Consider the following 57,671-nt stretch of genomic DNA (forward strand, 5'->3'; position numbering starts at 1 on the left):
TCAAACATTTGAATCATTTCGGTAGTGGCCACAATTCCTCCAAATTGGGAAATGAACATTTGCCAACTGCTTTGGATGCTGATCACATAATTGAGTGCACGATAAAAGAACATCAAACTAAGTAGAATGCTGGATAATGTGCCTCCCAGAAAATTGATTTGGATAATGATCACAATGACTACAATGACCAGAATGATGGGTTCTCTTAAGCCATTTAAAAGGGAATTATAAAATCCAATCCGCTTTTGAAGATTTTCGATGTCATGGATTTGGTTGACTAACTTGTTTTTATATCTCCCAAAGTAGGAAGTGGCCTTTAGGTATTTATAGTGCTGAACTGCCTGGATTAAAAAAGATTGAAAAAGGTGTCCCTTTTCTGAGATATTAATGGAAGCTGTTTCAGTTTTCTTGAAGAGGATTTTAAAAACCAAGTTGGAGAGAAATCCACCAAAACTGACCAGAAGGGCAAACTTCCAATCCGAGATGAATGCCAAACCGGTATAAACAAACAATAGCACAGCATGCTGTAGAGTATTAAAGTAACTGATAAATGCACCGGTTACTTTATAGACTTCACCCGAAAGTGTGTTTTGGATTCTGCCAGCATCCAAACCCACAAAGTGCTGATAACTTACATGACTCAGACCATCCAACATTTGAAACCTTAATTTCTTAACAAAGGCGATCTGGAGTGAGATTTTATAATAAGAGTCGAGGAATTTAAAAAACCCTTTCACCAAAAACAGAAAGGTCATAAAAATCAGAATATTTCCAATAGTTATTCCTATCCCCCTATTCGCCAGAAAATCAAGTAAAAAGGCGAACTCTCCAAGTGATTCTGAAGTCGAATTAAGTTCTGGATCAACAGCTACCTCAAAAAGAGGGATAAACAATGCTAGACCAAATCCGTCTAAAACGCCAACTAGAACACTCAGGAGTATCAAAACCAATATTTTGTATCTAAGATACCCGAAGAAATAAGCGAAGTACTTAAAATTCTTTTTTACTATTTTTTTTAGATCCATAAGATGAAAAAAGGGTATTGTTAATACCCTTTTTCTGTTGATTTTTCTCTGTTATTTCTTCTTATCATCATCATAATAGCCATAACCATAGCCGTAAGAATATCCATAGCCATAAGTGACATTGGTTGATTCTACACCATTAAACACGGCGAATATATTTTTTAGCCCTCTATTGGTTTTCAGGCCATTTACAGCATCCACAAATGATCTTTGTGAATAATTTTGTCTAAAAATAAACAAGCTGCAATCAACCATCCCCATCAGATCCAAAGTCTCGCTGACCAATCCTACAGGAGGCGTATCGAGGATTACAACATCATATAGTTCCTTCAGATTCTTGATCAAAATTTCAAATCCATCAGCAAACATCAGTTCCGCCGGGTTAGGTGGTATTGGACCCGAGACAATAATATCCAGATTAGCATATTTCGTTGTCGAAATAATCTCCTCCCATGTTTCTACTTGACCACTTAAATAAGAAGATAGTCCAATTTCATTTGTAAGATCAAAACTTGTGAAGATTTTTGGTTTTCGCATATCACAACCCACAAGGATAGTTTTCTTTCCGGTCAAACTATAGGCTGCAGCCAAATTCATCGCACAAAATGTTTTTCCCTCACCCGAAATAGTGGATGTCACCAAGAACGTCAATTGCTTATCTTTAGGTAGGACAAATTTCATATTGGCTCTTAAAGATCTGAACGATTCAGAAATACCAGACTTCCTACTGTCAAAAACAACCAAATCTGAATCTGATTTATTATTTAGAACCGTACCAAGCATCGGGATTTTCAATTTACTTTCGAAAAACTGGGCATCTTCTATTTTAGTCCTGAATAGCTCTCTAGTGGCAATAACCGATATTGGCAAAAAAAGACCAGCCAGTAATGCAAATAAATAGTTTTTCACTGGAGTTGGGCTGATTTGAATTCCACCTCTTGCAGGTTCAACAATTTTGTTGTTGGCTTCATTGGAAGCTTTTGAGATGGCCGCTTCTGCCCGACGCTCCATCAGATAATTATATATATTCTCACTTAGTGAAAATTCCCGCTGAATTCTTATTAAGTTTTGTTCAGTCTCTGGTAAACTTTTAAAAGATCTTTCAATTTCATTGATTCTACCTTGAATATCAGCCATTAGGGACCTTGAATTGATATCCACATTTTCAAGGTTCTCTATAATTGACTTATTAAGATCAACTATTTTTCTATTAACTTCTTTTACAGCTGGCGAAGCTTCTGTTTGAGTTGCTAACATTCTTGACTTTTCTGTTTGCAATTCCAAGAGATTTTTAATTAACCCATTAAGAAAAGGATCTTCAATGCCAATACCAGAGGGAACGATTACTTCTGAATAATTCTCACTTGTTAGGTATTTTTTTAAATTTTGATAATAATTTCTTTTAAATTTTTCTTGGGTTAACTGATTTTCGAATTCAATCAATCGTTCATAAACCGAGCTACTCTCAGAACTAAGGTTGTAAATTTTATTGTCAGATCTGAAGTTTTGAAGTTGATTTTCGAAAAAACGAAGAGAATCAGCAACTCCTGCAACCTGAGAATCAATAAAATCAACAGTCTTGCTGGCGGAAATATTTTTCTGCTCCAATTCCATTTCCAACACCGATTCCATCAAAGTATTGAGGTAGATTTCGCCCTTATTTAGGTTAGAACAAATGAGACCTATTTGCATTATTGAAGCCCCTCGCTCAACAGGCTCTACGTTTAAAGATGCAGAATAGGAGTTTGCTAAAGAGTTTAGATCCCTTAGTTTAATGAGTATTGATCCTTCCTGATCAGGAGAAACTTTCTGAATTTTTACCTTTAATTCATTATTATTAATCCATTCATTAAAAACTCCCTTTATCGGTGCTGGCTGAAACCCAAATCCAACCTTGCTTCCGTCAGGAAGAAGTTTATTATATTTTTCATCAATGTATTCTAATGTAAACTCTTGGTCGTTTTCCCATTTCACTTTAATTAGTCCATCAGTTGTTTGAGGAAATTTCCAATCAACCTCAACTACAATAGGATTATTAAGATAAATTTCTGTGTTGGTGAAAGAACCTTCCTGAAAATACTCTACCTGAAAATCTAATGTTTTGAGTACACGCAAAGCGATTGGTCGCGATTTCAGAATAATCACTTCATTTTGTAACCCCATTCCTGCATTATCGACCAATGAGGTAGGACCAAATAAGGCCAGAGGATTCTCTTTCTCTTTTATAAAAAAAAGACTATTTACTCGATAAAGCGGACTTGAAATTTTAGTATAAAACCAACCTAAAGCCAAACAAAAAAGAACCGAAATAGCTATATATAACCATTTTTGACTGATTTTTCTGTAGATATTTTTTAATTCAAAAGATGAATCTTCAACAGAAAAGTCATTCTCGTTACTTTCAAAATTCATATTAATTAATTATCTAATTAAGGTTACAATCAGCGCAAATGTTGACACAGTTGATGTAATCAAAGCAAGTGTCTGAATAAAGTTTGTACCTGCTCCAAGTTCTCTAACTTTCAAAGGAACGGCATAAAGGACATCATTGGGCCTTATGAAATAATACTCTGATGAAAGCAAGTTTCTATCATTCAAATTGATTTTATGAATTTGAGACCCATCGGGATATTGGCGCAACATTATTACCTCGTCTCTTTTGGCGATTGTGGTCATGTCTCCCGATGCTGCTATTGCCTCAAAAATAGTCACTCTATTTTGCAAAATAGTAACTTTTCCCGGAGCGTTAAATTCGCCTAATGAACTAAACCTAATTCCTCCAAGCCTAACCCTGACAAAAAAATCATCCGGGACAAAAGGCTTTACTTTCTCTTCAATCAATTTCTTAGCCTCTTCAGCAGTTAATCCAACAAGTTTTACTTCCCCTACTAAAGGAAGATCTACCTTTCCATTTTGGTCAAGTGCGTATCCATTCATGTAAAATAGATCCCCTCCATTTTGTCCCATATTCATAGCCATCATATTGGTTTGATCACCAGATACTATGCTGAAGATTTTATTTAACTCTTCACTTGCTGTTTTTATCGTTATATCAACGATGTCATAGCTCTGGAGCCGATACAATTCTTCTTGATAGGGAAATTTTTCGCTTGAATACACTCTTGGGCCTTCTGATTGAAGATCCTGCAGATATATTAATTTCTTATTAGAAACACACGAGGAAAAAACCAACAAAACCAAGGCAAAGAATAATAAAGAATGTTTTTTCATTTTGAGTACCTTCATTTTTTGCGTGAAGTAAATCATTTTTTAGCTAAAGAAAAATTCAAATATGTGATTCCAATCTCGTTAAAGTCTAGCATCAACCCTACTTTTATCTAAAAATCCCTTTACATCATAAACCACCTTCGAAGGTGATTTATGAATATTCAAAGTGGAAAATTGCTTATGTGACACTGCAAGAATAATAGCTGAATAACTTTCCAAAGGTGGTACTTTTCTACCAGAAATAATCTCAATGCCATATTCGTGATTTACCTCGGCAGGATTAGCCCAAGGATCATACACGTCGACTTCCATATCATAAGATCGGAGTTCTTTGTAAATATCAATTACGCGTGTATTCCTTACATCCGGGCAGTCTTCCTTGAAGGTAAAGCCCAATATCAATACTTTAGAATCGATTACTTTTAAATCCTTTCGCATCATCAGCTTGATCACCTCTGTCGCAACATGTTTACCCATGCTGTCATTCAACCGACGACCGGCAAGAATAATTTCAGGATGATAGCCAACTTCTTGAGCTTTTTGCGCAAGATAGAAAGGATCTACACCAATACAATGACCACCAACAAGTCCCGGCTTGAATTTGAGGAAGTTCCACTTGGTTCCGGCTGCTTCCAAAACCTCATGGGTATCAATTCCCAAAAGATTAAAAATCTTCGAAAGCTCATTTACAAAAGCAATATTGATGTCCCGCTGTGAATTTTCTATCACCTTGGCCGCTTCGGCAACTTTGATGGAAGAGGCTTTATGAGTTCCTGCAGTAATTACAGTTTTATACAGTTGGTCAACGTACTCCGCAGCTTCAGGTGTACTCCCGGATGTCACTTTAAGAATCTTCGACACTGTATGTTCTTTGTCTCCGGGATTGATCCGCTCGGGAGAATACCCTGCTGAAAAATCTTCGTTAAACTTTAACCCGGAAATCCTCTCCAAAACAGGCACACATTCATCCTCCGTAACTCCCGGATATACAGTCGATTCATAAATTACGACATCTCCCTTTTTAAGATATCTTGCGATATTTTCAGACGCCTTGAGCATAGGAGTCAAAACCGGCCGATTATGTTTATCAGTCGGCGTCGGAACAGTCACAATATAGACCTGACAGTCGGCCAAACTTTCGGGCTCAAAAGTCGGAAAAAGCCCTTTAGTGCCCAGTTTAGGATTTTCGCCCAACAAAACCGCCTGTAACAAATCATCCTCTACTTCCAAGGTTCTGTCAGTTCCTGAATGGAGTTCTTCAATTCTCCTCTGATCAATATCAAAACCCACAACGGGAAATTTCTTTGCAAATTCTACAGCTAAAGGAAGCCCTACATATCCTAGGCCTATAATGGCAATCTTGGCCTCTTTATTCGGTAATAATAACATGAATTTGAATTTATCATTAATTCTTAAACAATTCTTTTGTACACAGCTTCGCCCTCTCAGTCACAAAGACCTAGTAATTTGACTTTTTTTAAATAAAAAACACATCCCACTGACCTTTTAAATGACTGATCGATTAGCAGGATCAAAGTGAGTACCAAAGTTACTCATTTGCATGGAATGGAAAAATTTATTCGAAATACATCAAGCCAATTCAGTTAAAACTATAAATCAAATTGACGGTTGAGGAATAAGTAAAACTGTCTTTTCCTCCTTTGAAATCCACCGTGCTACTTGAATTTCCTGTCCATTGGTAATTTGTAGCATTGATTAGCTGGTTTTTTGTGCTAATCAGCAGATTTTTCAATTGGAAATTCAACAATAGTCCTGCCGAAAAATCGACCCATGGAACTTGACTGGGAATCTCTCCCTGGACTTCATAGAAGAAATCCTGATGATTTTCTATCCGCTGGAGCAATAGCCCCACTTTGGAAAGCCTTTTGAGATATGAAAATTCCAAAATCTGAGCGTTGCCCCCCACTCCGATTCCTGCACCCATGGATTCACCGAAATTTGAAAATCCACGAACCTGATAGTGGGTCTGCCAACTGGTATTTATTACTCCCAATTCTGGGTAGCGGATATATCGGTTGACGGATTCTTGTTGATGGATTATTTCCCCTCGGATTTGAATAAGTTTTTCCGGACTTGGTAACTGGACCAATTTCTGAAACCCAAAAAGGTATGCCCTGGCATGTTCAGGATTAAGGATGAATTCTCTCCAATTGAAATTGTGATCTCGCTTTCCAAACTCGCCATAAAGTTCAAATTTACCCTTTACACTTTTGAATCTGAAAAACACCGAAACCTGCTGATCCTGAGCTTCTTGGTCATAAATTACCGAATTGCCGTTTTGAAATAATCTCTCCTTCTGGAAAGCCTCAAAAACAGGGATTCTGGCCAGTAATCCTTCGGCAACGTCTTCGTTGTATTGTTGAAAAGTGCGGTTGAATCCCAGTGAAAGATTTTTTAAAAAAGAAGGCTGGTATGAAATGGAAATTCCATTTACATAACGCCAGTCGCCAGAGAAAGGACGAAAATACTGAGCGTTGAGCACTTCATTCTGTGTGGGATCCAATCCGGAATCCTCTGCTCTTCCAAAAATCATTTGCGCTTCAAGCAATCCAATACCAATATTGGCAGGTGACTTTGTCTTCAGAAAAAAATGCTTCATTCCTCTGGCATTATTGCTAAAAATCAATGATGAAAATTGCCCGGGACCCCACCAGATATTCTGGGTACTGAATCCCAGTTCTGCTTTCCCGAAAGTGAATGAAGCATAAGATTGGCCCCATGTCGCAAACCGATTGAAATCGCCTTGAAATCGCTCCGGATTGTCTCCAAAGTTCCAATACCTAAACCTTGCGAATATCGAATTATCTGAAAATTGATCTGAAAATCCATTAAACGCCTTATTTTGATTCAAGCTTAATTCAGGTCTCAATTGGATTTCCAAAAAATGGAATTTGAAAAAAGCTCCGGGAGAAATCAAAGATTGTAGCCCCCGTCCATTCTGCAATCCATAATTGCCCCAGCCAAAGGGACGATTGGAATTATATATCGTGGTGTTTAATAAAGGGAGAATTTTTACTTCAAGTTTTTTGCCTTTTAAAAGCGCGTCACTTGCCGAATCATTCGCCTCCAGAGAAAATAAAGAATCTGAAACAGCCTGTTCCCAAACCAATGGTCGCGAAGCAAAAGAATAATTGTGGTATCCAGTTCCAAGTAGCTGACTTCTTCTTGCGGTTTCTTCCCAAACCGGGAAACCGGCGGGCAAAGTCTGGGAAGAAACTACCCCAGGTAGAACCACAATAAATATCCACAACACAAAATTACAACCCCTCATATTACCATTGACAGATCAAAACGACTCAAACATTTTAACGTATTTCTTCGAAATTGCTTTCCATGAATAATTCTTCTTTGCAAGCTTGGAAAGATCTTCGATCATTTGATCCCGATCCAATTCTCTGATCTGCAATAGCAAGATCTTTAGTTCCTCAAAACCATTGAAATACAAAGCCTTTCCAAATGTGGTTTCTTTATTGTAATTGACACCGTAGGCTATTACAGGCAATCTCAAATACATCGCTTCCACCAGCGAAGGATTTGTTCCTCCTGCACTGTGTCCATGCAAATAGAAGAAGCAATTTGACCGCAAGACGTTCAATTCCTCCATTTCGTAGATAGGATTGTACAAAATGATGTTTTTGACTTTGGAATACTCATGGTAAAGTTTCATCCCGTAGTCATTGGCATTCCAATTTCCTACCACAACATAAGGCATGCCTATTTCACATTCCTTAAATGCCCTCAATTGCATTTCTACGTTGTTTTCGGGTTCGATTCTACAAACTGTAAACACATAAGGCGAATCCAGAAATGAGAATTTTTTCCTGTAAGAATCCGGCTCTACGGGACTTACGTGGTTTGCCCCATATGCGATTAGAAAGGAATCTTTACCATATTCAGAAGTTATATATTCCTGAATGTGCTTATTATCAGCTACTACGCCATCCGAGTATTTAACAGCAAGTGACTCGGAAAACTTCAAGAACTTTTTAGCAAACCATCCCCATTTGTCCCGCTTCCATTCCAATCCATCGATATGGGTGATGATCTTCGCTTTGGTAAAAGGCTTGAGTAGAGGGATCATAATTGCTCCCGAAACGCCCAACAGCAAGATGTAATCCTGGTTTTTGTAGGATTTCAAAAGCGAAACAGAATCAAAAATTATGCTTTGGGCTCCATTTGCTTTCTTATTGACATAGATGAGCTTGGCCCCTTTGTAGCTCTCCAGTTTGTCTGGATAGGATTTACTTTCACAAAACACTGTGACTTCAAAAAATTTGGGAAGAAGATCTAGTAAGTTGTCAACTAAGGTTTCAAAGCCACCATAATTGGCCGGAACTCCCACGATTCCAAGGATTGCGAGTTTCTTCTTAATCATTTAGATAATTATTCATTGCCTGAAGCATTTGGTATCGTTCTGCCTCACTGTTGATAAGGAAATATCGATTAGTTGCATTCATCATTTCAATTGGATTTTGTATCCGGGATAGGGTCTCTAGTTTACTTATTTCCTCCATTGCATCTATCAAAACCAAGAACCTGACAGAAACCTGACCGTCGGGGTAAACTAAATGCGCATCCCCGGATGGAACATCGACATAAATGGCCGAATCCATAATTTGGGATGACCAACGATTTAAGGCCCATCATAACATTCCATCATACCCCTTAGCTTTAGATAATTGAGTGATAAAAAAGATATCTCTTAAATCTGAGGTCAATAACACATTTGGCTGGTTGGGACGTTCAAAACAAGAAGTATACAAAGATGTTTTTTTGGATGACAGGATTCTTTTATCCATTTCCCCAGGATCAACCACCACATTTACAGGCATAGAATAGTCTTCCATCCATTCTGATAGAAAAGGGTAAAAATCCCCGGCAAAACCCATTTTAAAACTCGGAGATATACTTTTAACCCATTTTGCCAACTCAAGCGTAACATTTGGATCTCTTTCGTCAACGAATAAAACGGTCATTTCCATCCACCCTTTCTCGATCAAATGCTTGAAAAAATCCAAGAGAAAAGGTTTCCAGAATGATTGGTACTCTGGCGTACCGGGCTGATTATGAATTGACTGTATTGTCGATGTAGCTTCATCGAAATAAAAAAGAAAACTATTCCAAGGAAATAAATTATGAACAGAAATTTGTTTAGTTATCCCCTTACTATGAGCCATTTCTACATACTTATCAAAAACCGAATAGTCATACGAAAAAGTCCCGTTTACTGATTTGCTCACTTGGATCATCATTTCATCCAAAGGACGAATTTTGGTGTTATACAAGTCCCAGAATACTGAAGTCGTAATAGAATGCTGATTGATCTGATCGAGCTGATCAAACATTATCCCTACAATTTCCCAATGTTTTTCAGACCAAGGCTTAATTTGATAATAGTCAGCCATTGAAACAGGAAACTGCCAGAAATCTGAATAAAAATTGTATTATCTGCCATCCTAGTCTAATTAGAAAGAATTTTTGAGAAATATTCATTAAGATTTTTTCGAAAAATAACTTCAGTAAAATTCTTTAAAAATGAAATTCTCGCTTCATGCCCTAAATTTTGCCTAAACGAATGATCAATGACTAATTGATCTAGATAGGAAGCAAAGGACTTAATATCAGAACTTGAAATTAAAATACCAGTATGGAAATGACTGATGGCTTCGGCTGCGCCACCAGTATCTGAAGCAATAACTGCTTTTCCACAGGCCATTCCTTCTAAAACAGTGGTCGGAAAGGGATCTTTCATAAGGGATGGAACGACCAAAACATCCGTTTGATTCAAATACCAAGAAATATCCTTTAAGAAAGGAATATATTCTATGGACAATGGGAAATCTTTAATATCATCTTTCAACTTTGAAACATAAGAATCTCCAAATGGAGCTGGGCCACCAATAATTCTTGCTAAAACCAAATTTTTATGCTCCATTTCTTTAAGTGCCTCCAAAAAAAACCAAATACCTTTCTCTGGTTTAATTCTTGCGATTAAGGTTAAATAAATACTTGTCTCATTAGGTGCTTTATTTATTTCAGGATTATATAGATCTGGAATACCATTATAAATACAAGAAATTTTGTAATCAAATTTTGGAGAACTCCACTTTTTCAAGCCTTTAACCACAGCATTAGAGACGCACAAAATACGATCAGAAAAAAAAACCGCATATCTTGAGAAAAGTCCTCCAATTAATCGAGGACTTTCCAAAATTTCATGAACATGAACAAGTGTATGAATTTTTAAAAACCAAGAAATCGGTAATATAAAAAAATTAGAAAGAGTATTCACGTACAACAAATTGATCTTTTCCTTCTTATTTTCATATTTCAGGATCTTATAAAATTTAAAAATTAAGGATAAAAGAAAAAATACTCCTTGTGGAGTAAACATTTTTCTTTGAATAATGGGAATATTTTCAAAAGATCTGATTTTTATATTCGGGTGAGTTTCCCTAAGTAAATCAAGAAGAGGGCCATCGAGATTTGGCAACCATATTTCAATTTCACAAGAACTCGGGAATCCAAAAATTGACTGTGACAAAATTCGATTGGCACCGTAGAGATCAGTAGTTGAATTAATTATTACTACTCTCATTTTTATATGTTATTAGCGATAGTATAACTGCAATATATAGGTAAAAATTATTTGTCACGAATTCTTGAGTAAAAAACTGAGTAAAGAATAAATAAAAAAGCGTAATTAGGGAGAATTTAACATACCCCGAAATGGCCAAATTTAAAACAAAAGATGAACATAAGGCCAAATAAAAAAACAAGCCTAAAAATCCATATGTATGAAGCAGCATGGCATAAATATTCTCTATATCAGCTCTATGATCCCACTTTACAAGCCTCATAACATCTGGTGAATAAAAATTATCAGCTTTTCCAAAAAGATAACCGAGGAAAGAATTATCGTTCCAGAAAGAAATATAAAATCCTTGTAATAACTCTGATCTTGAGGTCAATGTCGAAGCGTTAAAAATAAAGGAATTGATAAGTTCGAAAAACAAAATATAAATTATAATAAAACTTAAGAAAAAGGAAAGTAAGAAAAACCTACTATACAGAGATAAAACTACAAAAAACAATATATAAGATATCCTATTGAAGGTCATCAATAAAGCAAAGGCAACTAAAAAAAATTTATAGGAAATTTTTTTATCTTCTGATTCAAAATTTATCAACAACCATAAAACACATAAGGTGCCAAAGGTTTGAACAGTGGTAGTCAGTCCAAGAATAGGCTTAATAAATGGAAGTCCTTTTTCTGCTAAAGTAGTGACAAATATATTTCCACCAAAAAAATAGGAAGCTATGCCAAAAAAAAGTGAAATCAGAATATAAATAAATAACATTTTTTTAAAAACTCTAATGTTATCTCTAGTACTTTGAAAGGCCTCAATAAAAATGAGCCCAAAAAAGGGATAAAATACAATTGGCTTAAAAGAACCATTAAAAACGCTTATCATAAAAATATACGAAATAACCAAAGAAATGAAAATTGCTTTTCTAATATCAAACTGAATTTGATTATACTTAAAAAATAAAGAAAATAAAATAAACCCGAATAAAAATACTTTATCTATTCCAAGACCTGAACATAGCAGACCGAAACAAATAAAAAATATCAGGATGCTATCTATTCTTTTATTTATTAATGAAAAATCTCGAAACGGACTCAACATCATTTTAATTGAATTGCTCAACCAACTTTTTCATCTGATTATGTCTACTGTATTTAAGGATATTCAATCTGGAATTAGTTCTCAACTCTTCTGAGAACTTTGGATTTTCATAGGATTCCTGTAAAGTTTTTAATATTAAAAAACCTATTTCAGGAGACTTCACAAAGTATCCTAGATTCACATCCTTTAATATCCTTTCCATTACATCATCATCGGTTGGACATAGTAATACCGGTTTTCCAATTGCCAGATATTCATACAGTTTGGAGGATGGGATTCCCTTCATATTGCCATACGCTATACCCAATAAAACATGGGCTTTTTGTAGCATTGCGATAGCTTCAGACCTTGGAAACCGATCTGTCACTTCTACGAAAGATTTAAGGTGATTTGGAACCAAAGATTCAATTCTTTTTTTCTCCTTGACATCAAATCCAGCTCCCAAAAAAATCAGACGAAATGGCCTTCCTTCTCTATGACACATCTCTAGAACATCTAAAATAAGCCTAATATCCTGTGATGGATAAAGTACGCCACTGTACATCACCGTAAACTGATCGTAAAGTGGCAGTTCCGGCAAATCCAAAAGGCTTTCTTCAAAGCCATTTTGTACTGTAATTCCGGGCTTATTTAAAAAATCACAGATTCTTTTTGTATAGTGGGCGGAAACCGAAATTACCGAATTTGCTGTTCCGACCCATTTTCGTTCATAAGCGGACTCAATATTGGCAATCCATTTTCTAACAGCACCACCGCTTTTTTCCATCTGAAGTTCATTAGTGCTCCAGTCGTCTCTATAATCGGCAATCCAAGATATACCCAGCTTTTTATTCAGCATATATCCTAATCGAAACAGGTAAAACGGTTCGCCTGAAATAAGAAGTTTTTCCGGCTTTTCTTGCATAACCAACTTTTGCAGGTATGGTGAAAAAATAGAAAAAGAAGTAAAAATAAGGGTGAACTGAGCTAAAAGAACGTCCACTAGTTTCGTGATCAAAAATAGAGGACGAAAAACACCTTCACCAAATCGTCTATAAGCTTGATCAAGAATTCCCGGTTTGAAAGGGAGATAATGAACTTCGTAATTAGGGAATTTTTCGATTATTACTTTATCACCTATAGGCACTTTGGTGTCCTGATGAGTTTTCAGGTCTTTTGTCCATATACGCGTTACAACGATAGGGTAAAATCCGAATTTGTAAAAATTCTGTGCCCAGTAGGTTAGCCTTTGTGCAGGTGTGAGTGTACAAGGGGAAAAATAAAAAGAAACTAAAAGAATTTTTTTCAATTCGATAAATTAATCGATTCCAAAGAAGGCTCTGCATTCAATAGGCCTAAGTCCTGAAGTAAGCTTTCCATAACTTTTTCGTTTTGATGGTTGGAATATTTCCCTGCGATTTGGTGAGAGATTTTTTTCATTTCTCTAATCTCTTCCAAGGAGGTAGCATTCAAAGCCTCACCCAATTCTTTTTCATCAAATGAATGAGCTACTATCCCATTTTGCTCTTCCAGGACTATTTTACTCATCTCCGGAGAAGGGCCAATAGCAATTGCCAGGCGGGCCTGGATAAACTCAAAAAATTTATTGGGAAGTGCATTCGCATAATTAAAATTGACAGGCTCCAAAATGAAGAGACCGATATCGAAGCGATTGATAAATGAAGAAATTTCTTGAGTAGGAACCGGGGCCAGAAACTCAATTCGTCTTCCCTTCGCCAATTCTTTTAATTCTAGAAAATAAACAGGATCTGAGGGTATTAGCATCAATTTCAATTCAAAACGATCATCCAAATGGTCCATAAGGCGGATCATTTTCTCAATTTTCCTGCTCCGGTTGGCTATCCCATGATGAACAATTTGAATTCTATCCTTCTCAATACTTGGCTCCAAGTTAGGTTCATAGTCCGGGGTATTAAGTATCAGGTGAGCCTCGACGCCATAATCTCTTGCATAATCTTGGGCGATCCCATCACAAACGGTTATAAACTTATCCGCCATGGGAATGTATTTTTTACAAACAAAATTCACAAATCGTTTATGAAACCATTTCCAGAGCAACATCTCGCTAAATTCTTTGGCATATTGCTCATGCGCATCGAATATCACTTTGGCCTGAGGATGAGATTTTCTTAAAGCCACGGCTAAGGGCCAAGTTTCGGCATCATTTGCCAAAATCAGATTAAAAGTTGGCTGCAACAAACTCAAATCCTTCAGGCTGCTATGCCGTAAAAATTCTTTCACGCGAATTCGAGCCAATCTTGCTACCATGATTCCTAATTTCAAGGCTCGGAAGAAGGGAGATTTTGCTTTGGTGAGTGGGTAAAAAGACTTTTCTCCGGTGTATTCAAGGCCACTAAGCACAATTTCAAATCCATGTCTTTCAAAAAAAGAAATCTGTCTAAGCACTCTTGGATCAGAATGCATTCGGGAAAAAGATAAGATGAGGACCCGCTTTTTCAATATCAGAAAAGATTAGCTACCATTAAATGATTCCAGCTACCATCCCCTTTGTTGTGAGCCACCTGCGACTGAATGGGTAAATTCTCCGCCCCTTTTTTCAAAATTCCTTCCTTGCTCAAAATTTCTCTGGATGCCTTAATTTTATCCTGAGTACTGGGATTATCCATCCAGGACTTTTGAGGTGGTTCAAAACCTATTTTATCCTTCCTCCATGCGATTTCCTCCGGAAGTAAATCCTCGAAAGAAGCCCGCATCAAATATTTGGTCCAACCATCCTTGATTTTCAAATCGGAAGGAAGACTGAAGACAAATTCCACCAATTCATGGGACAGGAATGGAAGTCTTACTTCTCTGCTGTGTGCCATGGAATTTCTGTCAGCATATCTCAATAGCGTGGGTAATCCTATTTCAAAAGTCGAGAAATATAAATGGCTATTCAAATGACCCAAGTCAAAGTTGAAGTCGTTATGCGAAAACTTCCGAAAAGCGGAGAAGAAGTCATCTGCCATCAATGTTGAATTTTTCATCTTAGTATTCAACACTTTCCTTCCTACTTTATTGACTAAAGTTGGAAAATTAGCAGCAATTGCTTGCTTAAATCCAGGCTTGGGAATTTTCGCATTGATGGTATTTTCCTCATGGAGCTGCGCATAGGCAGAAAATTCTTTCTCGAATTGATTCCCGGAACGCTTCCGAATTTCATTGAAAAAAGTGGTGAAATAGGGATGGTATCCTGCCAAAATCTCATCGGCACCCTGACCGTCCAAGAGTACCGTTACTCCTTTCTTTTTTGCCAACTCATATACTTGGTATTGGACTAAGATGCTGGCCGAGCCAAAAGGCTCTTCTTGGTGGTAACAAATCTTGTCAAATACTCCTTCCAAATCGTCCATTTCGCTGTACACCTCGTGTGAAGTGATTCGCGTATTTTCCCTTACTTTTTGTATGAAGTATCCCTCGTCTTTATGAAAATTCTTAAATCTTGCAGAAAATGTGTTTTGAATGGATTCGGGATGATCCCTTAGCAAATGATCCATCACACAGACTACCAGGGAGCTATCAATACCTCCGGACAGACTTGAGCCCACCAAGACATCAGATCGTAGTCGTCGATCGACCGATTCAATAAAGAGTTCTCTAAAACGCTCTTTGGCCCCGTTCAAGCTAACCGTGCTTTTTTGAGATTGAGGATTGATTTCCCAGTACTTTTTGATGGAAATCTTACCCTCTTTCCAGATCATGTAATTTCCAGGGGCTAGTTTTCTTACTCCTTTAAAAAAAGTCTGCCCCAGATCCGAATGATTATCCAAAAGATCAAAATGCAGGTAATTGAAAATCATTTCGGGGTCAGGATTTTTTGCAACTCCCACTGCCCAAAACTCTTTCATTTCCGAGGCAAAGTAAAAAGCCTCCTGAAATTGAGTAAAGAAAAAGGGCTTTTCTCCAAATCGATCTCGAGCGCAAAAGACCTCACCTGTTTGGTTGTCATATAGCGCAAATGCAAACATTCCATCCAAGTCCTGAAGACAGTCTTCTCTTTTTAAATCATACAAAGCTAAAAGGACCTCTGTGTCAGAATTGCTTCTGAATTTATAGCCCTTTTTAACCAACTCGGCTTTGATTTCAAGGTAGTTATAGATCTCTCCGTTGAAAGTGAGTGTATATCGATCCAAGTAATGCATCGGTTGGGCACCTGACTCAGTTAAGTCCAGTATTGATAATCTTCTGTGACCAAAACCAATTCTGCCGTCATCACTTATCCAATGACCTGAGCCATCCGGACCTCGGTGGATGATTGAATCAGTCATTTTCTTGAGCCTTTCCTTGCTGATCAGATTCGGGTTTTCAGAAAGAATTCCTGCTATTCCGCACATTTACTTTTCTTTTTCTAGTTTACCCAATTTATAATCCTCCACTAAACGATTTGCAATGGCAATAGGATCATGCCATTTGAGGACAAAGTCCCTGCTTTTTTTAGCCAATTCAAACAAATCCTGTCTCGGTAGTTCTAGGACGGATTTAAGTCCTGCTTTGATACTCTCAGAATGAACATTTATGAAAGGAAGTTCTTCTTTCATTTTGTTTGGAATGTAGTAAAGATCTTCCTCCCTTAGGTAAACCAAGACAGGCTTACCCAAGGCCATGGCTTCCACTGCCAATCCTCCATACCATCCAAAAAACAGTTGATCTACCAATACATCAATATCCTGATAAATTAATTTTGCTTCAGCGTTGGATACTCCCTCGATAAGTACAAATTCAAATTGATATCCTTCGGATTTGAGCTCCTCTAAAGCTGCAATTACAAAATCAGTTCCTTTTCCTTTTCTATTACTTGGAGCATGTCCAATCCGAAGTGGTCGATTCTGCAGTTGCGTATAATGAGGTTTCCATTCTTCAAATGAAATGTGTGAGTAAGGTAAAAACTCAGCGCCTAAAGGTAGTACATATAGCAAATCCGGATTTAGTCCATATACTTTAAAACAAAATCGAGCCATACGTTCGATTTGTATTCTTTTTTGGGAGTCAGTTCTTTCGTTATAATACTCTGAACCCACTTGAGTTGCTGCTGTTATTTTGAAGTTTCTCAGGCAAAAATCTCCCTGCCTCGCATCATCACCTTGGTATTGAACAAACAGTGGAATTTTACGCCATTTCAACACACGAAGTTCAATGCCTTGCATTAGATCCAAATATCCCGCATAGAATTTTCTAAACAGATTTCGGGCCAGAGATGAAGTGGGAATGTAAGGTTCCTGGATAAATAGGGTGGTTCCAAAATTAAAGTGAATAGCATCCCAATCTTGAAAAACGTAGGCCAATGCTTTTAGTCTTTTCCATTCCCGTTGGAAAAAATTATCCGAATCCTTCCAAATAACTTTATCTACTGGATAACCCAAATAGTTCTGCCTTAAAGCCCAAGTCTGACTATCTACTCCCAAGATGCGTAGATGTTTGCTGATGCCTTGCGGGTTTCCTCCAACAGTTGTCGGCAGGTGAAGTACTTTCATTGCTAAGATTTAAAAAAAACGCTCAGTTATCCTGGTTTTCGACCAAGTCCTTTATTTGCTTCAAATTGTCGAAAAGCCTTTTCTCCGGAAAGTGCAGGTCTTTTTTCATGGCTGAGTTATCTCCGATTAGATCCCTCGCTTCCCCTTCAACAAATTGGTAAACGGGCTGAATCCCGAGAAATTCCCCCATGCGGTCAGCGATCTCTTTGATTGAAAGTGTGTCCTGACCTGAAATATTATAGGTAGCGCTTTTGTGCTTTGCAAATGAAGCAACTGTGGCCGCCGCAGCATCTTCTACATGAATCGGGTTAATTCGGATGCCCTTTTCTCCCTGTAATAAAATTGGTTTTTGACTAACTATGCTGTCCATCAGACGGGGGATTAACATCCCTTTCTTTTGATTTGGACCATAAATGAAAAAATACCTGAGTACGCTGACCTGAAAAACCGAAGAATAACTTTGAGACAATACCTCACCGGAAAGTTTACTTCCCAAATAATATCCCAATTGTCCAGGAGGAACAATTGCGGAATTTTCGTGAAATGCATGCTCCCCATTTCCATAAACTCCACCCGAAGAAGCGTATATGAATGATTTTAATCCAACTTTTACGCCATAGTCGAGCAATTTTGCAGTGGAGGCTATATTGACTTGAAACACACTCAGTGCTTTTGCAGGGAAATCCCTGAAATGGGCAGATTGTGCCAAATGGATTATCACCTCTACTTTTTCAGGAAGAATTTCCAAAGACCAATTTGTCTCAAGGTCTATCGGAATATAATTCATTTCTTCGAGAGGTATTTTGGGAAGAGAATGGACTATTCCAAAAACTTGATGTCCAGTTTGAATCAATAAATTACAAACTTCCCGTCCGAGAAGTCCATTGGCACCTGTGACTAAAACACTTGTTTTTTTAGACATTTTTAAAATTCTTAATAGGCAATAAAAACCATCCAAATCCCACAAAACTGGCAAGAATTCCAAGTTTCAATACTATTGATTTCCACTCTATCGAAGCATTTTGCATTAAAAAAGAAAGAACAAGTACAATCCCCATCAAAGAAATCAAGACCATCAGCCGATTGTAGGAAATATGAATGGGATGATACCGCTGAGTGAAGAAAAAATACCCAAGGGAAAGAAAAAGGTAAGATAAAGCTGTCGCTATAGCTGCTCCCAATGCTCCGAAAATGGGAATTAAAAACCAATTGAATCCAAAATTAACCCCGGCAGTAATCCAGGAGAGGTGTGCAAACAATTTGGTTTTCTTTTCAAGGGAGATCCCGATACCGGTAATTTGTTGCGATGCCTGAAAAACAATTGCAAATCCCAAAATTGCCATCGGTAAAGCACTCTTCAAATAATCATTACCCATGATGAAATGGATGATTTCACCGGAAAACAAGGCAAGCCCACCTGCAAGTGCCGCTATGGAAAAAACCAAAAGTATGAGCACATCACCATAGATTTTTCGGTATTTCTCCGGATTGTCGGTACGGATTTTTATTGCCACCGGACTCCATGCCTGACCAAATGCTGCTGATACAAACAAAATGACGGATGCAAATCGGAATGATACGGAATAGATGCCAACCTCTTCCACCGTTGTTATGGAAGCAAGCATCCAACGGTCCTGGGAGGAGAAAATCCAGTACGCCAAGGAGGAAAAAATAAAGGGATAGCCGAACTCAATTAACTCCTTCGACCATTTCTTGGAAACCTTCCCGATCGAAAAATCTTTCCGAATAAAATTCAGAGCCATAGGCAAAACCAAGAGAACAACAATAGCTTGGGCACCCAGCAAACCGTCAATACCCAAAGCCAAGGATACGACCATATAAAGTCCTGCCAAGGCGGAAAGTACTCTCGAAGTCATTGAAATGATCAAAAACTTCCAGGGAGAAAATTGAAGTCGGATCACATCCAGGATAAACTGAGTCCATTGTGTTCCGCCCATCAGAAGCAATGCCGCTGTCAGGCCAAAATTGGAAAAAGGAATCACTTCTATTTTCCAAAAAACTTTTGTAGACATCACTCCGATAAAAGTGATAATTAAAACACTTGTGACAGTAAAAAAAAGTGTCACCAAACCCGAGGATACAATCTCTTTCCTCCTGTTTTCAGTGACATCCGTGTCCCAATAAAAGCGTTGAACAGCGTTGTTAAGCCCGAAATTTGCAATCACTCCGAGTAAAGCCGAAGAAGTGAGGATCAATTCAAGAAAACCGAACGATTCAGGTGAAAGAGCTTTGGCAATAAATGGAAAAGTGAAAAAGCTGATGATCTTGGAAATCAAATCAGCACCACCATAGATTGCAGAATCTTTGGCTAATTGCCTGATTACATTCAATCTACGATTCTGTTTTTAACTAAGGGATGGACAATCTTTGGACTCCTGTTGGGATACTCCCCGAGGAGAGGATGAAAAAGATTGATCAGTGATTCCCGATTTCCCTGAAGGAATTCTATAATCTCCCCGAATACAAATCTGGCACTATCCAGACCATGATATTTCTCCACATAATTCCTTCCCGCATCCCCGAGTTGATTTCTCAATTGTGGATGAGTGATCAATTTTCTCAGTACATCTACAAGGTTTTCAGGGGTACCGGATACTATAGGGCATTCTTCAAAATAGGACCATCTTCTAAGCGGGAGAATGTAGGATTCATCCTCCATATTGGAAATAACCGGAATTCCAGAGGCTAGCCCTTCCAATCCGTTCATCCCATGACCGGTAGCAATAAGCTGCTCAACCAAAATATCCGCTTCCTCATTCAGAATTTCTTTTACTCTGGAGTTTTGAAGCTTTTCAAGCAGAATTAATTCAATTTTCAATCCTTCTGCTTGCAATTTTTTAATGGAATCGAGTATAAACTCTGAACCTTTGAATCCTCTGTGATTTGGGGCGTGAACGATTCGAACTGAACCATTTACCCCATCTGCATTACTCTTGCGGTTGGAGGGTTTCCATTGGTCCAAATCGATGTAAAGAATGGTAGGTGCCAATACATCCCACCTTCCAAAGCCATCTGGCCCCATAATTCCGCTAAAAAGAACATCCGCATTTTTAGACCAATAGGAAACTTGTTTTTGAATCGTGTCTTGTTTTAAAGCTGCTTTTGGATAGGACATCATCAAACCATGAATCAATCCTGTTGATCTGATATTTCGATAAACATAAGAATCAGAACCATAGGGCATCACCACAACCTTTTTACCTGCCAAACGAAACCAAAAGCTCTGGAAAAATTGAAATGGGGTATTCCCTAGAAAAAATCCATCAAAGGACAAAAAGAATAAATCATAGCTCCACAAACCTGAGAGAAAACCCAAATAGGGCTTCATCGGATGCAAAGCCCATGAAAATTCTTCTGACAACAATCTGTCCCAGTCTTCCCGCTTATTGATACTTGAGTAAAAATCAGTGGTATAAGTTTCGGAAATAAACCCGCTGCTTTTCATGGCTCGGGCCCAATAGCTATTATTTATTATAGGCGTGGAACCCCATACCAAAGCAGGTTTTTGTCTTCTTTTCCTCAACCCGATTGTAGCTGCCCAACAGGTTGCCACTATAAAATAAAGGGGGATCCAAAAAAAGGTTACTATCGAGGTAACCAACTTTTTGAGGAGTTTCATTCAGCGAAATTCATCATGTTATTAGTTCTTTTGCAGGATTTCCGGCGATTTTACTTCCAGGAGGGAAGCTTTTGTTCACAAAGCTATTTGCACCCACGATACACCCATCTCCAAGAGATACACCCGAAGAGATAACCACATTGGGTCCCAAATAACAATTATTACCAATTGATACCGGAGCATATTCATAAGGTTCTACTCCCCCACTGACTGCCCATCGTACGGTGTCATGGGAGTAAATTTGAACTCCTGCTGAAATACTGCAATTCGATCCAATAGCTAAACGTCCGCTTCCATCAATTATGGTAAAAGGTCCAATCCAAGTTCTTTCTCCCACCTGCACATTACCGAAAACATATGCGGAATCATAAATTGATGAACCTTCGCCAAATCCGAGTTTTTTTGCTCTCTCCCAGCGATCAAACAATAACTCATTAAAGGGAAGTGACCGGTTTAAATCTGACTTGAACATCTGATCCAATTCACCCTTGAGTGTCTCCAATTTCTTGAGTAAGTCCAATTCTTGGGGTGTATTACTCAGTTTTTCCTTACGATTCATTCAATTTTCTCATTGTTGAGGAAAATCCTGCACCACCATTCGAAATTCATAAAACTCCAAATCAGCAATCGGTGGTTGATATGCTGATCAATATGCTCATGCACTATTTTACGTATGTATTCTTGGTTGATAAACTCCGAGGAAACAGTCTTTTTATCCAGTAAGAGTTCTTTGATGTAGGCCGCATTTTCCCCACGGTACCAACTTTCATCAGGGGCAGAAAATCCCTGTTTTTTACGGTTGATAATTTTTTCGGGCATGAAATTTAGCATGGCCTTTCTCAGGACATTTTTACCGTCATCAAATTCCTGATAGGATTTGCTGCGCTTTCTAAAGTCATTCTCATTGATTGTGAGCATCTGCTCAAGATTTCCCAGCTTAAAGTTTACGGGAATCTTTTGGGCAAAATTGACCAATTCATTATCCAAAAACGGGAAGCGCTCCTCCAAACCATTGGCCATACTCAGCTTATCTCCCACCAACAGAAGACCGGGAAGGAAGGTCTTTGCTTCGAAATACAATGAGTTGTTGATATGATCCTCCGGGGTATTATATTGGAGCTTATCATTAAAAGTAAAAACCCGCTCAAAGATTCTTTTGGGATCGGAAAAGTCAACTTGCTTTCGGATTTCGGGAACGAATAGCTCCTCCCGCTGTTGATCAGGAACTAATCTTTGCCAAAACTCATAGTAGAGGTCGAAAAACTCCCGTTGACTTACCGATTTAAAAATTCGGTAATACCTCCACGGATATCCACCGAAAAGTTCATCTCCACCAGTCCCTTGAAGACAGACTTTGACAAACTTGGAGGCCAATCGAGATATGTAATAGTTGGGATAGGACATTCCCACCCTTAAGTCCTCAAGGTGATAAACCACCCTTGGCAAAGACCATCGAATGTCTCCGGCATTCAAAACCTGCTCATAATGTTCGGTTTTGAAATAATTTGCCATTAACTCCGCATCTCTCCTTTCGTCATAATTTGCTTCCACACCCGTGACTTCACTCATGTCAAACCCACAGGTAAATGTGGTAAGCCGCTTTACGTGTTTGGAAGCCTGGGCAGTGATCGAACCTGAATCCATTCCCCCCGATAAATATGATCCTACAGGCACATCGGCTATCATTTGACGGGAAACAGCCTGTTTGAACAACTTTTCAGTTGTAGAAATAGCATCCTCAAAGCTTAAACTTGGATCAGTTTTGGTAAAGTCATAATCCCACCAAGAGTGATGTTTAATGGACTCGGTATGCGCATCAATTTTGACTGTATTGGCAGGCGGTAGCATATTTACTCCCGCAAAAAGCGTCCGAAAGCTGAACATATTCTGAAAGGTGAAATACTCATTCAGTGCCTCAGGATTTAGTTTTGTCGAAAAGGAGGGATGAGCAATTATGGCTTTTATTTCAGAGGCAAATACCAACGTTCTTCCTGTAAACCAATAATAGAGAGGTTTAACGCCATAGCGATCACGGGAAAGATATAAGGCCTGTTCGGCTTTATTCCATGCCCCTACAGCAAACATACCATCCAGTCTTTCAAAAAAAGAAGGACCATAAGCAGCCAAACCTTCCACCAAAACTTCGGTGTCAGTAGTAGAGACAAATTCATGCCCTTTGGCCCTCAATTCCTGCTTAAGTTGGAGGAAATTATAAATACACCCGTTAAACACCACTACCCAATTACCGTCTTTCGAGGTCATGGGTTGGGCACCTCTGGGTGAAGTATCCAAAATTGCCAAGCGACGATGTGCCAAGGCAATGGAATTTTCAGTAAAATAACCATCTCCGTCCGGTCCTCGGTGGGCTATGGCATCTGACATTTTCTTTAAGGCACTCAGCCCAAATGGCTCTCCATTTAGATTATAGACCCCTACTATTCCGCACATAAATTTAGAGGGCCTTTATTGCCGCAACCACATATTCAAAATCCTCACTGCTCATTCGATTGTGTAAAGGAATGGCCATGGAATAATCGTTGGCAGCTTGGGCACCAGGAAAATCAGACGCTTTGATTTGGTATGTTTCTTTATAGAAATTCAGCATATGAACGGCATGGGTTCCGGGACGCGTGGAGATTCCCATCTCCTGCAATTTTTCCATGATTTCATTTCTGGAAAAAGGAGCTTTACTTTCATCTACAAAGCAGGCAAAGGATTGCCAGCCATGTTTGTAATCTTTTCCAAAGCTTGGTGTGCGCAGCCACTCAACTGACGCCAATTCTTTTTTGTAATAAGCAGCCCAGATTTCGCGCTCATCAATATATTGGTCTAATTTTTTCAATTGAACTACACCCACAGCCCCCTGCAAGTCTGTCATTCGATAATTGAAGCCCATCAGATTAAAATCTGGTAGGATATAGGGACGTGGACCATGGTGGCGCTGCTCCTCAGAAATGGAAGCACCGTGATTTCTTAGCATTCCCATCAGATCCGCCAATCTGTCATCATTGGTAGTGATCATCCCTCCTTCACCGGTCGTGATTGATTTTCTGGGATGAAAAGAAAAACATCCGATCGTGCCTAAAGCACCCGCAGGAACTCCTTTATATCCTGCTCCCGCTGCACAGGCTCCATCTTCGACCAAAGGAATAGCCCCTGCAATTTTCTTAATCTCATCCATATCAGCACATAAGCCGAACAAATGGACAGGAATAATCGCTTTGGTTTTGGATGTAATTCTTTTTTTGAGATCGACCGGATCAATATTAAAAGTCACTGGATCCACATCTGCAAAGACAACTTTAGCTCCGCAATAGAGGACAACGTTGGCGGTAGAAACCCATGTGAATGCAGGAACAATTACCTCATCTCCCGGACCAATCCCCAATGCGACCAAAGCCAAATGCAGGGCAGTAGTCGCGCTGGTCACTGCTAAGGCATGTTTAACCTGATGACGTTCTGCAAAGATTTTTTCAAATTCACGCACCTTTGGACCACTGGTTATCCAACCACTCATCAGAGGCTCTTTAGTGGCCTCCCACTCTTCAATTCCAGTCATAGGTAGCGAAATGGGTATATTTCGCTTTTCTGTTAAATTCATCAGTTCTGAATTATCTGTTTATTAATTAATCAGCCTCTATCCACTCCTGTGGTAATCCTCCATTCAATCAGTTTGAGTAATCCTTCTCTCAAGCCGTAGTGGTAAAGGAAACCCAATTCTTCCTCTGCTTTCTTTCTGGAACCAATTCTGTTTTGAACCAATGCTCTGGCATCATCAGCAGAATAAGGCTTATATATCACTTCCAAATTAGAATTTTTCAATTCCAAAATTAGATTGCATAGCTCACGAATGGAGGTTTGGACTTCCGTACCTACATTGTACATGCCAAATTTCGTGTTGCTTTTCAAAGCTTGAACATTGCATCTGGCGACATCCTCTACGTAGATAAAATCATAGGCTTGACTACCGTCCCCATTGATGGTGGGCGGTTCATTGGCTTCGATCTTATTGAGCATGATCGGAACCACACCTGTGTACGCTGCGGTTTGGTCTTGATGCGGGCCGTAGACATTCATATATCTCAGACCAATTACTTCTAGTCCATATCGGTCATGAAAAGCAGCAGCCATAGCTTCTCCTGCAATTTTTGTTGCGCCATAGAAGTTTTTATTGTTAAAGGGATGGCTTTCAGTCATTGGAAGTTCAACAGCATCACCATACACAGAAGCAGAAGATGACCAAATCAGCTTTTTGATATTGTTTGCCACGCATGCCTCAAGTACATTGAATGTTCCTGCAATATTCACTTCAAAGGCAGTCCTTGGATAGTCTTTGCAATGCAACAACCACATCGCTGCCAGACATATTACATAGTCTTTGCCCTTCATGGCAGCATTTAAGATGTCGATTTCTCGGACATCTCCTCCAATGGGAAAAATGGTACATCTTGGGTCTTTGAGCTGTTCTTGCAAATAATCTTTTTTACCTCTGGCAAAATTATCATATACAACCACCTCAGCCACGGCTTCTTTCAACAGCTCGGAAACAACAAAACTGCCGATAAATCCGGCACCACCGATCACAAGGATTTTTGAATCTTTCAATTCCATATTCTATTCAGATTAATTTTCAAATGGATGCTTTGCCAACTCACCAGCGGCGAGAGGATGATAATTGCCTTTGAGGCCTAAAGGCTTCATGTGTCGGATGTCATGTACCAACTGAATGCTATTCATCGCTTCATCCAGACCGAAGCCATTTCCATCAAGGATGTGCTGATAGCTGTGGGTATGAAGTTCTGTAAACCCATCACTGAATTCAATCTCTTCCCCTTCCATGGACAGTGATCGGAAGGTCCTTCCTCCACGGGCTTTTACCGATTCGGGCAGTGTATCTGCATTGATGCTCAGAAACCATCTCACTCTGGCCTTTTCCAGTTCGAGGTATCCCGCGGCGCGGTCATGGGTATGAATGTGGACTTCATTGGTTTTTACTTTTCCAAAAACCCAGGTAAGCATATCATAGAAATGAACCCCAATGTTGGTAGCAATACCTCCTGACTTGGTTACATCTCCTTTCCAAGAAGTATAATACCAGTGCCCCCTTGAGGTAATATAGGCCAGATCTATGTCGTAAATTTTATCGGCTGGACCATTGGCAATCCGTTCTTTCAAGGCTATGATCGAGGGATGGAGTCGCAATTGAAGAATATTAAACAACCGGGTGCCATGTTCTTTTTCAACCTCTTTGAGTGCTTCAATATTCCAGGGATTCAGCACTAACGGCTTTTCGCAGATCACATTGGCACCCACTCTCAGACCAAATCGAATGTGTGAATCGTGCAGGTAATTGGGCGAGCAAATGCTCACATAGTCAATTTTCTGCTCACTTCGCTTCAGCTTTTCCACATGCCTGTCAAATCGCTCAAACTCCGTGAAAAAATCGGCATCAGGAAAGTAGCTGTCCATCACTCCCACGCTGTCAAACTTATCATAAGCAGCCAAAAGTTGATTTTTAGTATCTTTTATTGCTTTCATGTGGCGTGGAGCGATATATCCTGCTGCACCTATTAATGCAAAATTTTTCATTTTACTGTTGTTAGAAATTCATTGGTGCCAAGTCCATCTGAAAAAGTCTGTTTTTGGATGGGTGACAACTCGTTTAATTAATTTTTGAAACAACTCCGTTTTTGAGTTGATATTTTTCATTTGACTCGGGGCAAATAGCAATGCCATCGGTGCCAAAAACCAATTTATGACCATACTCACTCATCCAGCCAATCTGTTTGGACGGATTTCCTACCACCAATGCATAGGATGGAATTGTCTTCGTGACCACCGCACCTGCACCGATGAAAGCAAACTCCCCAATGTCATGTCCACAGACAATTGTCGAGTTTGCTCCGATTGAAGCACCTCTACCGACATGGGTTTTGGAATATTGTCCGCGGCGATTGACAGCACTTCTGGGGTTTATCACATTTGTAAAAACCATCGAAGGACCTAAAAACACATCATCATCGCAAGTAACACCTGTATAAATGGAGACGTTGTTTTGAACTTTCACATTATTACCCAACACTACTTCAGGAGAAATCACCACGTTTTGTCCGATGTTACAGTTTTCTCCCAGCTTGCAGTTGGGCATCAGGTGCGAAAAGTGCCAAATTTTGGTTCCTTTTCCGATTTCGCAGCCTTCATCTACGATGGCTGTTTCATGTGCGTAATATTCCTTCATTTGGTAAAAAAAAACTTAATAGTGTTGATTATAAAATCTTGTTGTTCGCTTTTCATTTCAGTGTGAATCGGTAAAGACAGAACCTTATTGCATAGCGATTCAGCAATTGGAAAATCCCCTTCGCTGTACCCATATTCCAAGTAGGCATTTTGTCTGTGTAAAGGGACAGGATAATAAACCATAGTGGGTACTCCATTTTCCTGAAGATAAGCCTTCAATTCGTCCCTTGAGGCACCTTCCACCTGAACTGTATATTGATGAAACACGTGGGTCGAATTGGCGGCCCGCTTGGGAGTTTTAATATTGGGATGGTTCACAAAAGCTTTGTCGTACCGATCCGCAACTTCGTTTCGGGAGGCCGAATACCGATCCAAATGCCGGAGCTTTACTCTCAATATGGCTGCCTGAAGGGTGTCCAATCGGGAGTTAACTCCAATTGAATCGTGGTAATATTTCTTTTTTTGACCATGATTGGCGATCATTCTGAGTGTTTCAGCAAAGACAGGATCATTGGTAAACATCGCTCCTCCGTCTCCATAGCAACCCAGATTTTTGGAGGGGAAGAAAGAGGTTGTCCCTACATCGCCCATGGTGCCAGCCTGTGCTTTACGTCCATCAGAGAATGTATAAACAGCTCCTATCGCCTGTGCAGTATCCTCGATTACTTTAAGGTTATTTTTCCGGGCAAAATCCAAAATGAATTCCATATTGGAACACTGTCCATAGAGGTGTACAGGAACGATCCCGACCACTCTGGGCCCCATGGACTCCTCGAGTGCCTTTGGGTCCAACTCATAGGTATCGGGGAGGACATCAACAAATTTGGGCTTTAACCCCAAAAGTGCAATAACTTCCACAGTAGCCACATAGGTAAAAGTAGGCACAATGATTTCATCCCCTGGCTGAAAACCCAAGGCCATCATCGCTATTTGAAGCGCATCGGTACCATTGGCACAGGGAATAACAAATCTGGCTCCGGTATAGTCCGCAAGTTCAGCCGAAAAGGCCTTAACATCCGGACCGTTAATAAATGCAGTGGTGTCTAATACCTGTTGGATTGCTTGATCAACCTCTGCTTTAATCTGCTCGTACTGCGCACGGAGATCTACCATTTGAATGGATGCCATCACTAATTCGACTTGATATTTTCTATTAAAACTTTATAAAGGTTGACCAAAACTCCCACAAACAATCCCAAAAAAATCGAGAAAATAAGAATCAAAGGCTTATTGGGTTTTGAAGCTCCCAAAGGTATGGCGGCTTTTTCCAAAACAGTAAAAATCGGAGTTTCTTTTTTGAGCTGAATGGCAGCCTGCTCCATCTCCTGCTTCAGCGAATTGTAAATGTTAAAGGCTATGTTGAACTCAAATTCAAGTTGCTCCTCTTTGGTACTCACCCTTCTGGAAATTAAACCTTGATTGGAATCCCGAAAAGATGCCAATCTCATTTGGGCTTCATTAAACTTTTTTTCTGTTTCAATGACTCTCTCCTCTATGAATTCCATGTTTCTTTTTTGCCTTCCTACTTTGTATTCAGTCACATAGGCGATCAAACGGTCCAAAACCATGGAGTTAACCTGAGCAGCAATCACCGGCTCCGGCATGGAAACATTCAGACGGATCATTTTTCCCTTCTGCTCAATCAAAATCCTTTTTTTCAATTCACCTACAGCAAACAATTCCTGACCGGTGAGATTGAGGTAATCTTCCTGCTTTTCCACAGCTTCGCCAAGATCAGCAGGAAGAGGGTCAGGACTGGCAAACCATCCCACAATCATTGCAGGAATATTGATCACAAAACTGAGCGTCTTCTTGACTACATTGGAAGGTTGCTCTTGGTAATAGTATTCTTCCAAACTTTGAATTTGACCTTCCTTTGACTCAAACCTGAACTTTTCCTTAGAGATTTCTCTCAAAAAATCACGGCTGTGAATCACATCCGGAAAAATTTCTGCGGTGAGCGCCATTTGGCCCGATTGCAATTGGGACATATTAATTCCCGCCAAACCTGCCAAGGCACCCATTTGACCTAAAGGACTACTTCCTCCACCTTCCGATTCAAGTAAAATATAGGAGGATGACTGATATTCCTTGGGTGTGGTGAAGGCTATCAGTATTCCCAAAACCAAACCAACTACTGAGAAAATCCACAAACTCTTCCTATCCTTAAAAACTGACTGGACAAGTTTCAGATAATTAAAAGTTTGATCCTGCGAATTGCTTTTAGAATTCGATTCCATTCTTATGTTTTTCGAAGTGATACTGCCGGGATTCCAATTACAGTTTGATTTTCCCCGATGTCTTTTGTGACTACCGCACCGGCACCTACTACCACATTATCTCCTATTTTCAAGCCGGGAAGTATCACAGCTCCTGCTCCAATTCTGCACTTTGCGCCAACCTTTACCGCGCCCAGAAGTATGGCTCCTGGCCCTATTTCAGAAAATGATCCAATCTCACATTCATGGTGTACATTGGCTCTAGTATTTATTAGTACTCCAGTTCCAAATTTACATTTAGGGCCAATATAACTGAACTTCATCGCTTCAAATCCATTTGAGATAAGATCTGAACTTATGTGTGAACTGTCCGAGACTAGGTTTTTATACGTTCCTCCATTGCTTTTTAGAAAAGTAAATAATTTTTCTCTTGCTTCAGGATTACCTACCCCCAATACAAAATCGGGGTCGCGATTTAGAAACTCCCTCAGATTCTCCTGATCCGAGATCAAGGGGATTTCTGGATAAGGAGAGGATTTTGAAGGATTTTCATCGAAAAAAATGAAATTTCCGAATTTTAACTTTTTCAATACTTCAAAGACTTCCATTCCGTGTCCTCCGGCTCCTGCTATCACCATATCTTTTTAGTAGATGTCACTATGAAATGGAGGACAAACGTTTGCTTTACTTGGATCCAATTCCGTAATGTTCGAAGCCCAAGGATTTCAGGTAATTTTTGTCATAAATATTCCTTCCGTCAAATACAACCTTATTCTTCAGCAATTTACCTACTGCCTGCCAGCTTGGAATGCGGAATTCGGACCATTCGGTCACTAATAATAGGGCATCCGCATCAACCAATGCATCGTAAGCATCCTTGCAATAGGTTACTTTGTCAAATATGTAATGTGCTTTGGCTTCTTCCATTGCTACCGGATCATAGGCTTTGACAGTTGCACCTGCCGCTCTCAGTTCATCGATAATTACCCCTGCTGGTGCTTCACGCATATCATCCGTATTTGGCTTGAAACTCAAACCCCACATTGCAAAGGTCAGTCCAGTCAAGTCATCCCCAAAATATGCTTTTACTTTATTGGCGAGTACATGCTTTTGGGCATCGTTTACATCCTCCACAGCTTGGAGTACTTTTAGTTCATAGCCATATTGCCTTGCCGTTTTGATGATAGCTTTTACATCTTTGGGAAAACACGATCCTCCATAGCCCACTCCGGGATAAATGAATTTGGTTCCGATACGAGGATCGGAACCAATACCTTTTCTTACCATGTTGGCATCGGCTCCAACTTTCTCACAGAGGTTGGCAATGTCGTTCATAAAAGAAATCTTGGTCGCCAGCATAGCATTGGCGGCATACTTGGTCATCTCGGCAGAAGGAATATCCATGTAAATAATCCGGTCTCCACTCAATTGGAAGGGCTTATATAAGCGTTGCATGATCTGCTCGGCTCGTTCATCATCAACCCCGATTACAATTCGATCAGGTTTCAAAAAATCTTCCACAGCCGCTCCCTCTTTCAAAAATTCAGGGTTGGATGCCACCGCAAACGGAAGATCAGCGACTCGTTTTTCCAAGGCAGCCTTGATGGCGGCTCTTACCTTTTCACCTGTAGTCACCGGTACAGTGCTTTTGGTAGCCACGACAATGTAATCGGTCATTTTTCTCCCGATTTCATCTGCAACTGCCAGGACATATTTTAAGTCAGCAGATCCGTCTTCTCCTGGAGGTGTACCCACAGCGATAAACGCAACTTCTGCACCCTGTATAGCTTCTCCTAAATCTGTGCTGAATTTAAGCCTTCCGCTTCTGTAGTTTCTGACCACCAATTCTTCCAAACCCGGCTCATAGATCGGCATGATGCCATTCTTGAGCTTCTCAATTTTCTTTTGGTCAATATCCACACAGGTTACCTGAATTCCCACATCTGCAAAACATGCACCTGATACCAATCCAACGTAACCTGTTCCAATTACTGCGATTTTCATAAACTATTAATTACTATTAACCAGACTCTGAACCAGAATTCCAAGCGTTGCCAAACTCGAAGCAATTCCAAGCCATGCTGCAGTAGACAATCGTTCTCTTTGCGGTTTCTTCGGAACTACGATTTCCGCTCCGGGTTCTATTTGAGGGTAAAATTTAAACATCAGCAAAGCATGGGTTCTTCGTGCATCCCCATTCGCGTAGATAACATAGGTTTTACTTTTTCTTGCCTCCTCAGTAAAGCCTCCAGCTTGGGAAATGTAATTTCTAAGATTGTTGTTTCTGACAAACCGTGCAGTAGTCGGCATTAATACTTCCCCAACCATTCTAATGGTCTGAAGCTCCTTAGGTATCCTCAAAATATCCCCTTCCTGAAGAATCAAATCTTCACCAGTCCCTGGATTTCGCAAAATTTCCTCCAGATTAATTCCAATCACGTCCTGTTTTTTAAACCTAACCTTGTTAAAAAGGGAATCTCTTGAAAGGGAATCACTAATTGAGTTTTTGTTAAGATTCTCCATGATTTTCCTTTGCTCCTCGATCAGCTTTTTTTCTTCAATGGCGTTGATTTTGCCATCCAAACGCTCAAAAAGTAACAATTCGGCCTGGTTAAGTTGGGGATTTCGCTCAGGATCCACTTTTTCCCGGATTGTTCTGAGATTTTTTTCCTGAATTTCTTCGGGGGTTACATCTTTGAAATAGACAGTCCTTCTCACCAAACTCGCACCTTTTGGATATGCAAATTGATTAAGTCCACCTGCGCGCTTGATCACGTCTGAAATCCGTTCATTCGCGGATGAAATTGCAAATTCCCCGGGATAATTTATTTCACCTTCCACCCTGATCAGTTTTTCCCGCTCAAATCCCGGACTTTTCCTGATGAAAACATGATCAAATGGCATTAATGGCAACCTGCTTTCTTCTTCAGAAAGCTTTAAATCCGGATTTATTGAAATCGTGAACAGTTCAGCCAACTTGCCTGAGCTTGCATCTCTTACCCTGCGTGCAATTTCTATTGAGGAATTTGAGGCAGATTGAAGCAAACCTCCGGCCTGAAGGATCAAATCACCTACTGTCATAGAGGAGGCATAGGGATACGTACTGGGGATATTGACCTCGCCGGAAATTTTCACATACGTTTCCTCCTGAATATCATACCGGCTTGGAATAAACAGTAAATCTTCATTTTTCAACTGAACATCTGCTTGAGTTCCGTCCATAATACCTTTCAGATCCAATGGCATTGCGGCAAGAGTCAAATCCTCGCTTGTCCGGTATAATGTGGCTCTATTTACAAAAGCCTCCGGTTTGAGTCCTTGCGCCCTTTCAATCAGATTCTTGACAGAAACCCCATTTTCAAGCGCATATTCTCCAGGCCTGATAACGGCACCGGAAATCTGAACCCGGTTTACAAACCGATCCAAAGTCACCCCGATCAGAATTTCATCCCCGTCTTTTGGGTTAAAAGTGCTAAAATCCTCTCTGGAAACATCAATGACTTTTCGTTCATTATTTTCAATTCTCCTGATCGTCTGACGGTCTTTGAAAGCTTGACTTGTAAATCCTCCCGTGTACAATTCCAAATCTGAAAGCGTATCATCGGGTTTTACTTCAAAAAATCCCTCCCGTCTCACTGGCCCGACTACTTCTACCCTTGCCTGAACCGGAGGCACTATCACCACATCATTATCCTGGAGTGTAATGTTGGATTGAGAATTTCCTTTTGATAAAAATTCGTAAATATCCACAGTGGCCACAAGCCTGCTATCCCTGTAAACCTGAATATTCCTGAAAGACCCATTTTCATTTGGTCCGCCTGCGGCAAAAAGTCCGTTGAATACCGAAGCGAATGACGGTAAAGTATAAGTTCCTGGCCGGGAAAGCTCTCCGACCATCGAAACTTTAATCGAACGGATATTCCCCAATCTTACCTGTATGAAGGTGTTGGGATTTGAGCCTAAAAGCCCTGAATAAATGCGTCCAAGTGAGGATTTTAATCTAGAAGTGGCTGCCTCTATTGAGGCTCCTCCGACTTGGATAGAACCAACATTGGGGATCAATATCCTTCCTTCAGGAGAAACATTGAGGTCAAAAGACTCTTGGGAAGCCCCGTAAACATCAATTAAGAGCTGATCTCCTGACCCTACAATATACCCTTGCGGTGTAGGAATATTTAAGCTTGGATTAAAATCCAAATCCCGGTTATGAAATAATTTATACCCGAAAATCTTTTTCTGAAAGGGAGTGAGATCGTAATAGGGATCTGACCTTCTCAAGGAATCAAACAGGTCACTTTGCGTTTGGCTTGTTGATTCTCTGATTCCTGATGTTGTATTTTGTGCGCTCTGTGGATTAGTGGTTTTTTGTAAACCCATGATCCTTTGCCTTAATTTATTGGCTTCAATCGGGGAAAGTCCCTGTTCCCTAGCCATTCCTTCCAATTGGGATGGAGTCAATCCACTGGACTCAGCTCGTTTGATCAATTGCTCAATCTGAGCATCCGAGAGATTGTCTACCTTCAGCGTAGACAGATTACTTAAATTCTGGGCCCAAACTGAACCTATAAACAGAAAGAAAATAATCCAGAGAAATACTACCCTTGAGAAGTAACGTATGTTGGAGTCTTTCACTTTATTTTATCGAAAATTATTGATTCACATTTTGCGCCGCTAAAATCACACCTTTTACTGTAATTTCTTGCAAAACTTGCAGCTTCGCCCTTTCAGTCACAAATTGTGCCTAGCAAAATATATAGTTTATAGAAGTAGAAATTAAATTCCTGCCTCTCGGTCAAAAAGGATCAATCCCCCGGTGGAAATTCGTCCGGATGCCATGGTAAAGATCACTTTTCGTTCAATTAATTCCTCAATTCGGGTGATGAGATGGTTGATATATTCTGTATTTAAATTATCTCCAGTAACCAATACCTCAATAGTACCCGTGTCGCTACCTCTTGCTATATCACCGGTAAGTATGACCTGCTCCACCTTACCCATTCTTTCCAGTATTTGTTCCAAAAGCATATCTAAGCCTAGATATTTCCTGATGATGTCCCGAATATTGGTGTAAAATGGATGCCTGATATTGGCTTGGTATTCGATTTTATTTTTATCGGAATGCTTGACCAAAATCCCAGCCTTTGTCAGATTGTTAAGCTCCTTTCGAATCGCGTTGGTTGACTCACCAAATTCGTCAGCCAAACCGCGCAAATGACTATGGTTTTTTGAATTCACAAAAAACTTGATCAAAAGACGTAATCGGGTCTTTGACGTAATGAGGGATTCAAGCATAAAAAATGTTTGGATAATGAGTAACAAAGGTACTCATTCGTGTTAATCGAAAAAATAAAAATGCTCTTTTCAAATAAAAAAAAAGGATTTTTTAAGAGCTATTGGCCTACCCCCTGTACACGTTTTTAGGGGACTTTTGCAATAAATCACGAAATAAAACCCCTGTCAAACCACTAAAAGCCCCAAGAATAAATCCTATAATCCCAGTTACAGCAACCAAAGTCATTCCAGAACCCAAGCCCATCAATTCACCCATCCTGTCAGGAAGGGAGCTTGCAGAGGTGATTCCCAAATAGATACTTTGGCCAAGCCAGGTTAATCCCATCCCAAGACCTCCCCCTAAAAACCCACCAATACCATTGGGATAAACTAAGGCACTTAGCACTGCTATCCCAATCATTACCAACCAAAATGGAGCAATTGGGTTAAGAAAAACAACTACAATTGCTGTCAAAATGGTTAAAAATATAAATCTCATAAATATTCTATTTTAGTATTGTTTTGAAAAGCACATCTTCTTGATTTTCAATCGATCTTAGATTGAAATTCAGGTATTCTCCATTTGCCCAAATGGGTATAAAATTAGCGTAGAATCTACTTCCCGGATTGCCGGATTGTCCACCTGGGTATACCCCAAAAGCTTGAATTTCCGGTCCAAGCTCCACAACCATTCTCCAACTCGCTCCGTGCCTGCTTCCTGTTGCATTCAACATTCCCGAACCGCCGCCGGTGTAGACATTTGATGCGGAAAAAGACTTAAAATTAGGCACCAAATGCTGTATCGTGGTTTTTTTAAAGTTTGCCCAAGTGTAATCTCCCTCCTCTGCTTCCCATTTTTTCATCGCTACAAGCATGGAATCAAATCCTGCTTTAACATGGTATTCCGCCGTTTGAATGCCTTCCTGAGATTTGACATCGAAAATTGAATCTTTGGGTGACTTGTTTAACAATTCCACAGTTTGGTAACTATTTGGCCGGGCCACCGGAGGGCCATTCATAAACTCCCTCCAGATACTTTCAAATGTTTCCGCTGACCAAATCGCATACAAAGTCTGCCCTTTTTGATTTGGATCTGCGAAATAATCCCAGGATTTAAGTTCATTCAGGTATTTCTCAGCATCCGGAGATTCAGTGATATGAGTTCCCAGAAGTTTAATCAAAACTGGCAGTCCCTCAGCAGCCTGAAGATTGTAATCGTCAAACTGGAGCATCTTCATATCCTCTACCGTGATTTGGTTCATTTCTCGGAGCTTCCTATTGAGGTGTCTGTTTCGGTAGTGTTCGTATGAATTGTCAAATACATAATAGGGATAAGATCGATCTACCGGATGCTGATTTGCAGAGGAGACAAAACCTCGCTCAGGATTTAAGGTTGCCGGATTATGTGCATTGGGGATGAATCCCTGCCACTCCATTTTGGGATCAGCTCCATCCATGAAAAATTTACCCTGTCCCTCCCATTTCAAAGGGAATTTACCTTGAATCCTCATCCCAATGTCACCGGATTTGGAAGCAAATACGAAGTTTTGAGCTGGTGAAGCATAAAAATCCAATGCTGCATTATAGTCCGCATAATCTTTAGCCTTATTCATTTGAATAAAGGTTCGTTGCTCATTGGACCCCATGTGGACTGTCCATTTCAAAGCAAAATTCACGTCTTGCCTTTCACTTCGAAAACTTTTATCATAGACCACAGGCCCATGATGGGTGTAGACTACAGTATCGATAAAAGTATCTTGCCCTTTTACCTTGATCGCTTCAATTCGAAAGTCAGTTGCTATCCATTCATCTCCGAATTTGTATGTTTTTCGACTTTCATCCTGAAAAGTTATTTTGTACCAATCCCGGGCATCTTTGGTCGCATTGGTTACACCCCATGCAATGTCTTGGTTGAATCCTGAAATCACGCCCAAGGCCCCCGGTAGGGTAGCACCTTTTACGGTATAGGTGGGTGTACTCAATTGCATCGAAAACCACAGCGAAGGCAAATTCAAGCTTAGGTGCGGATCATTTGCCAGAATAGGATTCCCATTTTGAGTCTTTTTTCCTGCCACTGCCCAATTGTTAGATCCAGTTCCTTCGACAGGTTGACTAAGCGGATCGAGAAGAAGTGCATCATCGGGGTAAGTAACGGAGTCGGGTTTATTTACTGGAATCGGCGTGAAATCCCATACTTTTTCGGACTCGATTACGGGATCGTTTTCAGTTGGAAAATCGGGGAAAAGTTTGTTCAATTTAGAATCCCCCAGGATCTTTCGAAGATTGGAATATTCCAAATCCCGATCTCCCACCAGCATATCTGACATATACTTAAGAAGGAGCAGGGATTTATAGGCAGACCATGGCTCTGGCCGATAATTCAGAATCTTGTATTCTACAGGGAGCCTTGCATCCGAAAGCTTTGAAATATACTGATTGACCCCATCTGTATAAGCTTCCACCAGCCGGAGCGTTTCGGGATCGTTTTCCTCGATATATTTTAACCCAACTTCCGCCCCGAAAGCCAAACCTTTCCTTCTGGTCATTCTGTCAAGTTCTAAAGCAATCGGCCCGACGATTTCAGAAACGCGACCTGCAGCAGCCATTGTTTGAAACTCCATTTGCCAAAGTCGGTGTTGAGCAGTAACATAACCTTGAGCCCGATACAGGTCTAGTTCATTCTGGGCAAAAATGTGAGGAATGAGATTTTTGTCAAATACAACCTCGACGGGAGCACTGAGATTTTCAATGTTTATTTCTTCCTCGGCAAGCTGATCTTCGCTTAATGTGTTTTGCCAAAACCCATGATTTGGATCCAAAAGAGGAGCCAAAGGGGGAATTTGTCCTATAGGTCTCGAAACCAACATCGCTAAAGCAATGGTAATGGCCAAAACCAGAAAGAATGAAAAATACTTCATGGGTAGATAAGCTTTATTGCGTTTAGAATAAATACACTAGCGACTTTGTGCCTTAAGCACTTTATCATAAGTTGAATTAAATAAAAAAATACACAAAAAATCCCCAGCCGTTCGACTAGGGAGCCCAAGATTGCTTTTTTATTGAATCTTGATAGGAAGTTTCAGCTTTTCCCAGCGAATTACCAAGCCGGGAGCCTCGATATTTATAGTAAGCCTTTCAGAAGAAGTTGATTCCCAAGAAGGCAAAACATCAACTCTTAAAACATCTTTCTTTTCATCATATTGAAAATGTCCGTGTTCCAATTCCCAATCTGAATTAAAAATCACAGTCCATGATCCGCTTTCTTTTGGAATAGTAAAGAGAGAATATTTGCCGGCTCGTAAAGTCTTACCTTCAACCACGATGTCTTGGGGAATATCAATATAGGTTGCCTCATTTGCTCCTGTTCTCCAGACGACATTATACGGCACAAGATCCCCCCAAATTGTACGTCCCTTCACTGAAGGAGAGCCATAATAAACTTTAATCGTCTTACCGGCGATTTGACCTTCTTTAATTTCGAGCGGACTTGGTCTTTGCTCTGCTGCTGCTGCTTGGGCCGTAGCGCTTTCTGAATTTTGATCTTCTGTAGTTTGGGTTGCCTTGGGCTGGCAAGCGAAAAAAGTTGCGCAGATCAGGGTAGTCAACCAAATATTGGACAGCTTTTTCATTAGGTAGATGATTAATTTAAAGGATGAGTACGTAAAATTAATCCAAATCGTCTCATTCCAACTATTCAATTTAAAATTGATATTTTTTATTATTGATAGACGAATAGCCTGCTATGTTACGTTTTTTCATTGCCCATAGCGGATCTTTAAAGTGCAATTGCTGTAATTGATGGGGAAATTGGATCGAAAATTGCCACTTTTGGGTTCAGGTTCATTTGATGCTCTCAACCCAACCTAAATGAAATTTATAGTCGGACTGGTATTTTTAATATCTCTTATCATATTCTCGAGTGTTTATTTTTCACCGGAAGTATTTGCTTACGCCGGTTTGCTTCCGTTTTTAATTCCAGTCATTATTATAGGCAACTTCTTTTTGTTTGCCGTTTTGGCATTAGCATGGAGAAGATCAGCCTTTTTCCCCCTTCTAGCACTACTAATCGGATATAAATTTATCCTTATTTCTTTCCAGCTAAATTCGAGAAATGAAGATGCCAAAGGGCTAAAAGTCCTGACCTACAATGCCCATGGTTTTTTTTACAGGGACATGGGTACCGACGATAATGACAATGTCTTTACCTGGCTTGCAGATCACCAAGCTGACGTGAAAGTGTTCCAAGAGTTTTACCAGGATAATACCTCTGCTGGAAGAAATGCCATCAAAATCATTGGTAAAAATGGAGACTATGAACATTATTATCACATAGTAGACGGGAATGAAAAAAGAAAATCGTTTGGAATGATCATTTTCTCTCGGTACCCCATTGTAAACGAAGGAGTGGTGTTTGACAACAAAAGAAGCAACGGGACGATCTTTGCTGATATTCAGGTGGGAAGAGACACAATTAGAGTATATAATACCCACCTGGAATCCATGGCGATTGAGGCCGAATCACTGGATAATTACGATAAGGCAAAATTGGTATATCGGCAAACCTTAGGGAAATTGCACCGCGGCAGTCTTGCCAGAGCACAACAGTTATCCATTCTTTACGAACACCTGAGCAATAGTCCTCATCCCGTAATTCTAATGGGCGATTTTAACGAGATTCCGTATTCATACGCCTATTTTAAGACAAGCGAAAAACTCGTCAATGCCTTTGAAAAGGCCGGAAGGGGTTTTGAATTCACCTACAATCGAGTCCTATTCTTTCTAAGAATCGATCACATTTTTGCTGATCCCAGTCTAAAACCCGTTCATTTTAATACCCATCGGGAGGTTGATTACTCAGATCATTATCCTGTCACTGCTACGTTTACCTGGGATAGTTTTAATCCTTAGATCTGGATTCGGTTTTTTTGTCCCATACCTTCTTCAAAGGAAAAAGCAACAGGGGCAGCAAAAATAAATCTGCCAAAAGTGCAAAAATAAGCGTAAAACTAATCAGCAAGCCCGTAAAGTGGGTGACTCCAAATTGGCTGAAACTAAGCAACGCAAAACCTGCTACCAGTATTGCCGAAGTAAGCAGTATTGCCCGACCCGCTTCCATAAATGTTCTTTTGATTGCATATAGCAGATTTTTTCCGCGATCCAATTCAGTTTTAAGTTTTGTCATAAAGTGAATGGAATCGTCCACCGCAATCCCAAAGGCAACTGTGAACAGAATGGAGGTAGTAAGCTTAAATTCGATTCCAAGCAAATACATTAAGCCCAGCATCCAAACCAATGGAATGACATTGGGAATCAGCAAAATGAAGGAAAGTCTCCATGATCTGAATAAAAATCCCGCAACTATTCCCACCACTACAAAAGCAAAGAGCAAGCCTTGAAACATTTGTCGGGTCACGGATTCGTGTCCATGATCTATAAGAAAGGCTGTACCGGTCCATCTTACCCGCAGTAAGTCCGGGTTAATTTCTTTTTTGACAAAGTCGAGAAGCTCCGCCCGCTTTTTCCCCATTTCTAAACTTCCCAAATCACCTACTCGACCACTGATCCTGCCTGCTTTTTGGTTCGAACTGATCACTTTCGGTCCATCCAATTTGAGAATCTGATCAAAATACCGGCTCATTCGAAGAAACTGACCCTGAGATGGAAAACTGTAGGCAGCAATATTGCCTCGATTTTGAGCTTGATTTAATGATTTGACAAGACTTACCGGAGAGATGAGCTGCCTTTCTCCAAAAGACTCGGTCAGCTTTGTTTCCAATTTTTCTATTTCTCGGAGTACCGCGTAATCAAAAAGGGAATTGGCACTATCCCCTGTCGAAAGGTAAATCTCCAGGGGATTAGAGCCCCCAAACTGCTCGTCAAAAAAAGCAAAATCCTCCTGAATAGGATGGTCGAGAGGTAAGTTGTCAAGCAAAAATCCATTGACTTTGAGTTGAAGTCCAAAAAAAAGAGATAGCAAAGTGATCCCCAAAAATGTATATAGCACAAGTTTCCTTTTCAAAATAATCCATGAAAATAGGCGCTGCCAAAATAGGCTTGCAGGTTTCTGAAAGGCTTTCGCTTTTGCTATGGGAAATAAATAAAGTAATCCGGGGGTGATCACAATCAACCCAAAAAAGAGAACAAGTATCCCAATGGCAGTCCAAAGTCCAAATGCTTTCAATGCCGGAATGGACGTGAAGTAAAGTGAGAAAAAACCGACTGCTGTGGTGAAGATCGTTAAACTTACCGCAAAAGTAAGTTCACGAAAAGTCTCGTAAACCGCCTCCTCCTTTACTTTACCTACCCTTATATTTTTTATCAAATGCGTGAAATAATGCACCAGCGCACTCAAACCCACAATCAAAAAAATAGTAGGCTGCATCACAGACATGATATCGAGTGATTTTCCAGAATACAAAATCACCGAAAAAGCCCAAAAAATCCCAATGCTCAAAACCAAAACAGGTACTAGTACGCCCCACCAAGTCCGGAAAATCAATACAAGCATCACTAAAATCAACACTAGGGATGCACCTAAAAAAAGACTAAACTCCTCCTGCATCAAGGTAACAAAATCACCCTGAGTCTGTATTTTTCCTGCGACTGCGTGTGGTTTGAGCTCACTTTGTAAAAAGACTTCCTTAATCTGATGATATAAAGTATCTCCCTGTTCTTTGCTGAGCTTGGGATTATTTCTGATCAGAAATAGCAGACTTTGCCCGTCTTTTGAAATTAATGAGCCTTCAAACTGTTTTAGAGAAGGCCCGGAATACTCCAGATTTTCAGCACTTTCCCAATCCAGCACTTTGTTAAAACTAATTCCAAAAAGTCCGATCACAGGCATTTCCAAATCAAGTATGGAAATCAAAGTATCGACTCCGTCGAGGTTTGAGATTTCTTTTTTTAGCAGATCACTTTTTTTCAAAAAATCAACGGAGGTAAGGCTACCACTTGGATTTTGAAGTGCAATCAAAAGGTAATCGTTATCGCTCTCAAAGTCCTTTTCGTACTGTTGGTAAAAAGCCAAGTCCGGATCATCCTGTGGGAAAAACTGTTCAAAGTCATAGTTGAATGAAGGAACCGGCGGGAAAACCAGAATCATGATGCTTAAAAAAATCCCAAATCCGAGAAGAGTTAACGCTGTAGATTTCCTGAACATTCGCTTGAAAAGGAGGAGTTGGTTTTGGACATGAAGGTACTTTTTTAAAAAAGCAATGCACTCAAATTGTTTTTAAATTATTCGAATCACTTAACTTGCCGACAAAGAAATCCACAGAAAATTCATGCAGCAGTACCACGATTTGATGCGGCGAATCCTTGATGAAGGAGCCAAAAAAACAGACCGAACCGGGACAGGTACCCTTAGCGTATTTGGACATCAGATGCGATTCAATCTGGCGGATGGATTTCCGGTTGTCACCACCAAAAAACTCCATTTACGCTCTATCATCGTAGAATTGCTTTGGTTTCTCAGAGGTGAAAGCAATATCACCTGGCTCAAAGAAAACGGCGTGTCCATCTGGGACGAATGGGCTGACGAAAACGGTGATTTGGGACCGGTCTATGGCTATCAGTGGAGACACTGGCCAGATGGCAAAGGCGGGGAAATCGATCAAATCAAGAACCTCATTCATCAGATCAAAACCAAGCCGGACAGCCGTCGTCACATTGTCAGTGCCTGGAATGTGGCCGATGTGGATCACATGGCCCTGCCGCCTTGCCATACCATTTTCCAGTTTTATGTGGCAGATGGCAAGCTCTCCTGCCAACTCTATCAGCGAAGTGCGGATGTGTTTTTAGGCGTGCCATTCAATATCGCTTCCTATGCTTTATTTACGATGATGGTCGCTCAGGTTTGTGATCTGGAGCCGGGAGATTTCATACATACTTTCGGAGATGCACACCTGTATTCCAATCATTTGGAGCAAACCGAGCTTCAACTCAGCCGTGAAATCCGACCACTTCCAAAGATGAAAATCAATCCAAATGTGAAGGATATTTTCGGGTTCAAGTATGAGGATTTTGAGTTGGTAGGCTATCACCCTCACCCACATATCAAAGCTGCAGTGGCGATCTGACGGATTGGAGATTCGAAATTTGAGATTGGGCTGGAAAGGGACTTTCAGCCTTTTTTATTAAAGCCTATGAATTCAATCGAACGTGAAAAACTAGTTCATCACTATCTGGAAGCCTACAATGAGATGGATGTGAATGCAATGCTAGAGGTGTTGGATGAGGATATCCTTTTTGAGAATTATTCGGCAGGAGAAAAAACCCACGAACTGCACGGCCTTGACGCTTTTCGCAAGCAAGCAGAGGAAGCTTTGGACTATTGTTCAGAACGAAAGCAAACTCTTGAGTTTTTTACTCACAGGGAAGATGAAAGTGAAATTCATATTTCCTATCGGGCGATCGCGGCAATGGATCTTCAAAATGGAATTAAAAAGGGACAGGAAATCCGGCTACATGGAAAGTCTATTTTTCGATTTTCGGAGAAAAAAATTTCCGAGATCAGAGATTATTCGTAGGAAACATTCAAAACTTGAACTTGTCCAAAGTTTAGAACTTTGGACAAGTTTTTCTTGACTAAAAAGAATCGATCATCTTGGGTATCATTCCATCTGAAGTAATTCCAGACCGGAATCCCATGGAGGTCTCTGCAAGTTTTACTTCCACTCCAAAACGACCAATATCCGCACCAACCGTTGCCTCGGTTTTTATCCCTGCATCAGTATTCCGGAAATTCCATTCCAAGGTTTTCGGGTCTTTAGTAAGCTTTACAAATCCTTTTGAACTTAATTCTGCGCTGAAACCCGCCCCGGACTTTGTTGCTTTATTCTTTAAACCAACATCCAAGGTAAGTCCAACTCCTGCACCGACAGTCACTTCTTCTATCGAGTCCCAATCCCGGTTTACTTTGACTTCCACTTCCCCAACCAAAAACTCCCCTCCGCTGAGCGAAAACGTATTACAGTTAATTCCTCCTTTAATCGGCCCCACTCCTGCAGTAACCTTTACCGGGCAATATTGATCCTCCCAGACCATCAAAGTCCCCCTTACCACTTCCTCTTCTTTGATAGTAAACCTGTCACAATCTAATGGTAATTCTATTGGATATTTATTTAGAATTTCCCGCATATCACGGAGGTAATTTAGCTGGATGCCCGGAAAATCTGCCGCTTCCTTGGATTGAAGCCAAATGGGGGCCCAATATGAAAGCGTACTGTGATGATCTCTACTCATTAACTCGAGCCTAACCACCATTTGATTGATCAAAGGTGCCGTCTCCATATAATATTCATCCAAGGCAAGATTTAATTTTGCACATTTTGCTTTCGCAAGCTCAGCAAGTTTACGTTCACCTTCCCAATCTGCACCACCTTCGATTTTGGACATTTCAGAATCATATCCTTTGGTGATAGTATTCACCTTCCAACTATAATTATTACCAAGTTCATTTAAGCTTTTAAAGAACCGTTCCTTTTCCCGGCTGTAATCCTCTTGGTAGGTTTGAAGACTTTGGAAATATATGGCTTGGGCAAGCATTTGCATAATAGGAATTCCGCCTTGGGTCATCACCTGCCGGATGTTTTTACGGGCCGCTTGTTCAATAATGGCTTCCGAAGTTGTTTTGGTAATAGCCGCCACAGTCATCTCGATGGATTGCAGAACCTCCAGAATAACTTCGGACTGATCTTCAGCATCATCAGTTCCCTGAATAGCTCCAGGCATCCTGAATTTATCCATCAACTGAGGAGTATAGGGCCTTTTTCTGCCATTATAAATGATTTTGCTTATCGGAGCTTGCGGGTCGATTTCCTGTAGAAGTGCCACTAATTCTTCGTCATAGCTGCCTTCGAGACTTCGTTCTGAGGCTTTCTTTGCGGGTTCTTTTTCTCCTTTTCGATGATGAACAAATGCCAAAATCTTGTTCGCATTCGGATGGAGAGAATCCTGTTCTACCGTCTGCTTGGCCAGTTGAAATGCTTTTTCCACCTCGCCCAGGTAATAGTTGGCAGTAGCAGCATTGCCGAGTAAAAGGGAATTGTCCGGAAATTCCTTCAGCCAATAGTTTAAAATCGGCAAAGACTTATCGGGATAACCTGATTTTAGTAAATGGACGGCAAGATTATTTGCCGCAAGTCCGCTAGTTGGAAATCGTTTTACTGCTTCAAAGTCCAGGTAAATGGAAGCTTTGGGATTGGAATTAATCCAAGAGAGCATGGACAATTGGGTAAAATCCTCGACAGTCTTCAGATCATATTCGCGGATCCATTGATCATAAGTTCCTTTTTGCTCAGAGGTAAGTTGGGACAGAAACTTACTTTTGAGCTCATCTAGGAAGGAATCATATAAAAGTAGATCCGAAAGATTGGCAATCGATCCCAAGGCTGAAGGTTTCTCAGGAAATTTAACTTGAATCGGTGCGGCATTAAATCCAGGGCCCCCAAAATTCAAGGTGACAGTATTGGCTTTCGATTGGGAGGATGGATAAGGATCAGGCCCCAATTCTTCCAATTTGTCAAGGTAGCGTCCCGGTTTTTTGGTTTTTACCTGTATGGGTTGGGAAATAGGAGGTCCCGCACCTGCCATATTTACATTGGGAAAAAGCGCCTGCAAAGCTTTGAAGTCCATCTTTTGGTTGATTCTATCCACCACCTCATTGAGATGCTTATGTGCACCTTCCAAGTTGACAAACTCCACGGTGATCAATTGAGGCACATCCAAGGGCGCCTTGGTATCAAAATAGTCCGGATTGATATAGGCCATTACGGTATTATTTCCCCAGTCACTATCAGTTAAATCCCTGTCAAATTCTTCGAGCATCCGGTCAACCATTTCTACTCCGAAAGTCACTGAAAAATATTCTCTCACAGGTCTGTTTAATACAGATTCAGGCTGATTGGCAAGGTAATTCTGAATCATTCGAATTGACTCGTTATAATCTTCTTCGAGGACATCGAGCTCAGAGTGCAATTTATTAGCTTCCTCCTTTTTGGCAAGCCGGTTATTTTCTGTGGCCAATTGGATTCTATTTTCCATATTTTCTTTGGAATAACCCCACGCGCCTTCAGCAGTGTTTTTTTTAATCTCTGCTATTCGATCTGCAAGTTCTTGGTCAAATTCATGTTCTGGTCTGATTTGGGTATATTCAATGATCAGCTTTTTCCTTTCTTCATAAATTCTACCCAGATCCTTAACCTTCGCTTCAAGAATTTCTTTTCGAGTAAATGGAATAAACAGTGGTTTGTCAGAATTGCGAAGGATGTAAACATCCAAAAAATCCCAGTTGGCAAAATTCGTTACATTCTCGGGTGGTGAACCGGGATAACGGTAGTAATCTATCCTACCCTGACTTCGGGTTATCTTGGGGATTTTATATACTGGTTTTTCATTAATAAGATAAGGGTAGTCAATGGAATTAACACTAACCACAAGCCGTTCTGCAAGGTGATTTAGTCGATTGAAAGAAATATCAATCAAAGATGGCCCATCCAATTCCCTCATTTTCCCTTCTGAACACAAGACATATGGACTCAAAATCCGAGTGGAATAACTACTTACCAGACCTGTGGAAAGATACCATTCGTTGGTTTTTAAATTCTCCTCCGGAGTAAACCCCTTCAGGTATCGAAAACTGAAATCTGCATATCTAGAACCGGATATACTCTGGAAATACCCTTTCAACCAGTTGATCCCAATTTCCAGATTAGGAGTCATCTTTTTGCGCTCAAATCCAGCCGTAAGAAATGCTTTTGGCCCAGACTGATAGTTTGGTCCGTAGATATTTTGAACATCCTGCAATCTATTCCACACCGGAATAATCTGATTGTTTTCACAAGGTGTCTGGGCATAGGTGATACCCGCCCAACTAAATAAAATGATTGTTTCAAAGAGGAATTTCATTCCCTTGCCTCTCAATACACGAAGTCTTGCTTTCATAACAAACTATTTTAAAATCGGTAACTGACTGATCAACCCATCTGCTTTCACTCCCGATCTCAGACCAATGGACATTTCCACTACCTTGACTTCGAGTTCGTATTTTGCGACTTTCCCTACTGCATTGATTTCAGTTTTTGCCCCAATATCGATAGGTGTGTACATCCATTCCTTCGTGGCTGAATTACGACCAAATTTCAAATAGCCCTTATTGCCCACTCCAGCCTCCACTTCGAAAATTCCTCTTGCACCTAAATTCCAACTGGCACCTATGCCACCTCCAACTGTAATTTCTTCCACCGAATCCCAATTTTCATTCAGTTTGAACTCAATCTCTCCCTGTATCCCCTCTCCACCACTGATGGAGATGGTATTGCAGGTGAGTCCCGCCTTAGCCACACCCATTCCCACCACGAATTTGATGGGACAAAACTTATCCTCCCACACCATCAAAGGACCAAGTATTTCCTCCTCCTCATCTGTTGAAAATATATCGCAATCCTGAGGGAAGTAAATTGGGTATTGGACCAAAATATTGCGTATGTCCTGTAAGTAATTGTACTGAAGCCCCAAAACATCTGCTGCCTCAGTCGACTGCATCCAGATCGGCATCCAATATGCCAGGGTGTTGAAATGCTCCCGACTGATGAGTTCCATTCGGGAAGCAAAAGGCCGGATAGTTTGATAGGTTGCGTTCAGGTAGTCATTCACAATCTTATTTTGTGCCATGCACGCCTCTTTTTGAATCTGCATGAGCTTGGTTTCCTCTTCCGGCGTTCCGCCTTGAAGATTAGCCATTTGCTGGTTTCTCTTCTTCATGATCTCCCCCAAGGCAACCTGAAAATTTGAATAATCCTGCTCGAGTTTTTTCTCCAGGTATTGTCCTTCTTCCCCGTATTGTTTTTGGTAGGTATTCCAGCTCTCGGTGACCACTGTTTGAGCCAAAAGTTGAAGCTCGGTAAAAGAACCCTGATTCATCACCGCTTGTGCAATCCTGCTTAAATCAAAAGGTGCTTTGGTGGGATCCTGTTCATTTTTCTCTTTTTGCCGCTGAATACCTTCCAAAGTTCCGGCAATCGACGACAAGGCTTTTTCGATGGTTTCGGCTTGATCTTCAGCTTCATCAAGGGAAGAGATCGGTGCAGGAAGCCTGAACTCATCCAAAAGCTTTAGGGCCGATTTCTTTTTTCGGCCTTCATAGATCAAGTCTGAAATATCCCAATCCGGATCTACCTCCTGGAGTAAAGCTACGGCCTCCTCATCATAGGAGCTCTTGAGGCTTCGGCCCAAAGCACCCGCACATAGTTTTTTATTCCCTGCACGATAATGCCCAAAGGCAAGTATTTTGTTGGCATTTGGATGAAGTGAATCAAGCTCCACTGTTTTTTGGGCCAGTTTCATTGCTGATTGGATATCTCCCAAGAAATAATATGCACTGGCCGCATTGCCCAATACCAGGGAATTTTCGGGGTACCGGTTCAACCAATAATTTAGAATCGGCAAAGCCTTTTCGGGGTACCCGCTTTTTTGAAGGTGTACGGCAAAATTATTGGCAGAAAGACCATTTTCAGGATCTACCAGTGAAGCCTTGCTATGCAAATGAAGAGCGATAGAAGGATTACCCGAAAGCCAAACTCCGATCGCATTCCTTGAGTAATCTTCCGATGTGCTGATTTTCTGGGTCTTCACCAAATTATCTGAAGCAGAAAGGCTTTGCCCAGACATCGCTCCTTCAACCGAAGTCTTCAAGGATTCCAGGTACTTGATGTATTCGGCTTGGGTTTGATCTTTTGGAAGTGCATCAAGTGCGGGCGAGCGTTCGGGGAATTGGATTGTGAGCTTTTGGGAGGAATAAGATCGCTTGGGAAAAACGTCACCAAGCATCCCGCCCATTGGCATGCTCAGTGGCGGAAGTACAAAACCCAAAGGGGTAAGTTCATCTAATTTGTCCAGGAAATTATCGCCTCCTTTAGGTTTGGCTTCGGCAGTTGCTAAAAAGGTCTGAGGACCCGTATTTCCGAGAAGTTGCAGGAGCTCAGCAAAGTCCCAATCCTTTCTTAATCGGTATGCCAGTTCATTGAGATGTTTGTGCCGATTTTCATTATTGGTAATCTCTACTGCGATAAATTGCGGTACATCCGGGGCCAAGGATTTGTCAAAATACTCTGGATTGATAAATGCGAATTGCGTGTTTTTGCTCCATCCCCGTTCAGGTTTCGGAGCTTTCAGTTTCTCCAACACTGACGCAGTTAAACTGATTTCATGAGTTGGTTTGGTTTCTATTTCACTGATAGCTTTGGATAGAATTGATTCCGGCTCTGAATTAAGGTAATCTTCAATCAGACGTACACTTTCCTGATATTCCTGATCCACTTCAGAATTACCTCCGGAAGTTTTACTTTTCTCTTCCTCGAGTTTGGTTTGATAAAATTCCTCTGCCTTCTGAAGTCGGTTAGCCAGATTATCTTTAGAATATCCATAGGCACCTTCCTCAGTTAACCGCTTGATTTCGGCAATTCTTGCATCTTTTTCCGCCAAAATATCCTGAAGACTATTTGTAGGAACACTTTGCCCGAGGATCTTTTTGAAATCCAGATAAAACCGCTCCATTTGCTTAAGGTAATAATTCAAATAGTCACGCTGGGTGACTGAAATAAAAAGTGGCTTGTCGCTGTTTCTCAGCACAAAGGCATGGTAAAACCACATCCTTGAATAATCGACTACATAATCAGGAACTTCCCCCGGAAACTCATAATTGTCGATCCTGCCGTTTGATGAATGCTTCTCAGGAACCGAAAAAACAGGACGGCCATCTAACTGTACGGGAACAATCACCCCTTCTTTGTCGGTGGTTTGGACTGGTTTTGCAAATTGATTGAAATAATTAAACTGGATGTCTATCCAGGCAGGGCCGGGAATTTCGATGGGGTTATTGTCTACACAGGTCAAATAATGACTACTGGTTCTCAAATAATAATACCCCAATCTTCCGGTAGCCTGATACCAAGCGTTGGTGTAAAGTGCGTCAGGATGGGAATTGCCCGGATAAAAATTCTGGTAAGAAGAGGTGCTTATTGCTCCTGCCAATCCTTGAGTTTTCCGTTGAAGCCAGCCAAGAGCAGTACCCATTCTGGGCTGCATTTTTTTCGAATCAAAATTGGCCGTCAGTTGCTTGTTGACCTGATTCGGTCCAGACCTTTCATAAAAATCCGTAGCCTTCGACCAAGCTAAGGTGTATTGATCAGGGTCGCATGAGCTTTGGGTATATGCCCAAAACGGTGCAACTATTAAAAGGACAAGGAGCAATGCGGTTTTCATTTGCTTTGGGCTAAGTTTTGGCTCATCAAAGGGGGTTCTAGTCAACAACCATTTTATCAATTTGCACCCAAGTATTTGGGCTATTCACCATGTTTTGTAGTGGTATTGTCGTCTTAAGGGGCGCAGACCCAAACACCAATGAACTCCCAAAGTCTTCAAAGTCTTTTTCAAACTCTTCGGAATTGGTTAGGAAAATGAAGCTCATTTTCTTTTTTCCATCGGTTAGCATCAACAAAATCACTGCTTGGTTCACTTGATTGTGTAGAAAAGGAGCCACCCGAATCTTCGCCTTCCAAGCATCTTTATAATCTGAAAGATTCTCATTAATGGTCGTTCCCGGTTTGTATTGAGTTACAATCAGGTCATTCCATTCTTTCTGGAAATCAGTCTCGGGATTCCCGGAAGAAGGCAAACTGGGGTAGAGCAAAATCCTCGCGTAGGTTTTCTTCGCAGGGTTTTCTATCCGATACGCCAGCCAATCCTGTTGCGCTTCCTTTTTCCATGAGGGGGCAAGAGAAAAGGTCACGATATCGAATGATTGGGCTGATTGGGCAGAAAGTGCCGCTGAGAAAATCAAGAAAAGAAGGGTGAGCGAAAGTCTCATAAACACACGATTTATTGTCCGGTATTTAGGGAGATATGAAGAATTGCAAGGGATAGATTGCTCACCGGGCCAATATTACCGCCTATCAAATCCGCTTTTCCGTCTCCATTCATATCAGTGACTAATGGATAGGTATTCACATCTCCCATGACAAGTGGCTTGGAGAAGCCCTGAAAACAATTCCCGATATTCAAAACATATTGCCAAGTTGCTGTCTCCGGGTGAAAAGAGACGAGGTCATCAATGCGGTCTCCATTGAAGTCTCCTGAGCGAAAAATCATATTGAAATCCGTTGCCCAACCTTGCATCCAAAATTCGCCTTCACAGCCATTGACCGGACTGAAGGTCTGATTTCGATTATTTAAAGCCACAGACCAGGTTCCTTTTTGGTTGTCCCTAATCGCAATATCGGTAAACCCGTCGCCGTTGAAATCCCCCGTCACGGGTTGAGCATTGGAAATTCCCAGTCCCCAATTGCTGATCCAGGCATTTGGTGTAAAATCAACAAAAGTCCCTTTGGAAAGTGCGATTTGCCATTCACCGGTTTGGTGAAACCACAGGGCCATATCTCCAAGTCCATCACCATTATAATCGCCTGGAAAAGTGAGAAACTGATCGCTGAAATGCGCAGGGAGATCCGAGTACAATTGGGAATTTGCCAATTGATAGTTTGGGAATCCAGTATTGGTTAATGGCGCAATAGAAGAAATCATCCCAATTTTTCGATGTGCCGGACTTGCTCCAATAAGATCGGGCCTTCGGTCTCCATTGACATCTGCCTCCACCGTCAAATAGCCGAGCAACCCTATTGAACTATAAAGAGACCATTCGTGAGCAGATTTATATTGAATGGAAAAGCCATCCGAACTCTGAAAAAACCAACCTAAAACATCATCCAGGTAAAAATCCTTGTAGGCGATATCTTTTATTCCATCACCATTGTAATCCACTGCATAAAACCCGAAGGTTCTTGAGGTGGGATTAACTTCAATAAGGCGTTTGGCATAATTATTTTGAACATAGTAGGGAGGATGAAAAGAATCCGGCTGGGGAGTTATCGAAGGTGGCTGCGACACTGTACTCGTAGATCCAAGAGTGGTAGAACTGGTTCCAGAAGTGTTTATTTTATTGGTTTTGGTGATTTCTTGAGTTGTTACCGGTTTGGTGGTTCTTACCCTGATCTGGGCATGAGCATAGGATAAACCAACTAGTAAAGCGATGAAAATTAAAGGGAGCTTTTTCATTTTTTTGCGGGTTTGGGTTCAGGTTTTTCAGGGTCCTTGACACAGCGGCAAGAGTAGCCGTTGGTGGCTAGGGTATAGATTCTTCCCACGGCGTTGGTGTTATAATGCGCGTGGTGATTCCAGAGGTAAAGCAGACCATAGCGGTCATCATAAACGGTCGAGGTCCAAAAATTCCCATATTGGCCTAGGGTGGTATATTCTCCATTGTCCAGCCTTGAACCTGCCGGAAGAATACCAAAACCACTTGAATTGTCTCCTGAGAAACTGGAGGCTTTCCAGCCTTCTGAAACTTTCAATTTGGGAGCTATTTCCCCCCGCTCTCCGGTTCGTTCCAGTTCAGAAACCGGTACTCCAAGCAACTTCTCCAACTCGTTCCAGTCTTTGTCCGTGGCCACATGCCAACCAAGCGGACAAAGCTTGCCCGAAACGGCCGCATAGCCATTGTAAAGCAGACCGAATTTTTGCCGATTCCTGGGATTATCCTCATAGACCGCATTAGCTCCACGTTTGGTTTCCTTCCATTCCTGAGCATTCAATCCGCTTGCAATTCGGGTCGTGTCTCGGTATTGGGTGGTTCTTAGATTTTCTTTAAACCAATACTGATTCCCGATTTTGATGACTTCGTAGCGGTTGCTGTCTAGGTCATAAACTGGCTTCAAATTGACATCAATACTGTCTTTCAATTTGACATCGATGCTGCTTTTTGAGGGTGAGATGGGAGTTTTTTGTTGAGCCAACAGTGGCAAAAATGAAAACAGAAAGCAGATATAAAGAAGTAGTTTCATGGTATGGATGGGTTAAGGTTTTTCAAGCAAGGATTGGAAAAACTTAATATCCAAATCATCTATTAATGAGTTGATATTGGTCAAATAGACCTGAATTTTAGTTTCATAAAAGAAATTGATACAAAAAAATTGAGGTCTCCACTTCGGAAGACTTTTATCAAAATAACCCATATCAGGTACCACTAGATGTAGAATATTAGTATCGCCAACATTTTTGAAACCCAGAAATTCATACCAACTCTGACCCTTTTCGACGATCGCTGGTTCCTCGAGTTCTTCCGGAGAAAGATCGGTCAACAAGGCCTCAAAATCTTCGATTATCTTTTTTTGTTCATTAATCCGTTGGGTTTGTATTTGATATTGGACTGCGCTCTCCTCATCTGCTTTGGGGTCAATTGGGACTCGAAGTTGCTCCAGTTCCTTTAAAAACCGATTCATCCCTGGCAAGTGAAAAAGAATGAACTCTTTTTTGGTCAAAGCCCGGAATGGTAGTTTATCATTCTTGGTAATGATTAAATTGAATACTCTTCGCGTTTCCTTTCCCTGAGGTTCAGTTATAATCCATTGATAGACCCCACTCTCTATTCTTTCGGGCCAGTCTTTTATTTTGAAATATTTTTCCTCCCGATCATCGGGGATTTCGGCAGCAAACAATTCGATTCCTCCTCCCTGGCCGGAGAGTTTGTTGATTTGAAAATAAACTTGGGTATTACTGGAGATTTCAGGTTGATAATTCCTATTGTTTTTGGCACTGGTTCCACATACATACCTTAAGAAATATAATGAATAGATGTAGGGGTCTGCAACCCAGTTTTTTCCGTAAAATTCATTGTATCCGAAGGCATTAGAATAGGTTATCTCCATACCGACCGGAGAAAAATCGGAAGAGATTTTTTGATTAATTTTTGAAAGGGTTTCCTTTTCCTTAACCAGATCCGTTTTGCTAACATTTTGAACCGAACCGGCTATGCCAGCTTTAAAGGTTCCAGGGATGGTGGCGAGCTGAGTTGGATCACAGTCCTGAGACTTTCCAGCGGTACTTGCAGAAAAGAAAAAGAGCAAAAAAACGAAGCGTTTGATGAAGGTTTCCATTACTTGATTATTATTTGGTAGATAGTCCTCTAAGAATTCCTTTTCCTTCCATAGATGGCCCACTATTCCAGCCCCATCGTGCTTCTGCACCGACAAAGGTGGAGGATTGGTCATCGGCGAAACCTAAAGAAGCCTTTGAATTGGAATCGCTGACCAAATTGGTACTTGCCCCTGCTTTGGCACCAACTTTCACCCCTCCGTCAGTAATTCCATTTGCATCAAATTCAACAAACCCATAAATCTCCCCTTTCAATTCAGCCTTTACCGGTCCCCATTTGGCGGGTTCCGCCAAGTCAGCATCAAAGCCGAACTCTACCGAACCTTTGATTATCTGATCTGTATCCATGTTTTCCTTGACCGTGTATTTGAAAAATTTCGAGTCCAGTTTGGTGGTCATCTTGTTGCATTCAATAGTGATGGTGCCTACCCCTAAATTCAATACGCTTTTTTGCGTGCAGGTCATTTCGTAAAAATCTGCCAGCTCGCCCGTTTCGGCTTCTTCCTCTTCCTCATCATCCACATAGACGCAGGGATTGCCAAACCGGACTTCCTGACCACTAATCATTCCTAGCCAAATCCCGTGTGCTTTGAGTTTTTCCCATTCAAACTGATCTGGCATCAAACTGAATTGAAAGTAATTCATTTTCCAGCTTAGCGACTTTTTCCAATAGTCTATGGATTTTAAGTTTTCGGTTTCAAAAAGGTCATTGATTTCCCTCAGGTATTCACTCTTTATTTGATTCATTGATTGGCAATAGGCCTCCATGTCTGCCTTGCTTGAACCCTCTCCGATACGATCCCCCATGGATTCAGTCAATTCAGCCAATTTGTCTCCATAATCATCTTCGATTTTTTTGGCTTTTTCCTGAAGGAGATAACCCGCTTCCACGATTTCATCGTACTTTTTGGCCTCCAATTCTCCGTTTTCTCCCTCATAGTATTCCTGAAGTGCGCGGATCTTAGGAGAAAAAATCAACTGAGTGAATGAACCTTCTGCATTTTGACCCATTGGAACAAAACTTTCCATTTGCTTATCCATTTCCTCTTCCAACTGCTCATAAAGCATATCCATCTTTGCAGAGATCTTATCAGACATCCAACTTATACCTTCTCGATAGGCAATCCACTCTTTCTCCAATACCTCACTTTCAAAGACATTTTTAGGGTATTTAGGCCAATTCATGTGCACCAGACCCATCGGGTCTTCATTCAGGGGTGGGTAAAACGTCAAATCATTTGGGGTGATTTTATGGCCGAAGTCTTTGATCTTTTTTTCTTTCTCAGGACTATATCCGGATTTGATGCTTTTTTTCATGGCTAAGGCAGCAGCGGTTTTGTTTCCTTTTTTCTCCTCGATGACACTTTTAGTCAAATTGGCTTGGGAGTGACCGGGATAGAGCATCAGTGTGCTGTCGATGTAGGCTTCGGCCGTTAGAATGTCTCCCAATCCAAACCAGGCCTGAGCCATGTTATTCAACACGGTGCTATTTTTGGGATACGTCGAATTGAGGTACTTCAGGATTGGAAGCGCAGCTTCCTCCGCTCCTGCCATTGTCAAAAATGCCGCATAATTATTCAGGTAATCGGCGTTTTGAGGTTCAGACTTGAGTGCATTTCCCAGCACCAAAATCGCATAAGCGGTAGAACCGAACATCCAAAGCCCATTTGCCAGTTGTGCTTTTTCTGCCGGAGATCCGGCCAAGGCAAAAAGTTCTTGGGCATTGGATGTGGCCTTTAATCCAAATTTGGAGGAAACTCCCGCATGAACTTTTGCCAAATAGGGAGCCAATTCAGCACTTTTTAGAGTCGTTTTTTTAGCTTGTGCAATTCGGGCCTCATCTTTTTCTGGGAAATCTTTCCCCTCATCTTCATTATAAGCATCGGATAAGTCCATTTTGCCAAGTAGGGACACGTCAATTCCCATTTTCTTCATCATCTCCAGCTCCTCAGGATCCAGTTCCTCCACCATTTTTTTCAGTTCCTCCTTGGTGGGAGGTTTTTCCTGGGCTGAAACTTTGACAGGATCAAACAGAAAAAGCCCTAAGAAGATCATTAAAGCGGCTAGAGTCAGATTTTTCATTGCTCAGAAATTGGGTTGGAAGAGCCTTTGATAACATGGGAAAGCTAGTTGATCTCAACCTGTCCCGACATCCTGTAAAAAGGGGATTTTTGGAAATGCCCAGCTTGCCTTGACAAAATATTTTATAAATCAAAATCCAATCATAAAAAAATCCTCCTTTTAAGGGATAGAAAGGCAGGAGATAATTGGGAATAATTGGGAAATCAAAAACCCACTCTCATTATGAAAACACTTGCCATTGCCTGCCTGATTCTGGTACTCACCGGAAATCTTTTCGCCCAGAATAAATTCGGAATCCTGACCTACCAAATCCCCGATCATTGGGAAGTTGCAGAGGTTTCCGGCAATCTGGTCCTATTCAATCCAGCCAACCCCGGATGTAGGATAGCCTTTTTTCCCACGACCCAAACCATCATAGACACAGAAGAGGAATTTCTTGAATTAGGGAGTCAAAAAATCAACGAACTGAGATCCCAGAATTTCACCCATTACCCTGTTGAGAAAATTGAACAAGAAGGGTGGATTATATTTAGAACTTTAATAGCCCATAACAATCCTCAGTATAATTTGATATTTATGATAACACTTTCAAATTCAAATGAAACCACTGGTTTCCTTTACGAAGCGAACTCTGCCTCTTGCAATGATGAGATTATTCAAATATTGTCTATACTAGATATCCAACCATCACCAGCACCAGAACTTACTGTCCAAGATCCTACTAAGCCCCAGCCTAAAGGAAAGGCCCAGCCTATGAAAGATCTCCGCAGAGTGGCTGAACCACAAAAAGGGAAGGGAAAAGGCAAAAATTAAGTTACTTGATTTTCACAAGTGTATATTCCCCTCCTGACCGATCATTTAAATAAAGTAATCGCCCACCTCTCACCGCTTGAAAATGCGCATCAAACTGCTGGGTTTTTCCTTGGTAACGATTCGTCATTATGATACTCCAATTGGTGACTGTAGCGTTTCCTTTGTATTCCTGTTGAAAGGTATTCATCGCTCCTACCGCTCCTGTTGCACCATTGTGGATGCTGGAATAGGTGTTTCCGGAAAAGGAAAAGGTCGCACTTGAAGCCGCAAACGTGGCTCCGGCATACGCTCCTGTTACAGTGTTATACCATTGGGTCATTTGAGATCCGCCACTTTGCCAGGTGCCATTCAGGTCATTTGGGCCCACAGCAAACTTATTGTAGCTACTCATCCTTAAAAGGTCTGAATCCCAACGATCAGCAGCTTTCGGGAAGGTCTGTCTAAAGTTTGCTTCATCAGAAGAACTGGCCACCGTAAGCATAGCAGCATTGGGTGAAACGGTGAGAAACATTCCAATAAAGCGTCGTTGACCTGTTTGAGGATCTTGCCCCCAGCCTTCCACGTATTTTGGCTGCAATGAACTGATAAACTCCCCTCCGTCCTGATAGGATTTAGAGCTTGTTTTGAAAAGCGGAGTAATGTGATTGTCCCAGTAATAATCCCGATCCATCACACCTGTTCCGGAGAAGTTTTCGCTCTGATAAGGAAGCACAAAAAACAGATAGACTTTTGTCTCGCCTTTTTGCACTACCACCCCATCCGGTTGGATACTGGCAATCCAGCCGTCATCAAAATTGCTGGTGCTAAATTGATAACCTGAAAAAGTTGGAGGGGGAGATGAGGGTTTCTGCACGGTTGGCGAGGGCTTCTCAGTGGGGGCAGTTTGTATTGGCGCTGAAGATTGAGGCTGAGTCGGGACCGAACTCGGAGTTGTAGCTGACCGACCAGGTGGCAAAGGTGGAATATGTGCTGGAACAGTCATGGCTCCC

General features: G+C 40.8%; 43 protein-coding genes and 1 pseudogene (2 of these 44 cut by a window edge). 4 read left to right on the top strand and 40 right to left on the bottom strand.

Annotated features, from left to right (window positions below; translation table 11 throughout):
• From BLQ81_RS11270 to BLQ81_RS11425, 31 genes and pseudogenes are all read right to left on the bottom strand, one after another.
• Nucleotides 1-1,025: the 5' portion of an ABC transporter ATP-binding protein gene (locus tag BLQ81_RS11270; protein ID WP_092730061.1), read on the bottom strand. It extends 775 nt beyond the left edge of the window; the window shows 1,025 of its 1,800 coding nt (coding positions 1-1,025); its start codon is at nt 1,023-1,025; its stop codon lies beyond the left edge, outside the window.
• A gap of 51 nt (nt 1,026-1,076) precedes the next feature.
• On the bottom strand, nt 1,077-3,437 hold the full coding sequence (locus tag BLQ81_RS11275) for a GumC family protein (RefSeq protein WP_092730062.1): 2,361 nt from the start codon (nt 3,435-3,437) through the stop codon (nt 1,077-1,079).
• A gap of 9 nt (nt 3,438-3,446) precedes the next feature.
• On the bottom strand, nt 3,447-4,271 hold the full coding sequence (locus tag BLQ81_RS11280) for a polysaccharide biosynthesis/export family protein (RefSeq protein ID WP_175454218.1): 825 nt from the start codon (nt 4,269-4,271) through the stop codon (nt 3,447-3,449).
• Nucleotides 4,272-4,334: 63 nt separating this feature from the next.
• A complete protein-coding gene (locus tag BLQ81_RS11285; protein WP_092730063.1) occupies nt 4,335-5,642 on the bottom strand; it encodes a nucleotide sugar dehydrogenase in 1,308 nt (435 codons plus the stop codon).
• 211 nt (nt 5,643-5,853) lie between these two features.
• The gene (locus tag BLQ81_RS11290) at nt 5,854-7,527 is read right to left on the bottom strand and encodes a capsule assembly Wzi family protein (protein ID WP_175454219.1); all 1,674 of its coding nucleotides are present in this window, start codon (nt 7,525-7,527) and stop codon (nt 5,854-5,856) included.
• 33 nt (nt 7,528-7,560) lie between these two features.
• The gene (locus tag BLQ81_RS11295; RefSeq protein WP_092730065.1) at nt 7,561-8,649 is read right to left on the bottom strand and encodes a DUF1972 domain-containing protein; all 1,089 of its coding nucleotides are present in this window, start codon (nt 8,647-8,649) and stop codon (nt 7,561-7,563) included.
• Nucleotides 8,642-9,685, bottom strand: a pseudogene (locus tag BLQ81_RS11305) (glycoside hydrolase domain-containing protein); the annotation flags it as partial. The gene BLQ81_RS11295 and the pseudogene BLQ81_RS11305, both read right to left, overlap by 8 nt.
• A 50-nt stretch (nt 9,686-9,735) precedes the next feature.
• On the bottom strand, nt 9,736-10,872 hold the full coding sequence (locus BLQ81_RS11310) for a glycosyltransferase family 4 protein (protein ID WP_092730068.1): 1,137 nt from the start codon (nt 10,870-10,872) through the stop codon (nt 9,736-9,738).
• Nucleotides 10,853-11,968 (bottom strand): hypothetical protein, encoded by a 1,116-nt coding sequence (locus BLQ81_RS11315; RefSeq protein ID WP_092730069.1) that lies wholly within the window; start codon nt 11,966-11,968, stop codon nt 10,853-10,855. The genes BLQ81_RS11310 and BLQ81_RS11315 overlap by 20 nt, the downstream gene beginning before the upstream one ends.
• A 1-nt stretch (nt 11,969) precedes the next feature.
• Nucleotides 11,970-12,869 carry a glycosyltransferase gene (locus BLQ81_RS11320; RefSeq protein WP_245693243.1) on the bottom strand — a complete coding sequence of 300 codons (900 nt, stop codon included), beginning with the start codon at nt 12,867-12,869 and terminating at the stop codon, nt 11,970-11,972.
• Nucleotides 12,870-13,249: 380 nt separating this feature from the next.
• The gene (locus BLQ81_RS11325; protein ID WP_092730071.1) at nt 13,250-14,425 is read right to left on the bottom strand and encodes a glycosyltransferase family protein; all 1,176 of its coding nucleotides are present in this window, start codon (nt 14,423-14,425) and stop codon (nt 13,250-13,252) included.
• A 2-nt stretch (nt 14,426-14,427) separates the two neighbouring features.
• Nucleotides 14,428-16,299: an asparagine synthase (glutamine-hydrolyzing) gene (asnB, locus tag BLQ81_RS11330; protein ID WP_092730072.1), complete on the bottom strand. Its 1,872-nt coding sequence runs from the start codon at nt 16,297-16,299 to the stop codon at nt 14,428-14,430.
• Nucleotides 16,300-17,436, bottom strand: coding sequence for a glycosyltransferase family protein (locus tag BLQ81_RS11335; protein WP_092730073.1), 1,137 nt, complete (start codon nt 17,434-17,436; stop codon nt 16,300-16,302).
• 22 nt (nt 17,437-17,458) lie between these two features.
• Entirely contained in the window at nt 17,459-18,358 is a 900-nt protein-coding gene (locus BLQ81_RS11340) for an NAD-dependent epimerase/dehydratase family protein (RefSeq protein WP_092730074.1), read from the bottom strand.
• Nucleotides 18,351-19,787: a flippase gene (locus BLQ81_RS11345; RefSeq protein ID WP_092730075.1), complete on the bottom strand. Its 1,437-nt coding sequence runs from the start codon at nt 19,785-19,787 to the stop codon at nt 18,351-18,353. The genes BLQ81_RS11340 and BLQ81_RS11345 overlap by 8 nt, the downstream gene beginning before the upstream one ends.
• A complete protein-coding gene (locus tag BLQ81_RS11350; RefSeq protein ID WP_092730076.1) occupies nt 19,784-21,076 on the bottom strand; it encodes a glycosyltransferase family protein in 1,293 nt (430 codons plus the stop codon). Before BLQ81_RS11350 ends, BLQ81_RS11345 begins: the two co-directional genes overlap by 4 nt.
• Before the next feature lie 13 nt (nt 21,077-21,089).
• On the bottom strand, nt 21,090-21,635 hold the full coding sequence (locus BLQ81_RS11355) for an acyltransferase (RefSeq protein ID WP_217636662.1): 546 nt from the start codon (nt 21,633-21,635) through the stop codon (nt 21,090-21,092).
• Complete coding sequence (asnB, locus tag BLQ81_RS11360; RefSeq protein ID WP_092730077.1) at nt 21,632-23,524, bottom strand: asparagine synthase (glutamine-hydrolyzing); 1,893 nt, start codon at nt 23,522-23,524, stop codon at nt 21,632-21,634. Before asnB (BLQ81_RS11360) ends, BLQ81_RS11355 begins: the two co-directional genes overlap by 4 nt.
• Before the next feature lie 4 nt (nt 23,525-23,528).
• Complete coding sequence (locus BLQ81_RS11365) at nt 23,529-24,677, bottom strand: DegT/DnrJ/EryC1/StrS family aminotransferase (RefSeq protein WP_092730078.1); 1,149 nt, start codon at nt 24,675-24,677, stop codon at nt 23,529-23,531.
• A gap of 29 nt (nt 24,678-24,706) precedes the next feature.
• Entirely contained in the window at nt 24,707-25,687 is a 981-nt protein-coding gene (locus BLQ81_RS11370) for an NAD-dependent epimerase/dehydratase family protein (protein ID WP_092730079.1), read from the bottom strand.
• A 12-nt stretch (nt 25,688-25,699) separates the two neighbouring features.
• Nucleotides 25,700-26,665 carry a Gfo/Idh/MocA family protein gene (locus tag BLQ81_RS11375; protein WP_092730080.1) on the bottom strand — a complete coding sequence of 322 codons (966 nt, stop codon included), beginning with the start codon at nt 26,663-26,665 and terminating at the stop codon, nt 25,700-25,702.
• A 73-nt stretch (nt 26,666-26,738) separates the two neighbouring features.
• Entirely contained in the window at nt 26,739-27,314 is a 576-nt protein-coding gene (locus BLQ81_RS11380) for an acyltransferase (RefSeq protein ID WP_092730081.1), read from the bottom strand.
• The gene (locus tag BLQ81_RS11385) at nt 27,311-28,441 is read right to left on the bottom strand and encodes a DegT/DnrJ/EryC1/StrS family aminotransferase (protein ID WP_092730082.1); all 1,131 of its coding nucleotides are present in this window, start codon (nt 28,439-28,441) and stop codon (nt 27,311-27,313) included. The genes BLQ81_RS11380 and BLQ81_RS11385 overlap by 4 nt, the downstream gene beginning before the upstream one ends.
• A gap of 2 nt (nt 28,442-28,443) precedes the next feature.
• Nucleotides 28,444-29,553, bottom strand: coding sequence for a Wzz/FepE/Etk N-terminal domain-containing protein (locus tag BLQ81_RS11390; protein ID WP_092730083.1), 1,110 nt, complete (start codon nt 29,551-29,553; stop codon nt 28,444-28,446).
• 2 nt (nt 29,554-29,555) lie between these two features.
• Nucleotides 29,556-30,170, bottom strand: a complete 615-nt coding sequence (locus BLQ81_RS11395; RefSeq protein ID WP_092730084.1) for a NeuD/PglB/VioB family sugar acetyltransferase — start codon at nt 30,168-30,170, stop codon at nt 29,556-29,558.
• A 46-nt stretch (nt 30,171-30,216) separates the two neighbouring features.
• Complete coding sequence (locus BLQ81_RS11400) at nt 30,217-31,536, bottom strand: UDP-glucose dehydrogenase family protein (protein ID WP_092730085.1); 1,320 nt, start codon at nt 31,534-31,536, stop codon at nt 30,217-30,219.
• Between the two features lie 6 nt (nt 31,537-31,542).
• Entirely contained in the window at nt 31,543-34,164 is a 2,622-nt protein-coding gene (locus tag BLQ81_RS11405; RefSeq protein ID WP_245693244.1) for a polysaccharide biosynthesis/export family protein, read from the bottom strand.
• A 141-nt stretch (nt 34,165-34,305) separates the two neighbouring features.
• On the bottom strand, nt 34,306-34,824 hold the full coding sequence (locus tag BLQ81_RS11410; protein WP_092730086.1) for a transcriptional regulator: 519 nt from the start codon (nt 34,822-34,824) through the stop codon (nt 34,306-34,308).
• Between the two features lie 106 nt (nt 34,825-34,930).
• Nucleotides 34,931-35,302, bottom strand: a complete 372-nt coding sequence (locus BLQ81_RS11415) for a hypothetical protein (protein WP_092730087.1) — start codon at nt 35,300-35,302, stop codon at nt 34,931-34,933.
• A 7-nt stretch (nt 35,303-35,309) separates the two neighbouring features.
• The gene (locus BLQ81_RS11420) at nt 35,310-37,721 is read right to left on the bottom strand and encodes a penicillin acylase family protein (protein ID WP_092730088.1); all 2,412 of its coding nucleotides are present in this window, start codon (nt 37,719-37,721) and stop codon (nt 35,310-35,312) included.
• A gap of 138 nt (nt 37,722-37,859) precedes the next feature.
• Nucleotides 37,860-38,432, bottom strand: coding sequence for a DUF2911 domain-containing protein (locus tag BLQ81_RS11425; RefSeq protein ID WP_092730089.1), 573 nt, complete (start codon nt 38,430-38,432; stop codon nt 37,860-37,862).
• Between the two features lie 238 nt (nt 38,433-38,670).
• Between BLQ81_RS11425 and BLQ81_RS11430 the strand changes: the two genes are divergently transcribed.
• Nucleotides 38,671-39,711 (top strand): endonuclease/exonuclease/phosphatase family protein, encoded by a 1,041-nt coding sequence (locus BLQ81_RS11430; RefSeq protein ID WP_092730090.1) that lies wholly within the window; start codon nt 38,671-38,673, stop codon nt 39,709-39,711.
• Here BLQ81_RS11430 and BLQ81_RS11435 read toward each other — a convergent pair.
• Nucleotides 39,701-41,905, bottom strand: a complete 2,205-nt coding sequence (locus BLQ81_RS11435; RefSeq protein WP_245693245.1) for an efflux RND transporter permease subunit — start codon at nt 41,903-41,905, stop codon at nt 39,701-39,703. The genes BLQ81_RS11430 and BLQ81_RS11435 overlap by 11 nt on opposite strands.
• A gap of 181 nt (nt 41,906-42,086) precedes the next feature.
• Here BLQ81_RS11435 and BLQ81_RS11440 point away from each other — a divergent pair, with 181 nt between their 5' ends.
• Both BLQ81_RS11440 and BLQ81_RS11445 read left to right on the top strand, forming a co-directional pair.
• On the top strand, nt 42,087-42,881 hold the full coding sequence (locus BLQ81_RS11440; protein ID WP_092730092.1) for a thymidylate synthase: 795 nt from the start codon (nt 42,087-42,089) through the stop codon (nt 42,879-42,881).
• Nucleotides 42,882-42,947: 66 nt separating this feature from the next.
• A complete protein-coding gene (locus BLQ81_RS11445) occupies nt 42,948-43,331 on the top strand; it encodes a nuclear transport factor 2 family protein (protein ID WP_092730093.1) in 384 nt (127 codons plus the stop codon).
• 58 nt (nt 43,332-43,389) lie between these two features.
• On the opposite strand, the gene BLQ81_RS11450 is transcribed toward BLQ81_RS11445, so the two are convergent.
• From BLQ81_RS11450 to BLQ81_RS11480, 7 genes are read right to left on the bottom strand one after another with little or no spacing between them, the layout of a single operon-like run.
• Nucleotides 43,390-46,746, bottom strand: coding sequence for a tetratricopeptide repeat protein (locus BLQ81_RS11450; RefSeq protein ID WP_092730094.1), 3,357 nt, complete (start codon nt 46,744-46,746; stop codon nt 43,390-43,392).
• 6 nt (nt 46,747-46,752) lie between these two features.
• Nucleotides 46,753-50,064, bottom strand: coding sequence for a tetratricopeptide repeat protein (locus BLQ81_RS11455; RefSeq protein WP_092730095.1), 3,312 nt, complete (start codon nt 50,062-50,064; stop codon nt 46,753-46,755).
• A gap of 37 nt (nt 50,065-50,101) precedes the next feature.
• Nucleotides 50,102-50,668, bottom strand: coding sequence for a hypothetical protein (locus BLQ81_RS11460; protein ID WP_092730096.1), 567 nt, complete (start codon nt 50,666-50,668; stop codon nt 50,102-50,104).
• Between the two features lie 11 nt (nt 50,669-50,679).
• Nucleotides 50,680-51,912, bottom strand: coding sequence for an FG-GAP repeat domain-containing protein (locus BLQ81_RS11465; protein ID WP_092730097.1), 1,233 nt, complete (start codon nt 51,910-51,912; stop codon nt 50,680-50,682).
• Nucleotides 51,909-52,697: a fibrobacter succinogenes major paralogous domain-containing protein gene (locus BLQ81_RS11470; protein ID WP_092730098.1), complete on the bottom strand. Its 789-nt coding sequence runs from the start codon at nt 52,695-52,697 to the stop codon at nt 51,909-51,911. Before BLQ81_RS11470 ends, BLQ81_RS11465 begins: the two co-directional genes overlap by 4 nt.
• 12 nt (nt 52,698-52,709) lie before the next feature.
• The gene (locus BLQ81_RS11475; protein WP_092730099.1) at nt 52,710-53,789 is read right to left on the bottom strand and encodes a hypothetical protein; all 1,080 of its coding nucleotides are present in this window, start codon (nt 53,787-53,789) and stop codon (nt 52,710-52,712) included.
• A 10-nt stretch (nt 53,790-53,799) separates the two neighbouring features.
• On the bottom strand, nt 53,800-55,869 hold the full coding sequence (locus BLQ81_RS11480; RefSeq protein ID WP_092730100.1) for a tetratricopeptide repeat protein: 2,070 nt from the start codon (nt 55,867-55,869) through the stop codon (nt 53,800-53,802).
• 222 nt (nt 55,870-56,091) lie between these two features.
• On the opposite strand from BLQ81_RS11480, the gene BLQ81_RS11485 reads away from it, so the two are divergent.
• Nucleotides 56,092-56,682, top strand: coding sequence for a hypothetical protein (locus BLQ81_RS11485; RefSeq protein ID WP_139183617.1), 591 nt, complete (start codon nt 56,092-56,094; stop codon nt 56,680-56,682).
• Nucleotide 56,683: 1 nt separating this feature from the next.
• On the opposite strand, the gene BLQ81_RS11490 is transcribed toward BLQ81_RS11485, so the two are convergent.
• Nucleotides 56,684-57,671, bottom strand: the 3' portion of a protein-coding gene (locus BLQ81_RS11490) for a hypothetical protein (RefSeq protein ID WP_092730102.1). The gene runs 470 nt beyond the window's last position; only the last 988 of its 1,458 coding nucleotides appear in the window; its start codon lies off the right edge, out of view — the gene reads right to left on this strand; the stop codon is at nt 56,684-56,686.

It is taken from the genome of Algoriphagus alkaliphilus, from assembly GCF_900103735.1.
Lineage (GTDB): Bacteria > Bacteroidota > Bacteroidia > Cytophagales > Cyclobacteriaceae > Algoriphagus > Algoriphagus alkaliphilus.

Bases quoted from the DNA above. Each gene is read 5' to 3' on its own strand.
- BLQ81_RS11370 (WP_092730079.1), bottom strand. From the start codon at position 25,687: ATGGAATTGAAAGATTCAAAAATCCTTGTGATCGGTGGTGCCGGATTT.
- BLQ81_RS11320 (WP_245693243.1), bottom strand. From the start codon at position 12,869: ATGCAAGAAAAGCCGGAAAAACTTCTTATTTCAGGCGAACCGTTTTAC.
- BLQ81_RS11460 (WP_092730096.1), bottom strand. From the start codon at position 50,668: ATGAGACTTTCGCTCACCCTTCTTTTCTTGATTTTCTCAGCGGCACTT.
- asnB (WP_092730072.1), bottom strand. From the start codon at position 16,299: ATGTGCGGAATAGCAGGAATTCTTTCTGAAAACCCGAATCTGATCAGC.
- BLQ81_RS11415 (WP_092730087.1), bottom strand. From the start codon at position 35,302: ATGAGATTTATATTTTTAACCATTTTGACAGCAATTGTAGTTGTTTTT.
- BLQ81_RS11480 (WP_092730100.1), bottom strand. From the start codon at position 55,869: ATGAAAAATCTGACTCTAGCCGCTTTAATGATCTTCTTAGGGCTTTTT.
- BLQ81_RS11365 (WP_092730078.1), bottom strand. From the start codon at position 24,677: ATGAATTTAACAGAAAAGCGAAATATACCCATTTCGCTACCTATGACT.
- BLQ81_RS11380 (WP_092730081.1), bottom strand. From the start codon at position 27,314: ATGAAGGAATATTACGCACATGAAACAGCCATCGTAGATGAAGGCTGC.
- BLQ81_RS11455 (WP_092730095.1), bottom strand. From the start codon at position 50,064: ATGAAAACCGCATTGCTCCTTGTCCTTTTAATAGTTGCACCGTTTTGG.
- BLQ81_RS11275 (WP_092730062.1), bottom strand. From the start codon at position 3,437: ATGAATTTTGAAAGTAACGAGAATGACTTTTCTGTTGAAGATTCATCT.
- BLQ81_RS11470 (WP_092730098.1), bottom strand. From the start codon at position 52,697: ATGAAACTACTTCTTTATATCTGCTTTCTGTTTTCATTTTTGCCACTG.
- BLQ81_RS11340 (WP_092730074.1), bottom strand. From the start codon at position 18,358: ATGTCTAAAAAAACAAGTGTTTTAGTCACAGGTGCCAATGGACTTCTC.
- BLQ81_RS11390 (WP_092730083.1), bottom strand. From the start codon at position 29,553: ATGGAATCGAATTCTAAAAGCAATTCGCAGGATCAAACTTTTAATTAT.
- BLQ81_RS11335 (WP_092730073.1), bottom strand. From the start codon at position 17,436: ATGAAAGTACTTCACCTGCCGACAACTGTTGGAGGAAACCCGCAAGGC.
- BLQ81_RS11435 (WP_245693245.1), bottom strand. From the start codon at position 41,905: ATGATTCTGGTTTTCCCGCCGGTTCCTTCATTCAACTATGACTTTGAA.
- BLQ81_RS11350 (WP_092730076.1), bottom strand. From the start codon at position 21,076: ATGAAACTCCTCAAAAAGTTGGTTACCTCGATAGTAACCTTTTTTTGG.
- BLQ81_RS11400 (WP_092730085.1), bottom strand. From the start codon at position 31,536: ATGAAAATCGCAGTAATTGGAACAGGTTACGTTGGATTGGTATCAGGT.
- BLQ81_RS11450 (WP_092730094.1), bottom strand. From the start codon at position 46,746: ATGAAAGCAAGACTTCGTGTATTGAGAGGCAAGGGAATGAAATTCCTC.
- BLQ81_RS11355 (WP_217636662.1), bottom strand. From the start codon at position 21,635: ATGAATCGTAAGGAAAAACTGAGTAATACACCCCAAGAATTGGACTTA.
- BLQ81_RS11445 (WP_092730093.1), top strand. From the start codon at position 42,948: ATGAATTCAATCGAACGTGAAAAACTAGTTCATCACTATCTGGAAGCC.
- BLQ81_RS11465 (WP_092730097.1), bottom strand. From the start codon at position 51,912: ATGAAAAAGCTCCCTTTAATTTTCATCGCTTTACTAGTTGGTTTATCC.
- asnB (WP_092730077.1), bottom strand. From the start codon at position 23,524: ATGTGCGGAATAGTAGGGGTCTATAATCTAAATGGAGAGCCATTTGGG.
- BLQ81_RS11425 (WP_092730089.1), bottom strand. From the start codon at position 38,432: ATGAAAAAGCTGTCCAATATTTGGTTGACTACCCTGATCTGCGCAACT.
- BLQ81_RS11395 (WP_092730084.1), bottom strand. From the start codon at position 30,170: ATGGTGATAGCAGGAGCCGGAGGACACGGAATGGAAGTCTTTGAAGTA.
- BLQ81_RS11295 (WP_092730065.1), bottom strand. From the start codon at position 8,649: ATGATTAAGAAGAAACTCGCAATCCTTGGAATCGTGGGAGTTCCGGCC.
- BLQ81_RS11280 (WP_175454218.1), bottom strand. From the start codon at position 4,271: ATGAAGGTACTCAAAATGAAAAAACATTCTTTATTATTCTTTGCCTTG.
- BLQ81_RS11440 (WP_092730092.1), top strand. From the start codon at position 42,087: ATGCAGCAGTACCACGATTTGATGCGGCGAATCCTTGATGAAGGAGCC.
- BLQ81_RS11410 (WP_092730086.1), bottom strand. From the start codon at position 34,824: ATGCTTGAATCCCTCATTACGTCAAAGACCCGATTACGTCTTTTGATC.
- BLQ81_RS11485 (WP_139183617.1), top strand. From the start codon at position 56,092: ATGAAAACACTTGCCATTGCCTGCCTGATTCTGGTACTCACCGGAAAT.
- BLQ81_RS11375 (WP_092730080.1), bottom strand. From the start codon at position 26,665: ATGAAAAATTTTGCATTAATAGGTGCAGCAGGATATATCGCTCCACGC.
- BLQ81_RS11285 (WP_092730063.1), bottom strand. From the start codon at position 5,642: ATGTTATTATTACCGAATAAAGAGGCCAAGATTGCCATTATAGGCCTA.
- BLQ81_RS11315 (WP_092730069.1), bottom strand. From the start codon at position 11,968: ATGATGTTGAGTCCGTTTCGAGATTTTTCATTAATAAATAAAAGAATA.
- BLQ81_RS11475 (WP_092730099.1), bottom strand. From the start codon at position 53,789: ATGGAAACCTTCATCAAACGCTTCGTTTTTTTGCTCTTTTTCTTTTCT.
- BLQ81_RS11385 (WP_092730082.1), bottom strand. From the start codon at position 28,441: ATGGCATCCATTCAAATGGTAGATCTCCGTGCGCAGTACGAGCAGATT.
- BLQ81_RS11310 (WP_092730068.1), bottom strand. From the start codon at position 10,872: ATGAGAGTAGTAATAATTAATTCAACTACTGATCTCTACGGTGCCAAT.
- BLQ81_RS11420 (WP_092730088.1), bottom strand. From the start codon at position 37,721: ATGAAGTATTTTTCATTCTTTCTGGTTTTGGCCATTACCATTGCTTTA.
- BLQ81_RS11430 (WP_092730090.1), top strand. From the start codon at position 38,671: ATGAAATTTATAGTCGGACTGGTATTTTTAATATCTCTTATCATATTC.